Origin of the sequence: Burkholderia sp. Ac-20392, assembly GCF_017104585.1 — a bacterium.
In the GTDB taxonomy this organism is placed as follows: domain Bacteria; phylum Pseudomonadota; class Gammaproteobacteria; order Burkholderiales; family Burkholderiaceae; genus Burkholderia; species Burkholderia lata.
In genome coordinates this window covers 1-52197 of the sequence record NZ_JAAGPB010000017.1, presented here as the reverse complement: position 1 = coordinate 52197, position 52197 = coordinate 1, and the positions used below count along the sequence as shown (strand labels likewise).

At 62.4% G+C, this 52197-nt stretch carries 42 protein-coding genes, 1 tRNA gene, 1 rRNA gene and 1 pseudogene; 19 read left to right on the top strand and 26 right to left on the bottom strand.

The genetic code is table 11. From position 1 onward, the window contains the following. Positions 1–187: 187 nt before the first annotated feature. From G3N99_RS04655 to G3N99_RS04630, 6 genes are all read right to left on the bottom strand, one after another. The gene (locus G3N99_RS04655; protein ID WP_174941756.1) at positions 188–844 is read right to left on the bottom strand and encodes a TerD family protein; all 657 of its coding nucleotides are present in this window, start codon (positions 842–844) and stop codon (positions 188–190) included. Positions 845–944: 100 nt separating this feature from the next. Continuing rightward, on the bottom strand, positions 945–1961 hold the full coding sequence (locus tag G3N99_RS04650) for a DUF475 domain-containing protein (RefSeq protein WP_174941754.1): 1017 nt from the start codon (positions 1959–1961) through the stop codon (positions 945–947). A gap of 47 nt (positions 1962–2008) precedes the next feature. Beyond that, positions 2009–2755: a VWA domain-containing protein gene (locus G3N99_RS04645; RefSeq protein ID WP_174941752.1), complete on the bottom strand. Its 747-nt coding sequence runs from the start codon at positions 2753–2755 to the stop codon at positions 2009–2011. 20 nt (positions 2756–2775) lie between these two features. Continuing rightward, on the bottom strand, positions 2776–3867 hold the full coding sequence (locus G3N99_RS04640; protein WP_174946743.1) for a toxic anion resistance protein: 1092 nt from the start codon (positions 3865–3867) through the stop codon (positions 2776–2778). A gap of 353 nt (positions 3868–4220) precedes the next feature. Further along, complete coding sequence (locus G3N99_RS04635; RefSeq protein ID WP_174946741.1) at positions 4221–4637, bottom strand: hypothetical protein; 417 nt, start codon at positions 4635–4637, stop codon at positions 4221–4223. A 45-nt stretch (positions 4638–4682) separates the two neighbouring features. Continuing rightward, positions 4683–5312: a LysE family translocator gene (locus tag G3N99_RS04630; RefSeq protein ID WP_206121756.1), complete on the bottom strand. Its 630-nt coding sequence runs from the start codon at positions 5310–5312 to the stop codon at positions 4683–4685. A 347-nt stretch (positions 5313–5659) separates the two neighbouring features. On the opposite strand from G3N99_RS04630, the gene G3N99_RS04625 reads away from it, so the two are divergent. Beyond that, positions 5660–7840, top strand: coding sequence for a TonB-dependent siderophore receptor (locus G3N99_RS04625; protein WP_206121755.1), 2181 nt, complete (start codon positions 5660–5662; stop codon positions 7838–7840). Positions 7841–7897: 57 nt separating this feature from the next. Then, positions 7898–7988, top strand: a tRNA-Ser gene (locus G3N99_RS04620). Between the two features lie 409 nt (positions 7989–8397). On the opposite strand, the gene G3N99_RS04615 is transcribed toward G3N99_RS04620, so the two are convergent. The 6 genes and pseudogenes from G3N99_RS04615 to G3N99_RS04585 form a co-directional block, all read right to left on the bottom strand. Beyond that, on the bottom strand, positions 8398–10158 hold the full coding sequence (locus tag G3N99_RS04615) for a ShlB/FhaC/HecB family hemolysin secretion/activation protein (protein WP_206121754.1): 1761 nt from the start codon (positions 10156–10158) through the stop codon (positions 8398–8400). A 3-nt stretch (positions 10159–10161) separates the two neighbouring features. Continuing rightward, complete coding sequence (locus G3N99_RS04610; RefSeq protein ID WP_241011473.1) at positions 10162–10614, bottom strand: Imm6 family immunity protein; 453 nt, start codon at positions 10612–10614, stop codon at positions 10162–10164. A gap of 579 nt (positions 10615–11193) precedes the next feature. Then, positions 11194–11487 (bottom strand): hypothetical protein, encoded by a 294-nt coding sequence (locus G3N99_RS04600; RefSeq protein ID WP_241011472.1) that lies wholly within the window; start codon positions 11485–11487, stop codon positions 11194–11196. Positions 11488–11505: 18 nt separating this feature from the next. Then, positions 11506–11891: pseudogene (locus G3N99_RS04595) on the bottom strand (ShlB/FhaC/HecB family hemolysin secretion/activation protein); the annotation flags it as partial. A 64-nt stretch (positions 11892–11955) separates the two neighbouring features. Beyond that, entirely contained in the window at positions 11956–12456 is a 501-nt protein-coding gene (locus tag G3N99_RS04590) for an SMI1/KNR4 family protein (RefSeq protein ID WP_206121752.1), read from the bottom strand. Then, positions 12453–22517 carry a hemagglutinin repeat-containing protein gene (locus G3N99_RS04585; protein WP_241011474.1) on the bottom strand — a complete coding sequence of 3355 codons (10065 nt, stop codon included), beginning with the start codon at positions 22515–22517 and terminating at the stop codon, positions 12453–12455. The genes G3N99_RS04590 and G3N99_RS04585 overlap by 4 nt, the downstream gene beginning before the upstream one ends. 975 nt (positions 22518–23492) lie before the next feature. Between G3N99_RS04585 and G3N99_RS04580 the strand changes: the two genes are divergently transcribed. Then, complete coding sequence (locus G3N99_RS04580; protein WP_241011471.1) at positions 23493–24083, top strand: DUF2939 domain-containing protein; 591 nt, start codon at positions 23493–23495, stop codon at positions 24081–24083. A gap of 172 nt (positions 24084–24255) precedes the next feature. After that, a complete protein-coding gene (locus tag G3N99_RS04575; RefSeq protein WP_241011470.1) occupies positions 24256–24831 on the top strand; it encodes a hypothetical protein in 576 nt (191 codons plus the stop codon). A 66-nt stretch (positions 24832–24897) separates the two neighbouring features. Here the strand turns inward: G3N99_RS04575 and G3N99_RS04570 are convergent, their stop codons facing one another. The 3 genes from G3N99_RS04570 to acs all read right to left on the bottom strand — a co-directional run bounded on the left by G3N99_RS04570 (position 24898) and on the right by acs (position 29327). Next, the gene (locus tag G3N99_RS04570) at positions 24898–26913 is read right to left on the bottom strand and encodes a sodium:solute symporter family protein (protein WP_174941734.1); all 2016 of its coding nucleotides are present in this window, start codon (positions 26911–26913) and stop codon (positions 24898–24900) included. A 3-nt stretch (positions 26914–26916) separates the two neighbouring features. Further along, the gene (locus G3N99_RS04565) at positions 26917–27261 is read right to left on the bottom strand and encodes a DUF4212 domain-containing protein (RefSeq protein ID WP_206121748.1); all 345 of its coding nucleotides are present in this window, start codon (positions 27259–27261) and stop codon (positions 26917–26919) included. An 83-nt stretch (positions 27262–27344) separates the two neighbouring features. Further along, positions 27345–29327, bottom strand: coding sequence for an acetate--CoA ligase (acs, locus tag G3N99_RS04560; RefSeq protein WP_206121747.1), 1983 nt, complete (start codon positions 29325–29327; stop codon positions 27345–27347). 317 nt (positions 29328–29644) lie between these two features. On the opposite strand from acs, the gene G3N99_RS04555 reads away from it, so the two are divergent. The 9 genes from G3N99_RS04555 (at position 29645) to G3N99_RS04515 (ending at position 36951) form a co-directional block, all read left to right on the top strand. Further along, positions 29645–30538 (top strand): DMT family transporter, encoded by an 894-nt coding sequence (locus G3N99_RS04555; protein ID WP_174941727.1) that lies wholly within the window; start codon positions 29645–29647, stop codon positions 30536–30538. A 113-nt stretch (positions 30539–30651) separates the two neighbouring features. Further along, positions 30652–31275: a TIGR00645 family protein gene (locus G3N99_RS04550; RefSeq protein WP_206121746.1), complete on the top strand. Its 624-nt coding sequence runs from the start codon at positions 30652–30654 to the stop codon at positions 31273–31275. A 34-nt stretch (positions 31276–31309) separates the two neighbouring features. Then, the gene (locus G3N99_RS04545; protein WP_206121745.1) at positions 31310–32833 is read left to right on the top strand and encodes a fumarate hydratase; all 1524 of its coding nucleotides are present in this window, start codon (positions 31310–31312) and stop codon (positions 32831–32833) included. 194 nt (positions 32834–33027) lie between these two features. Continuing rightward, positions 33028–33504, top strand: coding sequence for a bacterioferritin (gene bfr, locus G3N99_RS04540; RefSeq protein ID WP_011352652.1), 477 nt, complete (start codon positions 33028–33030; stop codon positions 33502–33504). A 39-nt stretch (positions 33505–33543) separates the two neighbouring features. Continuing rightward, the gene (gene murI, locus G3N99_RS04535) at positions 33544–34404 is read left to right on the top strand and encodes a glutamate racemase (protein ID WP_206121744.1); all 861 of its coding nucleotides are present in this window, start codon (positions 33544–33546) and stop codon (positions 34402–34404) included. A 150-nt stretch (positions 34405–34554) separates the two neighbouring features. Beyond that, a complete protein-coding gene (locus G3N99_RS04530) occupies positions 34555–34791 on the top strand; it encodes a (2Fe-2S)-binding protein (protein ID WP_039370093.1) in 237 nt (78 codons plus the stop codon). A gap of 218 nt (positions 34792–35009) precedes the next feature. Then, positions 35010–35741 (top strand): energy transducer TonB, encoded by a 732-nt coding sequence (locus G3N99_RS04525; protein ID WP_174946726.1) that lies wholly within the window; start codon positions 35010–35012, stop codon positions 35739–35741. A 36-nt stretch (positions 35742–35777) separates the two neighbouring features. Next, entirely contained in the window at positions 35778–36509 is a 732-nt protein-coding gene (locus tag G3N99_RS04520; RefSeq protein WP_011352656.1) for a MotA/TolQ/ExbB proton channel family protein, read from the top strand. Between the two features lie 13 nt (positions 36510–36522). Then, complete coding sequence (locus tag G3N99_RS04515) at positions 36523–36951, top strand: biopolymer transporter ExbD (protein WP_059528371.1); 429 nt, start codon at positions 36523–36525, stop codon at positions 36949–36951. A gap of 382 nt (positions 36952–37333) precedes the next feature. Here G3N99_RS04515 and G3N99_RS04510 read toward each other — a convergent pair whose 3' ends face one another. After that, positions 37334–38308 carry a LysR family transcriptional regulator gene (locus G3N99_RS04510; protein ID WP_011352658.1) on the bottom strand — a complete coding sequence of 325 codons (975 nt, stop codon included), beginning with the start codon at positions 38306–38308 and terminating at the stop codon, positions 37334–37336. Positions 38309–38430: 122 nt separating this feature from the next. On the opposite strand from G3N99_RS04510, the gene G3N99_RS04505 reads away from it, so the two are divergent. From G3N99_RS04505 to G3N99_RS04495, 3 genes are all read left to right on the top strand, one after another. Further along, complete coding sequence (locus tag G3N99_RS04505) at positions 38431–39303, top strand: pirin family protein (protein WP_206121743.1); 873 nt, start codon at positions 38431–38433, stop codon at positions 39301–39303. Between the two features lie 99 nt (positions 39304–39402). Further along, positions 39403–39885 carry an SRPBCC family protein gene (locus tag G3N99_RS04500; protein WP_206121742.1) on the top strand — a complete coding sequence of 161 codons (483 nt, stop codon included), beginning with the start codon at positions 39403–39405 and terminating at the stop codon, positions 39883–39885. A 138-nt stretch (positions 39886–40023) separates the two neighbouring features. Beyond that, positions 40024–40275: a hemin uptake protein HemP gene (locus tag G3N99_RS04495; protein ID WP_174941712.1), complete on the top strand. Its 252-nt coding sequence runs from the start codon at positions 40024–40026 to the stop codon at positions 40273–40275. Between the two features lie 273 nt (positions 40276–40548). Here the strand turns inward: G3N99_RS04495 and G3N99_RS04490 are convergent, their stop codons facing one another. From G3N99_RS04490 to uvrB, 5 genes are all read right to left on the bottom strand, one after another. Continuing rightward, on the bottom strand, positions 40549–41946 hold the full coding sequence (locus G3N99_RS04490; RefSeq protein WP_174941710.1) for a 4Fe-4S binding protein: 1398 nt from the start codon (positions 41944–41946) through the stop codon (positions 40549–40551). Continuing rightward, a complete protein-coding gene (locus G3N99_RS04485) occupies positions 41943–42785 on the bottom strand; it encodes an FTR1 family protein (protein ID WP_174941708.1) in 843 nt (280 codons plus the stop codon). The genes G3N99_RS04490 and G3N99_RS04485 overlap by 4 nt, the downstream gene beginning before the upstream one ends. A 58-nt stretch (positions 42786–42843) precedes the next feature. Continuing rightward, positions 42844–43176 carry a cupredoxin domain-containing protein gene (locus G3N99_RS04480; RefSeq protein ID WP_174941706.1) on the bottom strand — a complete coding sequence of 111 codons (333 nt, stop codon included), beginning with the start codon at positions 43174–43176 and terminating at the stop codon, positions 42844–42846. Positions 43177–43231: 55 nt separating this feature from the next. Beyond that, positions 43232–43783, bottom strand: a complete 552-nt coding sequence (locus G3N99_RS04475; protein ID WP_174941704.1) for an iron transporter — start codon at positions 43781–43783, stop codon at positions 43232–43234. Between the two features lie 220 nt (positions 43784–44003). Next, the gene (gene uvrB, locus G3N99_RS04470) at positions 44004–46094 is read right to left on the bottom strand and encodes an excinuclease ABC subunit UvrB (protein ID WP_174941702.1); all 2091 of its coding nucleotides are present in this window, start codon (positions 46092–46094) and stop codon (positions 44004–44006) included. A 263-nt stretch (positions 46095–46357) separates the two neighbouring features. Here uvrB and G3N99_RS04465 point away from each other — a divergent pair, with 263 nt between their 5' ends. Then, complete coding sequence (locus G3N99_RS04465; RefSeq protein ID WP_206121741.1) at positions 46358–47557, top strand: amino acid aminotransferase; 1200 nt, start codon at positions 46358–46360, stop codon at positions 47555–47557. Between the two features lie 120 nt (positions 47558–47677). Here G3N99_RS04465 and G3N99_RS04460 read toward each other — a convergent pair whose 3' ends face one another. Then, positions 47678–48466, bottom strand: a complete 789-nt coding sequence (locus tag G3N99_RS04460) for a 3-hydroxybutyrate dehydrogenase (RefSeq protein WP_174946720.1) — start codon at positions 48464–48466, stop codon at positions 47678–47680. A gap of 164 nt (positions 48467–48630) precedes the next feature. Here G3N99_RS04460 and G3N99_RS04455 point away from each other — a divergent pair, with 164 nt between their 5' ends. Further along, a complete protein-coding gene (locus tag G3N99_RS04455; RefSeq protein WP_174941697.1) occupies positions 48631–49602 on the top strand; it encodes an aldo/keto reductase in 972 nt (323 codons plus the stop codon). 112 nt (positions 49603–49714) lie between these two features. Then, on the top strand, positions 49715–50560 hold the full coding sequence (rlmJ, locus tag G3N99_RS04450; protein ID WP_174941695.1) for a 23S rRNA (adenine(2030)-N(6))-methyltransferase RlmJ: 846 nt from the start codon (positions 49715–49717) through the stop codon (positions 50558–50560). Between the two features lie 15 nt (positions 50561–50575). On the opposite strand, the gene G3N99_RS04445 is transcribed toward rlmJ, so the two are convergent. The 4 genes from G3N99_RS04445 to rrf all read right to left on the bottom strand — a co-directional run bounded on the left by G3N99_RS04445 (position 50576) and on the right by rrf (position 52193). Continuing rightward, entirely contained in the window at positions 50576–50944 is a 369-nt protein-coding gene (locus G3N99_RS04445; RefSeq protein WP_174946716.1) for a hypothetical protein, read from the bottom strand. Between the two features lie 115 nt (positions 50945–51059). Beyond that, positions 51060–51206 (bottom strand): DUF3563 family protein, encoded by a 147-nt coding sequence (locus G3N99_RS04440; RefSeq protein ID WP_006478295.1) that lies wholly within the window; start codon positions 51204–51206, stop codon positions 51060–51062. A gap of 215 nt (positions 51207–51421) precedes the next feature. Continuing rightward, complete coding sequence (cueR, locus tag G3N99_RS04435; protein WP_041493104.1) at positions 51422–51826, bottom strand: Cu(I)-responsive transcriptional regulator; 405 nt, start codon at positions 51824–51826, stop codon at positions 51422–51424. Positions 51827–52080: 254 nt separating this feature from the next. Further along, positions 52081–52193 (bottom strand): 5S ribosomal RNA (rrf, locus tag G3N99_RS04430). Between the last annotated feature and the right edge of the window lie 4 nt (positions 52194–52197).

The following is a 52197-nucleotide window of genomic DNA, read 5'->3' as shown; positions in this document are numbered from 1 at the left end:
TGTGTGTGAGAGTGGCGATGTGGTGATGATTGGTGTGGTCGCGACGAATGGTGCTAGTTGTTTTTTTTTTTATGGATCCAGCGCACACCGCGACCTACACCGGGATATACACTCTTTCCCTACCCGCCCCTCTCCCACTCGCTCCCTCCCCGGCGCGGCGGTATCCCGCCGGCCGGGCTGCCGCCAGTCAGACCGCGCCGCCGTAAGCACGCACGAAGTCGCCCAGGCCGCGGTTGTAGCCGGCGCCGACGGCCTTGAACATGAAGTGGCCGTCGCGGCGATAGAAGCTGCCGACCTGCACCGACGTCTCCATCGAGAAGTCTTCCTCGAGCGCGTACTTCGCGATCACCGCGCCCGACACTTCGTCGGCGATCTGGATGTAGCTGTTGCGCACCTGGCCGAAATTCTGGCGACGCGCTTCGGCCTGGTCGATCGTCACGACCACCGAGATTTCCTCGACGTCGGCCGCGAGCTTCGTCACGTCGATGAAGATCACTTCGTCGTCGCCGTCGCCGCTGCCCGTGCGGTTGTCGCCGCTGTGCACGACGCCCAGGCACTTCGATGCGGGCATCCCGCGCTTCGGGAAATCGTCGCCCGGCTGGATGAACGTGTCCTTGCGCTCCATCGTGCGCACTTCGCTGTTGTAGAACACGAAGTGCTGATCCGAGATCAGCTTCGGATTGCTCTGCGCGTCGTACTTGCACAGGAACACCGACACGTCGAGATCGAAGTCCGTACCCGTGTCCGTCGCGTTCGCGTCCCAACCGAGACCGATGCGGAACTTCTGCGTGCCGGGCGCTTCCTTCGACAGGTTGACGCGACCGCCTTTCGACAAATTGATCATCTGAACCTCTTCTGCTGGAACCGCCGTTGTGCCGGCGGCAATGCCGGGCCGCCCTGCGCGGCCCCTCGTTGATGGTGTTCGCCCCGCGCGTGACGCGTGATTACTCGCCCGCCACGGCCGTCCGGTCTTCCTTGCGTTGCACGATGATCGACGACCACACGGCCGCGGCGATCATCGCCGCGCCGATCAGGCCCGTGATGACCTCGGGCACTTCGAACTTCACGCCGAGGAACATGATCGTTGCGAGCGCACCGATTGCCCAGAAGGCGCCGTGTTCGAGAAAGCGGTACTGCGCGAGCGTGCCCTTCTTCAGCAGCACGAGCGTCATCTCCCGGATATAGGCCGCGCCGACGCCAAGGCCGAGCGCGATCAGGAAGATGTTGTTCGACAGCGCGAATGCACCGATCACGCCGTCGAAGCTGAACGACGAATCGAGCACTTCGAGATACATGAAACCCGCGACGCCTTCACGCACCACGCGCGTACCCGTCTCCTCGCCGCCGATCAGGTCGCCGATGCCGTGGGCGATCACGAAGCTGATCACGCCGAACGCGCCGGCGAGCAGGAAGCCCACTTGCTCGACCGCCGGCACATAGAGCGACGCGATGATGATGATCGCGAGCGTCAGCGCCACTTCCAGCGCCGTGATGCGGCCGAGGTGGCTCATCGGGCCTTCCAGGAAACCGATCCAGTGCTCGTCCTTCTCGGTGTCGAGCATGAACTTGAAGAACACCATCAGCAGGAACGCGCCGCCGAATGCGGATACCTGGTGATGCGCGGACGTGAGGATCGACGCGTACTGCTCCGGCGATTCGATCGCGAGCTTCAGCGCGTCCCACATGCCGATGTGGCCGATCACCGCGACGATCAGCAGCGGGAACACGAGCCGCATGCCGAACACGGCGACCGGCAGGCCGAACACCATGAAGCGGTTGCGCCACTTCTCCGACCAGTTCTTGAGCACCGATGCATTGACGACCGCGTTGTCGAGCGACAGCGAGATTTCGAGCACCGACAGGACCGCGACGATCAGCATGTCCTTCACGCCGCCGAGGAGATAGGCCGCGACGAGCGCGAGCACCGTAAGCGACAACGGGATCTTGAAGTCTTTCAACATGATGGGGGGAGTAATCGAGTTCTGGATAAAAGACGGGCGGGCTGCGCTTACTTCGCGCGCACCCATTCGCAGAATTCCTGCGTGATCAACTGTTCGTAGATCTGTTCGTCGCTGAGGTCGAGCGATTCGAGATGCAGGAAGCCGACGTTCGGCATCTCGTCCGCGACTTCCGCGAGGAAGCCGAATTCGCTCGGATCGCCGACGCCGACGAGCGACCAGTACAGCGGGTAGTGCTGCGACTCGGCCAGCAGCTGGCGCACGCGCTTGCGATCGTTCTTCGGGTTCTGGCCGTCGGTGACGAACAGCACCCATGCGGGCAGATGGCCGTTCACCGGTGCGGAAGCAGCCGGCGCCGGCGTCTCGTCCGCGCCGCCGAACAGCCGGCTCAGGAAGCCGCGCTTCTCTTCGCGCTTCGGCGACGGCTCCGGCGCGCGGAAGAAGAAGTCGACGATGTCGTTCATCACCGGCGCGTACTGCGTGCCGCCCCACTTGTCGATCCGCGCTTCGAGCACGTGGTCGGAGATGTACGAGCCGTAGTTGTCCGGCGTGGCGGTCGGCAGGCGGTCGTAGCCTTCGGTGAAGGTCCACGTATCGACTTCGCCGTTGTCGTCGAACTTGAGTGCGATGCCGAGGATCCGGTCGTGCGTGTCCTGGATCACGCCCGACTGGTACAGCGGCTTCGCGGAGCCGGAGATGTCGAGCGCCGCGCCGACACGCACGACGGGCGGCTTTAGGATCTGGCGTTTTTCGAGGACGATCGCGACCTTCGCCGCGCGTTTCTCAAGCGTAATCATGCGGTGTTCTCTCGGTTCTTTCAGTTGTGCTTCGGAGCGAATCGGGTGATCAGGTCCTGTTCGAGCTGGCGCAGGCGCGGCGCGTCCTGCTCGCGCTGGCGCTTGCCGTCGGCGATGATCTGCGTGATGTCGTCGAATGCACCGAACAGCTGCTGCTGCGCGTATTCGAACGTGTCGGTCGAGATCACCGGGCGCTGGCTCAGCTTCGCGACTTCCTGCGCGTTCTGGCGGTTCAGGTCGGCCTGCGCGCGGATCGCCTCGTCGGCCGCGTCGTACGTCGCGTTCGCAAGCGCCGCCGCGCGCTTCGTGCTGAGCTGCTCGAGGTAGAGCGCGAACGCGTTGGTCCACGCGGGGATCAGCACGGTCTTGATCGTCATGAACTTCGACGTCAGCGTGCGTTTCTGGTCCTGCTCCATCCGGATCTGCGGCGCGAGCTGCTTCGACATCAGCATCGCGCGATCGAGGTCGTCGAGCTTGCTTTCGAGCGCGTCGACCTTGCGCTTCACGTCGAGCAGGCGTTGCGCGGCGAACGCGTCGTCCACCGGCTGCTGGCCGGCTTCGAGATGCGCGCGCAGCGTCGCGAGCGCCGTTTCACCCTGCGCCTTCGACTGCGCGAGCTCCTGGTGCAGCGCGTAGTTGTCGTTGTACATCCGCTCGAGCTCGTCGATGCCGGCCTTCTGGCGCTGCGCATGGTTCTCGAGCTCGACGACGAGCGTGTCCATCCGCTTGCTCACCGACTCGTATTGCGACAGCAGCTTCTCCTTGGTCGAGCGGAACAGCCGCGTGACCTGCGTAAGCAGCCCGCCCTTGTCGGCGCCGCGCGGGTCGAGCCCCTTCGCGGTCGCGATCAGTTCGTTGAGCTTGTCGCCGAACTGGTCGGCATCCGACGCACGGACGCTCGCGAGAATCTGCTGCGAGAAGGCCGCGATCCGCGTGCCCTGCGTCGCGCCGAGCTGGTCGATCTCGTCGACGGTGATCAGGCGGACATTCTCCGCCGGGCGTGCAACCGGCACGGCAACGGCGGCGGCAGGCATGACGACGGGGGACGAAGACGGGGTGGAAGGACGATCGCTGACCGCATCGGAGTTCTTGTCATCGAATAGCGGCTTCATGTGGCTACCACGTTTCCTTTTCTGCTTTCTGCTGCGTGTTGTCATGCGCGCGAGGCGCGCATCCGCGATTGCCGCCGTGCTCTCTCACGGGCGGCAGACGGACAATAAATGGCTCGAGCGCCTTGCGTCAAGGGAAGGAATTCTTTCAATTTACATTCATTTTGTAATGTGATGGATCGACACGATGCCCGATCGTTGCCGTCCCTGCCGCCATGCATACGGGCCGCGCAAGATTCGAACGTATCGAAACTTACATGTCAGATCATTGTGAAAGATAAATGAAACCGCCTGCCTGGGCGGGTTTCGGACGACGCACATGCGTGGCCGAGACACGCGCGAGTGCCGATCGCGCGCTACCGATCCTGCACGCGATTCATCCCGAGCCGAGGCAGGATGAACGGCACCGATCGGCCACGAATCGTGAAATCCCACCGTCCTTCGATGTCGACGAACGTCGCGCTGAAATGCCGGTCGTCGGCCCACGTCATGTCGTTCAGATGGCACGACGCGTACATCGCGCCCACCGTGCGCCGCGCAAGTTCCTTCAACGGATCCTTCGACACGAGCGTGAACGTGACGGCCTCCTCGAACAGGCAGTCGTAGTCGGTGACGAGCAGATACGCGTCCGGCGTCTCGAACTGGCGAAGCAGCACATAGCCGGAAACAGTGAGGCCGGAACGTTCGCCATTCACGAGCACATGCGTGCGTGACGGCCACGCTTCATAAGGACCATCGTGCGTTTCGAGCGTGAAGCGCTCGATCGGCTTCATCGCCGGGCCGGTTGGCGAAGGGCTCGTTCCCGAGGCATCGCCGCGTCAGTTCGCGGCCTTGCGATACAGCGCGACGTACCCCGCGAGCATCAGCAGCAGCGACCCGCTGACGCGGTTCAGCCACTTCTCCCCCGCCGCCTTCCACACACGCACCGAATGCACGCCGAGCAGCGCATAGCCGGTCATCCCGACGACGTCGATCGCGACGATCGTCGCCGCGAGGATCGCGTACTGCGGCGCGATCGCGTGCGACCGGTCGACGAACTGCGGCAGCAGCGCGGACATGAACAGGTAGTACTTCGGGTTGCTCATCGCAACGAAAAAGCTCCTCAGGAACGCGGTCCGGCGATCGGGCGTCGCGTGATCGAGCGCCTGCGCAGCGGCAGAACCGCCGGACGACAGCAGCATCCGCACACCGACATAGGCGAGCCACGCAGCGCCGGCCAGTTTCAGCGTGACGAATGCCGTTTCCGACGCGTCGAGCAGCATCCCGAGACCGAACCCGACCAGCGCGACGAGCACGACATCGGCCGTGACGGCGCCGAGCATGCCGACCATCGCGTGACGCAATCCGTACCGCGAGCCGTTGCTCATTGCGAGCAACACCGTCGGGCCGGGCGTCGCAACGCCGACGGACAGGATCAGGGCAAAAGCGAGCAAGGCGGACAGCGACATGGCGTGGCGTTCCTTCTGAAGGGAGCGTGCGGACGGGATGGCGTCGCCGTCTTCAACCACGCGGGGCGCTGCCGGCGCGCACTCATCATGACGACGAATTCGAGCGGCTCATGATCGCACGTTCGTCCCGATGTCCGCTCGGCGGCCATGTGACCTCGATCCGGCACGGCATTCGACCGCCATCCCAGATAGTGAGCGATCATTTTCGTAAACGACAATGATTCTCGTTTACGTTAGACTCCGCCCCTCGATAAAAAAACGTCCGCGACTGCACGGACGCATCACCCCGCCCGGATTCCGACTTGCCGCCCTGGGATGGATTACCGACCACACCCGATTTGCGTCCCATGTCGACACTTTCGTTACCCGCCCGGCGTCTCACGCCGATTGCCTTCGGCATTGCGCTGACCTGCGCGCTCGCTACCTCGGCGCAGGCCCAGCAGGCCCCGTCCGCCGCCACTGTCGCGCCCGACACGTCCGTGCTGCCGTCGATCAACGTCACGGGCGCCGCCGAGCCGCTGCCCGGCGACCTCGCGCCGACCTACGCGGGCGGCCAGGTCGCGCGCGGTGCGGATTACGGCGTACTCGGCCGGCAAAAGGCGAGCGACGTGCCGTTCAGCATGACCACCTACACGTCGAAGCTGATCGAAGACCAGCAGGCACGCACCCTTGCCGACGTGCTCGACAACGATCCGGCCGTGCGCAGCGCGTCCGGTTACGGCAACTTCTCGCAGGTATTCATCATCCGCGGCTTCCAGCTCGCCGGCGACGACGTCTCGCTGAACGGCCTGTACGGCGTCACGCCGCGACAGCTCGTCCAGACCGAGGCGATCGAACGCGTCGACGTGCTCAAGGGCGCGAATGCCTTCCTGAGCGGCGCGTCGCCGAACGGCTCCGCGGTTGGCGGCGGCGTGAACCTGCAGTTGAAGCGCGCGGACGACAAACCGCTCACGCGCGTCACCGTCGACGGCTCGGTGTCCGGCTCGATCGGCACGCACGTCGACGTCGGCCGCCGCTTCGGCAGCGAGGGCCAGTTCGGCGTGCGTGTGAACCAGTCGATCGGCGGCGGCGACACGGCCGTCAGCGACGAGCGCCACCGCAACAACGTGACGGCCGTATCGCTCGACTGGCGCGGCGACAAGCTGCGCCTGTACGGCGACTTCCTGTATCAGCGCGAACGGATCGACAACGGCCGCCCCGTCGTGCTGGTCAGTGGTAGCCAGGTGCCGGCCGTGCCGTCCGCGACGCACAACTACGCGCAGCCGTGGAGCTTCAGCGAGCTCGAGGATACGGTCGGGATCGTGCGCGCCGAATACGATTTCCTGCCCGCATGGACTGCCTATGTGTCGGCCGGCGCCCGACATACGAACGAGCACGGCGACTACTACACGCCGACCTACTCGTCGTCCGGCACGACCGGCTCGCGTCTGAGCGTGCCGCACAAGGAGGATGCCCAATCGGCCGAAGCCGGTGTGCGCGGCCGCTTCACGACCGGCCCCGTGTCGCACTTCGTGACGGCCGGCGCATCGTTCATTCGCATCGACAGCCAGTCTGCGTACACGATGTCGAGTGCGTTCCCGACGACGCTCTACGATCCCGCGCCGGTCACGTTCCCGCCGACCGCCTATGCGGGCGGCGACATGAGCGATCCGGGCACGGTCACCAAGACCTGGCTGCGCAGCGTCGCGGTGTCCGACACGCTCGGCTTCCTCGGCGACCGCGTGCTGTTCACGATCGGCGCGCGCCGCCAGTCGATCTCCGTCGACAATTTCGACTACACGGGCGCGGTGTCGTCGACGTACAGCGACGCGATCACGACGCCCGTGTTCGGTCTCGTCGTCAAGCCGTGGCAGAACGTATCGATCTACGCGAACCGCAGCGAGGCGCTCGCGCAGGGCGAAATCGCGCCGAACACCGCGCGCAATGCGGGCCAGTCGCTGTCGCCGTTCCGGTCGAAGCAGGTCGAGGCCGGCATCCGCTACGACACCAGCAAGTACGGTGCGTCGCTCGCGCTGTTCCAGATCGAGAAGCCGATGGCGTACACCGATCCGACGTCGAACCTGTTCGGCGCCAATGGCACACAACGACACCGTGGCGTGGAAACTGCCGTGTTCGGTGAACCGTGGAAAGGCGTCCGGCTGATCGCGGGCGCGACGTACATCAACGCGACGCTGCAGAACACGGCGGGCGGCGCGAACGATGGCAACCGGCCGATCGGCGTGCCGTCGTTCCTGCTCAACGCGGGCGCCGAATACGACGTGCCGATGCTGCGCGGCCTCACGCTGACCGCACGCTGGATCCACACGGGCCCGCAGTACGTGGACGTCGCGAACACGGCGTCGATCCAGGCATGGGACCGCTATGATCTCGGTGCGCGCTACGCGACGGAACTGTTCGGCCGAAAGACGACGTTCCGTGCGACCGTGCGCAATGTCACGAACAAGTCGTACTGGTCGTCGACGACCGGCGGGTACCTGACACAAGGCGATCCGCGTTCGGTGTGGCTGTCGATGACGACGGATTTTTGACGATCGCGGAATGGAGTGGCGGGCTGCCGCCAGAGTTTGCTATACTCTCGGTCTTCCGGAGAGATGGATGAGTGGTTTAAGTCGCACGCCTGGAAAGCGTGTATAGGTTAATCGCCTATCGGGGGTTCGAATCCCCCTCTCTCCGCCAGAATGAATGAAAAAGCCCCGCAGAATCAATGATCTGCGGGGCTTTTTGTTTTTTGATCCATCATGCGCCCCATCATCAGGCCAAAACTCGGCCGGGTCACGGAACTGCATAGCCTCTCATACCCACAGTAGTTGCTCGTTCCCACTACGTCACGCGCAATGAACTACGGCTCACCGTCAAGTTCGGTAGCAGCGCAAACCTGACAACAGTTTGTGCCACAACGTATCCCCGGATACCCACGTGCGCCGAGCCGCAGTGGAAGCTTGGTGGACGAGGCTCGGAATGCGGCGACAACAGCCCATTGACGTGCCGCTGCAAAAATACCGTCAGCGCCCTATCTTCCAGCATGGGTTGCTGCCGTCAATCCGTCGTTTCCAATCAAGCCGAATGCGCACGGATTGCAGCCTGCTCAAAACTGAGCCGTCACCTGAAATCCAACCGTCACGCGCGCAGTCGGAAAGCCGGACGGTTTGTAGACCGGGGTTCCTGCGAACAGGTCATAGCCGTAGCCACCGAAACGCGTTGCTACGCTACCCTTGACGCCGATCACTGCACCGGCCAACTGTGTGCCGACCAGCGCAACGGGCTGTGGTCCCCATACGCGACCGTAATCGAGTCCCGCGTAGACCATCTGCCCTGTCTGGCCGATCGGCATCTGCAACTCGTTACGCCAGTAGAGCCCGCGCGCCGCCGCCAGCATCGTTTCACCGTCGAAACCGCGAACTGTGTAGCGGCTGCCGATGGTCAGGTCATCGATGTAATACAGCGAGTTCCCCGTATATTGACCGTGAATGCTCGTCACGTATCGGAACGGCTGCTTCGCGATCGCAAACGGTACCGACAGGTTCGCATCGAGTACTGCCATCTTGAAGCGATAAGTCGGATCGCCACCGGCAGCGAGTATGTCGTCCTGCGCGCCCAAACCGCCGATGCCCTGACGATAGGCCAGCGTGCCGTCGAACTGCGCACCGTCAAAGTAGTGGCGATCGGTCAGGCCAAGTTCGATGATCGTATTGTTGCGCCGTTGCTGCGTGATTTCCGTGTCTTCGATGAAGCTTTCGCCGAAGCGGCGAGACAGACGGACGTACCCGCCGAACACATCGTTCTGACTGCGCAGCAGCACGCGCGCAAGTTTGAAATCTATCGTCTTCGAATTGCCGCTCGCTACGAACGTCTGATTTACACCGGCAATCTGCTGATAGTAGGTGTTCGTGTACGCCGCAATCGTGGCGGTCCAATAGCCCCACGGAATCGAATAGAAGCCGTTCCAGCCGTGTGAACCAAGGCGCTTGTCACCGAATTCGAGGTCTTGGCTGACGCCGACGTTGAACATATCGTTCAAGCCGAGCGGGTTGTCGATACCGATGGACAGATTGCCTTGCAGCTTGCCGGTGGCGCGCGTACCAGAGTTGTCAATCGACGCGACGACCGTCCACGGCTTGACGCGCTTCACGTCCAGTACAACATCGCTTTCGCCCGGCACGTCTGCCGGCACAATTTGCATCGATACGTCCTGACTGGTGACGCGCTTCATTTGCTCCAGACCTTGTTCGAGGTCACGCAGGTTCAGCAGGTCGCCGTCGCGCGTCGGAAATGCAGTCTTCCATGTGCCACGCAATTTCTCGTCGGCGAAGCGAACGTGCCGGATCGTGCCGGGTACCAACGCAAGCTTCAACGTTCCCGTCGCCAAGTCTTGTTCCGGCAGTAGGACGCGCGTTGTGATGTAGCCGCGCGCCAAGATCGCCCGAGACAGCCCCTTGACGATCGTATCGACGCCTTGCTTGCCGACGCACTGCCCGGCGTAGTGCGCGAGCCATTCGCGGGCGAAGGCGAAGCGATCCATCGGCAACGCGGATGCACCGATTACCTTCGCGGAATCGGGCAAAGAATCCGGGACGTCAAGCGCGAAACGATCGATAGGGAAACACGGCTGCTCGCTCGGCAGCGCCGGATAAGTTTCGACGCGCGGCACTTCTGAGCGAACAGACGGGGCGCGCACGGTAGCGTCGCGCTGCTGTGCATCGCGTTGCTGCTGCGCTTGTCGATCCTGTTCCGCGTTCGCGCGTGCGGCGGCGGCTCGATCTTCAGGCGTAGGAGCCTGCTGTGCATGCACCCCGAGTGACACCATGGCAGTGATGGGAAAAGCAATCAACCCCGCATATATTTTCATTGTCTAAATCGAACCGCAATCAAAATTAAATTCTGAAATCCCGTATGGAGTACCATATTCGGCGATTGACTTAAAAATATTTGAACCGGCCTCCGAAATTACCTCTGACATATACATAGATTTCTCATGGTTAACGTATGAGATGTATGCAATATGCCCGATCACCATCGTTATAAATATAAGCGCATTGAGGCCGGAAGGATCGCCATTAAATACGGCCTCCTGCATCCACGGATTCCCTCTTCCATCAGCATCAAGGTAGGTGGCCAAGCTTTCCGGCGTAACAGGCTTCCCATCCAGCCAATCTTTACATGCTGCTAAAGCTTGCTCGCACGCCTTAAAGCTTTGAGGATGCGACGCCCTGATAGTCTCATTCGCGCGGCCAGCGACCTCAAGCAAGGCGGAAGCTCTTTTCTCCCACGGCATGGCTATCAGCGCATTCACGAAATCAGCCAATAATTTTTACTCCAGACCGAAAGTCAGGTTTATCTATTCGATAACCAAACCTCTATTATCCACTCAGCAAGATCGGTCCACGACTCAGTCGTGACCCCATCCGGCGACCAAAACCGTACTCTCCCGTCAGGAGTGATGCAGTAATAATCACCGTTATCCTCGCAGATCGGAAGCCAATCGGAGGGCAAGCCAACTTGACGCGCCCTTTGAGTGGCCGCTGTCAATTCGCAGCGGTCTTCCTTGCTGCCGGTAACTACCAGTGGCTCTAGGACTCCAAAAAAGATGGTGCTCGCATGCGTTAAAAAATATTTGTAATCATCAGAAAACAAAAATCCAATTTCATTCTCGCATTCCGATATTAAATGATCGTCAGGCGCAGGCAAGTTGATGCGCCGCCCTCCAGACAACTCTATTAGCTCACCAATGACAACTCTCAATTCACCGCTCATCAAGCCCCCCCAAAATCTTTGGCACTATTTTCCAGCCAATCGATCTCCACGAATTTAATTGAGGGTGAAACCACACCTGCAATTGGAAAGCCTACCAATCTATTTTATATTTTAACTCACATACGAACAATCACTTAATCTGACACTTCGATTGGGCCGCACTCCATACGCGCTCAAACTCAGACCCATTTATTTCAATTGGTTTAAATTGACTGTCGCTAGAGATCTCATCCAACGATGGAATCGGCTCCTTACTTAGTCCAGAACCGCCTGCCGATTCCAATTGACAGGCGTAGCCCATCCGGCCATCGGCGTACACTTCAACCTTACGTATTTCCCAACGCCCTTCATCAAGCTCGCTGTAAATAATAATTGGCTCACTGGGGATTGAGTGAATCCATTTTACGCAATTGTAATTCATCATTTTGGCACTTTTCCGCTACCCGCGATTGCCGACACACTGGCCTGCGTAGTGGGCGAGCCATTCACGCGCGGTGGCGAAGCGATCCATTGGCAAGGCGGATGCTCCGATCGCCTTCGCGGAATCGGACAGCGAATCCGGTACATCAAGCTCGAACCGATCGACACGGAAACACGGCTGTTCGCTCGGTATCGCGGGATACGTTTCGACCTGCGGCACTTCCGACCGAACAGACGGGGCGCGCACGGTAGCGTCGCGCTGCTTTGTTGCTGCGCTTGTCGATCCTGTTCCGCGTTCGCGCGTGCGGCGGCTGCACGATCTTCGCCCGTGGGAGCTTGCTCTGCGTGTACTGCGAACGAAGCCAAGGCCATAATCGGCAAGGTCGTCAGCCGCATAGGTATTTTCATTATTTACCATTCCCGCAGCGTTATTTTTTGGTTCAACACTTAATTTGATTTGCAATTCAATTTCTCAATCATCCTTTAAATTCTTTAGAAATTCCGGGTCCACCCAAACATTCTTAACTCGGGCCGGGTCGAGATAAACCTCTTCAACCTTGAAAGGGCGAAGGGAATCCAAAAACACAATCAATGAATTCCCAATCTTCGACAAAGCCTCATATCCGGGAACCTCATGATCCCAGAAATAAATACATCCATAATCACCATCATGCAGGGATATACAAACATAGTTCCCGCCTTCCGCGTGAGCAAATGGGAAGTATCCCGAAACCTCGGTTTGCTCCATATAACCGATATTTCTATAAATTTCATTAAATGGAATAAATTGGCTAATTCCAGCGCCGCCTCCACCCGGAATATCGAATGCATTCGAGTCAAAATAAGCCCCGTTGAATTTTTTCAGAATTTCTATATATTCAGGTGGAAGTACCCTTCCAATTTTGCGCTCGACCTTGGCAATATCTTCAAGTGTCGGCGCGGTCAATGCTTTGCGAGTATTGATAATCATCATTTAGCTCCTGGTGGCGGCTTGAGAACAGCAGTGCCGCCGGTATGGCGAATCGCGTCATGCAGGTCTTGCGGAATCAGCAGCATCGTCTCGGCATTTTCGACGTGATGCCATACATATCCACTGGGCGTCTTGTTAAAGCCTGCCGCCTGATTTGAGAGTGCAGCATCCTTATTGTAGTCCCCGGTCAAATCGACGACATCGACTTGCGCCTTCGCGTACGGAGAAAAGTCGGGGAATCCCTGTGAGTTGAACTTGACACCTTGTGGATACTTCTGCTGAATCTCGGGCGGCAGCTTGTCCATTGGGAACTGCTGATCCGCGTATTTGCTATTGATAGGGTAACGCCCGTTAATCAGGGGCAATCCATTGCGCCCCACGCCTGTAATGGCCGCCGCCACACCGTAACCAGCGGCCGGCGACGCTCCGATGCCAAGTTCGGCAACCAACTCCGACCCTTGCAACGACTTGAGCGCATCCATACCAGCATAGCGCGTGTAGCTCTGAAGTGCAGCGGTACGCAAGGAAATCAGATTGGTGTCGGACGACTTGAGGTTGAGCAATTCGTCCATCTCGGCGGCTGACAGACTACCGGTGTCCCGAAGCTTCTGTTGGAGCTGATTTTCGCGTGCACCGTATTCGACTTGCTGCTCGCGAAGATCAGTGAGCACGGCCTTGCAAGCGTCCGCGCTGGCGCAGTCCTTCACCTTTGCTTCGTTGGTGTCCCAAAGCTTGCCGTATTCCTGTTTGACCTTCTGATTACATGCAGCCGGGTCCGCCGCAGTCGAACAACTGATCTTCGCCAACGACCGGGCCGTCTGCTGCGGTTGCGTGAGGAAGTTGTTTTCGACTTCTGTTTGACCAGCCGTTGTAGTAGTCGCGGCATTCAGGCCACCTGCACTCGCAACGCCCGCGACGATGCTGGAAATCAGGTTCCCCTTCGCTTGCTTTTCTGTTGCGGTCTCGTTCGGACTATCGGTGAACAGGTTACTCAACAGACTCGATGTAGCAGCGCCCATCGCACCAGCCCCGCAACTTTGATTGCTCGCGGCGGCACCCGCACAGGCAACAATCGCATGCATTGCGGCGTGCAGGGGACTGCCTTCCGTGACCGCACCTGTCTTGACGAGATCGCCAATGTAGGAAGCGCCTTGTTGTTGCAGATAGTTCACGACGCCGGTCTGAACAAACTGACCGCCGCTACCCGTCACGTTGCCGCCAGCTGCCGCAGTCAGCGCCGACAGGACCTGTCGATACGTTCCGCCCGGCCCCCAATCTGCCATTAACTGATCGGCTTTTTGCTGTGCGGCCGCTCGCTGTTCTGGCGTCAAATCAAGATTTTTCGATGCCGCCTTTGCCGCATCCGCTTCCTTCAGTCGGTTATCGACAAACGTGCCGACCTGATTGATGAACTGGCTCGTAATATCGAACCCGGCCTGTACCTTGTCCTTGTCGAAGATCGGCGCAAGCGCACCGCCGGTATTCGACGTGTCCCGGTTGACACTCGCGACAGTCTCGTCGGCTGTCTTGCCGGTGAGCTGCTGTTGCTTGGTGCTGTCAGTGATCTTGAGCGACCCGCCACTGATCCCGCTACGCGTGGTTGAATTCGCGTCGCCGGATGCACTCAGTGCAATCGGCGGGGTAGCGGAGAATCCGCCGCGATCCGGCAGGTTGGTTCCCGCCACCGGGTTGACGTTGTCCGCCGTACCTTTCTGGTTCTTACCGATACCGCCGCCATAACCGCCCGAAATCCCGAGCGACGACGCATCATAAGACGCGTGATTCTGAATGTCGCTCGTCGTCAGCGTGGCCGTCGTCAGGCTGTTCAAGCCGCCCTGTACGGCCTTGTCGTTACTCGCAATGACACTGCCTTTGAGGTCGGTGTTGCCCTTCACGTCAACCTGATAGCCGCCGTCGCCCGCCTTGATACCCGACTGTTCCGTAACCGACGCGTAGTCGCTGTTCATCTTCTGCTGACTGATGTTACCGGATACGCTCGATGGGCCGGCACACAACGGCGGAACGCATACGCTGACCGACACCCCCGCGCCTTGTTGCTTGGAATTGTAATGGTCGGTGTCCTGCAAACTTTCGACGTTCAGATTGCCGCCCACATTCGCGACGACCTGCTTACCCGACGCAACCGCTCCTTTCAGGTTCGTGTCGCCACCGGATTGAATCTCGAGCGTATCGCCCGCCGTGACATGCGTATTCGTCCACGAGGTCGAATTACCGTCCGAATTCCCCCGATTGCCCGCGACGCCAGCCGTAAATGCAATGCCGCTCTGCTTACCGCCTCCGATCGACACACCGACACCAAAGCTTCCGCCACTGTTTGTCGAGGACTGGCTGCTCGTATTTTCCGCCGCTTGAAGATTCACCTTGCCGTCTGCGGCGAGTTTCGAATTGCCGCCCGCCGAAATCGTGCTGCCGATCACATCGATGTTACTGTCCGCGCCCGCACCGGTTGCGTTGATGGTCACGTCTCGACCGGCCGATACCGTGCTACCGACCGCCGTACTTGCCTGTGACTGCGACTGGTTGTCGCTCTTGCTCGCACCCAGCGAAATATTGATGCCAACGGTCTTGCCAAGCGCCGATGGATCGCCACCACCCGTTGCGTCGTAGGCATTCTTTGCGGCAAGGCCGGTCGTTGCCGCAGCCAACGCGGTGAGTCGCGCGTCGCCCTTGGTCTTCCCGGCGGCTTCGACCATCTGTCTGCCAGTCTGCGCCAAGGCGATGACGGGGCTTGTCACACCGACAGTCACACCGGCCTGTCGGTACTGCTGCTGTTCCGCCTGACTCATCGTGTCGTAAGCGGAATCGATCGTGACGGACTTCCCGCCAAGCGACATATCGTTGCCCGCGTGCAGAGTGCTGCCCGTCGCGTGCAGGTTGTTGCCGGCGGTCACATTCAGATTACCGTTTACCGACCCGACCATGCTGCCGGTGTTGGTCACTTCGGTCGAATGCTGCTGATCCGTCATCGACCGCGTGCCGATCGTGACCGACATGCCGCCGTTCGACAACAAGCCCGAATCCTTTTTCTCGAAGCTGTTGGCCGACTGCACTGTGTTCTGCGATGTCGTGATCTTCACATCGCCCAGCGCCTTCAAGTTCACATCGTTGGTCCCGACAACGTTGCTGCCCTGAATCGTCAGGTCGCGGCCGGATTGAACGTTGACGGTATCGCCCGACACCGTGCTTGCCATGCCGATATTCGCGCGCGTGTCGTGCGATTCCTTCGTGGTCGAACCCGACACGAAACTGCCGCGCTTCGTCTGGACGTTCTGATAGCTGTCGTGTTCTTCACGCGCCTCGTTGATCGTCACGTTGCCGCCGCCTGCGATCGCCACGCCGCCCGGTGTCGCACTGTTGGTGCCGGACGTGACCGACGAACCGGTCAGGGTCACGTTGCCTTTCGATGCATCCGTCGCGCTGATCGCAGCCAGCGTCGCGTTCTGTCCTGCCGAGAAGGTCGTACCGACAGCAGTCTGGTCGTAGTTGTGATCGACTTCCTTGCGCGCACGACCGTCGACCGCAACGTTGTCCAGACGATGTTCGTCCGTAACCGTTGTCGCCGTGAGATTGCCGCCCGCGATGGCCGACAAATCTTTGCCGGCCGAAACGGTCGCGCCCTTGAGCGTCGTATCGTTGCCGCTTTGCATCGCCAAGCTACCACCAGCGGCAATGCCGCTCGTGACGTTCTTCGTCGTGGATTCTTCCCAATGATGCTGATCGTTCAGATACAGCGATTGATTCGTCGTGGATTGAACGGTGTCGACGTTGATATCGCGGCCTGCCGTGACCAGCGCATCGCTGCCGGCCGACAGATTCGCGCCGTGAAGCGTGAGGTCGCGACCGGCTTCAACGGACAAGTCGCCCGTTGCGGCGATCGTGCCTTGCTGGCCGATCAAGCTTGTGTTGGCCTTGCTTGCGCCCGAAGCGCCAGTCGCGCCCACGGCGTCAACCAGCGTCGTGTTGACGATGTCCCGCCCGGCCGACACCGCTACGCGGTTACCGGTAATCATGCCCGACGCATTCACGACATCATTGGACGCAACAACCTGCGTCGTGCCGTTCGTGCTGTCGCTCGAAATCGTGCCGCCGCGATTCAGGATATCGGTCGCGGAGATAACGGTCTTCGTACCGCCCTTGATGACGCCCGAATTGGTCGTGCTGCCGATCGTATGAATTTCCACGTCATCGGCCGCGATCAAGCCGCCGGTCGGTTGCAGGTCGTTCGCATGCGTTTGTGACATGTAGACGACCGGGGCCAGCACGTGCGTCGTGCTGCCGTCAGGCAAAGTGACGGCCTGGTCGACCAGCCACACGATATCGCTCGTCAGCGCATCCATTTGCGCAGCCGTCAGCGCCATGCCGGGCACCAAACCGAATTCCTTGGCGTAGTTCACGCCGTTCGTCATCAGCGCTCGATACTCGTCTTCAGCACTCGCATAGCCCGGCAGGAAAGTGCGCCCCGTCAATTGCGTGACCTGGTTGCGCACCATCTGCTGTTCATACATCCCGTCGCCCAAGCGCTTTTCGATGCTCGCGGGATTCAGGTTCAGCTGGCCGAGCATGTAGTCGCTCGAAATGAAGTTCGTATAGCTCGTCAAACGCGGATCGGTGACGACCAGATAAGGTTGGCCCGGTGCGGAATGAATCGAGTACATGCCGCTGGTCGGCAACGTGATCGACAAAGCACCGGTTGCACTGGCGACCGATTGCAGCGCAGGGACCGTCGTCGCGCCGCTGGCCGTGCCGACCTTGGTCAATTGGCCGCCCGATGCGCCCGCCACCGTAGCAGGCGTGCTGCCCGACACGCCGCCGTTGTTCTGGTTCGCGCCGAGCGTGCCGCCAGTCGCGCCGGTCGCGGAATTTTGCGCGGCGACGTTTTGGTTATTGACGCTCTGGCCGCTGATCGATACCGACTGGTTCGCGATGATCGTGCCGCCCGTGCCGCCGATTGCGACCGGCGCATACACCACGGGCGGCTCGATGATCGTGCCTCGATCCTGCGTCGTGTTTTCGTTCCACGCATACATCGACACGATATTGTCGGTCTGATACTGATACAGGGTTTGACCGACGTTGTTGACCACCGTACCGCCGTAACTGCCACTGCCCACGGAGCCGTTTTGCTGCGTGCTGCCAATTTGGATCGACTTGCCGGCCGTGATTGCGCTGTAGTCGTTGTTGATCGTGCCGACGTTCGCCATCGTGATACTGCCGCCCGCGACGAGCTGCGCCTGCGGCGTCTGGCTCGTCACCTTGTCTTGCTGAATCGTAGACGTCGTATCGCGCCAGATTTCAACGCGCTGATAGCCGTTATGGCCGTCGCTGCGCGTGGTGTATTCCGTGTTGGGCACGTAGTTGATGTGCGGATCGTAGCCGGCCCAATACACCGCCGTCACGCTGCCATCGCCGTTCACAGTCAGCGTGTTGTAGTACAGCGTTTGCTGTTGCCCGTTGACGTTCACGACCAGTACGCGATCAACAGGATTGGTCCCGTTCGATTGGGACACAACCTGACTCGCAGAGTATGTCGCCGTCTGCGGTGTCTTGTACGGACCTGACCACGTTGCATACGAACACACACCGTGGTTTGGCGCGGCATTTCCGGTCGGACAACCGATGAACTGCTGTCGCTTCGTTTGGTGCGTGGTCGTTGTGTCGGTCGTCTCGGTCGCGACGGTCGGTGCGGGACGCGAATTGGTGAACGTGCCAGCGGCGAGTTCGATATTGCCTTGCGCTTCGATCGTGGACTGATCGTTCAGGACATTCTGCGTACGGTTGGCAAGCAAGCCGCTCGCGTCGCGCTGACCGTTCGCCGCGATATTGATATCGCCGACGCTGAACAGGTTCGCGCCGCCCGTATTCAACAACTGATTCGTTGCGTACAGGTTCAATTGGTTGGCTGCGGCAAAGACGGCGGCGGCCCCGGTGTTCGTGATCGTGTTGGCGTTCGCCGTGACGTTGGCACCGATCACGGTCCCGGTGTTGTTCAGCGTCGTGCTGTTGGTTGCGACCGAATCACCTTCGATGCGGCCGGCGTTATCGATCGTGCCACCCTTTGCATTGACTGTCGTCGTCGCGGAATTCAAATCCGCGCCGCTCTGGTTGTCGACGTTTGCGGCGCTCACCGTGAGCGCGCCATTCGCGTCCAGCACACCTTGGTTCGTCAGCTTGCCCGACGTGGTGAAACTCAGGTCACCATTCGCATGCAGCCTGTTCGCGGCTGTCTGCGTGTAGTCGCTCGCGAGCGTAATCGTGCCATTGCGGCCGGCGATGACGGAGCCGTCACCGGACAACGTACCGGCGTTCAGTGTCAGGTCCTGATCGCTACCGATCGCGCCACCCGAATTCGACAACGTACCCGTCTGGATCGCAATACTGCCGCCACTGCCGGCGTCGTTGCCGATCCTGCCGGACGTGTCGTCAATCGATGCAGCGGTCAACGCCAAGACGCCGTTTGCGCGCACAGACCCGTTCGAATTTGAGAGGGCAGCGTTCGCGCCGTTCAGCGTCAGATTATTCGCGGCCGACAAAGTGCCGCCGGCATTGTTCGCGTTACTGGCGACGTTCAGCGTGAGGTTGTGGCCGGCCAGCGTCTGACCGCCTTGCGCATTGGTTAGCGTCTGCGCCGTCAACGTCACATCACCGTTGCCACCGATCGTACCAGCGCCGGCTTTGCCGGACGCATCGGTGTTCGTGATCGACGCGCCGCCGTTGATCGTCGTTGCGCCCGTTCCGATATTCGCCACGCGACCATCGCTGTTGTCGATGCTCGTCCCGGACAGTTGGAGCGTCGCCGTCGCGCTGTTCGCCTCGATTTGCCCGCCGCTATTGAGCACTGCGCCAAGCGCCGCGACCTTCAGGTTTCCGTTCGATTGAATCAGGCCGGCGGCATTTCCGAGCTGGCCGTTCGACTGCACCGACAGCGATTGTGCTGCCAGCAAAGAACCGTTCGAATTGTCGATCGTGCCGCCCGAAACCGACACATCACCGTTGCCGCCGATCGTGCCGCTTGCTGTGTTGGTCAACGCGTTCGCCGTCGTGACGGACAGCGCATCCGTGCCGAGCGCCTTAACGGCACCGCCGTCGTTGGCCAAGCTGTCGGCCGAAAGCGTCAGCGCGTGGCTCGACTCGATCGCACCGGTTTTGTTGTTGACCGCTCCTTGCGAATTGATCGTTACGCTGTCGGCACCGATGTATCCGGCTGTGCTGTTATCGAGCGATTGCACGCCGAGCGTGGCCTGCCGCTGCGCCGACAACGTACCTGCTTGGTTCGATAGGGCAGCAGCGGTCAGCGCGAGCGCACCGTTGGTCGCGATGGAACCATGATTGCTCGACAACGCCCCTGTTTTGATGGTCAGCGTGCCGCTGCCCGCGTGCGCGATCGTGCCTTGGTCGTTCGTGAGCGATCCGGACGTGATCGCCAAATCCGAGCCATTGCTCTGTAATTTGCCAGACGTGTTGTCAATGGCGTTCGTGACTGCGATGGTTGTTGCGCCGGTTCCCGTCTGCAAAACGGTGCCGCCATGATTGACCAGATCGCTTGCCGACACGGCGAGTTGGTCCGCTTCTATTGCGCCACCGCTATTCTCGATCGTGCCTTGCGCATGCAAGTCAACGTTGGCGGCATTCACGGTACCGCTGGAACGATTGTCCAGTGACTGTACGGTAAGCGAGGCTTGCCGCTGCGCGGCAATCGTTCCCGCCTGATTCGAAACGGCGCCGGCTTGCACATTCATCGCGCCATTGGTCGCGATCGAGCCGCCTTGGTTCGATAACGCACCGGTTCCGATGGTCAACATCCCGCTGCCGGCATGCGCGATTTTGCCGTGATCGTTAATCAGCGTCGCGGGTGTCAGACTCAGATCGGCGCTGTTCGTCTGTACCGTGCCTGAACTATTGTCGAGCGTGCCGGAAACCGCGATCGTGGTCGGGTTCATGCCGGTCTGCGTGATCACGCCTGAGCGGTTCGCAAGATCGGTTGCCGACAACGACAGCTGGCTGCCCTGTATCGAACCGGAACTATTGTCCAGATTGGCCGCGCGAACGTTTGCTAACGCGCCGGCAGAAATGCTGCCGGATGCGTTAGCCAGGCGCGCGCCTGCATCGATCGACGCGTTCTGTCCGGCCGTCAGTGTGCCGCTGCCGTTGTCCACGGATTGCGCACCGACGGTCAAATCGGTTGCGGCGCTGATCAATCCTTGGTTTGCGATGCTGCCGGCCTGTACCGATACGTTGCCGTCACCGCCAATCACGCCGCCTTGCGCGCCGTTCGCGGTCGTCCCCGCTGCGTTCGTGAGCTGGCCGCTCATCGTGATCGACAGACCATCGCTGTTCAGGGACGTTACGCGTCCGGCGGTATTCTGAAGGGAAGCGCCGACCATCTTCATTTGGCCTGCGCTCTGGATGATGCCTTGCTGATTGGCGATCGCCCCGCCCTCGACGTCGGCAGTGTTCTGCGACACGAGCGTGCCGGCCTGATTCGAAATCGCACCCGACGCGTGCACGGTCAACGGGCCTTGCGACGACACCGTGCCGCCTTGGTTCGATACGCTGCCTGCAGTCAGCGTGGCACCGCTTTGGCTGGAAAGGTTGCCGTGATCGTTGACGATCGCGCCCGCTGCAGTCGCACTCAATGCACCCTGTGCGCTCGTCGTCGCGTTCGACAGATTGATATCACCCGCTGTCGCGTTCACATCCAGCGCGCCGTTCGTCGCTGTCTTGCTGCCGGCCAGATTGACGCCGTAGCCGCGCAACGCCGTGTTACCGCCCGCGATGTTCTGACCGGTCGCGTTCAACTGGCCGGTCGTCGTGATTTGCAGGTCAGCAGATTGCGTGACCGCGCCGTTGCTATCCACGCCCGCGCCAATACCGCCGGTCGAGTTCAGCGAGCCTGCATTGATGCCGACATCGTGCTGCGCGGCGAGTGTGCCGCTATTCGTCATGTCCGCACCGGTACTCATCGACACGGATTGCTGGCTGTAGGTCGTGCCGTTGTTGTCGATACCACCGCCGGCCGACACAGCCACGTTGCCAAGCGAACTGATCTTGCCGGACTGCACCAGCCGACCATCGGTCGTCAGCGTCATCCCGGCGGCGTCCGCCGAAAGCGTGCCGGCGTTCTGAACACCCACCGCGCTCCCTGAACTGACGAGAAAGATGCGATTGCTGTACATACCGCCGAGTTGGCCGACGTCGATGGCAACCGCCGGGGCCGCGCCATCACCCTGAATCGGCGTCGCCGCAAGCGTGTCGTGATTAACTTGATTTGAACCGGCGATTACGTTGAGATTTTTCGCGTAAATGGCAGCATTTGCCTGCACTGCACGAGCGATAATGTCGACCTGATCGATATTGGCTGCATTCAGCCCCGATCCGGACACCGTGACAAGCCCGCGATTGACATTGAAGCCGGCTACAGAGCCATCCGCACCATAATACGGCACACCAGTTGTCAATACAGCGCGCGAGGTATTAATAAACCCTCCGCCGTCGATCTGCAAACCGGCCGGATTGCTTATGATGACTTCGGCTTTTTGGCCCGCCACCTCGACGAAACCGCGAATCGAGCTTGGGTTATTGCTGTTGACTTGGTTGACGATGATCCGCGCGGCATCGTTCGGCCCGAAATTCGGGTTGCCGTTGATCATGCCCGCTTGCTGTGTGTTGACAATAGTGGGCGAATTATTGAGAATCGCGCCGGGCTTTTGTACATCAAATTGATTGTACGTATTTAATGAAACGCCTGCGCTTCCCGGCTTATTGATGTTGACTTGCGGCAATCCATTTTGCGTTTGGATCACTGAAGGTGCATGCGCGCCACCGCCCACAATCTGCGCATTCGCCCACATTGGCGTAGCACCTGCCGCGACCAATACCGCGAATGCCGCGTGACGCAGTGCGAAACTCGCCAGCACGCTTGATACCCGGCTATCGCCCCCGCACACAGCCTCACCAACCTTCCCCGTTGCATGAGCAGTCTCTTCGACTGCTACCAACATGCCGCGCACGCGACTATACACAACCCGATAGCGATTTTTATTCATTCTTCGTCCGACGCAAATCGCGTCGTTGCTTCCATTTTTGGTTGGAATCGACATCCGGTTGAACCGGTTGTCGCTGCGCGCAGCCACGGTCGGTACTGCGCAGGATTCGCAAAGGTTTACACGGCTCTGCTGTGCGCTCCTACATCACAGCGCACACGCAATTGGTCTCCCGTGATCCATCTGCGCGATCGTAGCAGACGCTGAATGATCCACAGTGTCACAAATCGTTAGATCGCACGGAGCAAAGAAATTTTCCGCTCCAGCATAGAGGGAGCTATTTTTTAATAAAAAATAAAATGTTAATTTTGTTTATCGAGTGTTGATTCACGATTTCTGACGCGCAACGCTCCGATGATTATTCCTCTCCTCCTTTTTCGAACATGAGTCGAAGAATGTATCGAGCCAGCATGCGCGAACGGTCCATGACAGCGGGTGCCGTGCGGAGTACAAATCGCTCGCCAGACATGGCGAAATTCGAGATATTGGCTCGTCCGCAATTGACAAATCAGGGCAGCAAATTTCGCAACAGTAAATGCCAAGACCTCCGCACCGCCGTCAGCGTCGTGCCGCTCGATAGGTGTTGCGATCCAGCGACACCTGACCGATCACTTACCGATGCCACCACCAAGGTCCACGGAGGCATCTCCACCGCTGAGTAGCAACACCGGGGCACGTTCAGCACTGACGCGAGCGCTACCCCTCCCCCGGGACGCGCCCCCTCGCACGCATCGCATCGATTTCCGCCGCCTGGCATCGAGCACGAGCGCAGGCCATGCAATTCAAAGCGCCTTTTATCGCTCAATTGTCTTCCTCGCCCGAAGACACCTCAATCAGTCCGTCATTCGAAACTGAATAACGATCACGCATCTGCGTCGCGAATTGTCGGCGACTCAAATTTTCCGGTACGCGACCGTTAAAATGACGTGCCGATAAACAACGTAAACGCGGGTAGAGACCATGAAAAGGAAAACAGTGATGGCGATCGCCGGGATCGCAATAGCCGTGGGCGTGGCGTCCAGCTATGCGAGCCCGTACATCACCTTGTATCAGATGCGGTCGGCCCTGGCCGACAACGATGCCGACTCGTTTTCTTCCCATGTCGATTTTCCATCGATGCGCGAAAGCCTGCGTGCGCAAGTCATGACCATGATGCACGCGAAAATGGCGAATTCCCCCGAAATGAACGGCAATTCATTCGCCGACCTGGGAATGGTGATGGCGATGGGTTTTGTGAATCAGGCAATCGACACGATGGTTACGCCGGCGGGAGTCATGACCATGATGGCTCAGGGAGCGACCAAGCCCGCGCACGCCAGCGTGCCCGCATCCCCTCCCGGACCATCGGAAACGGCTCATGCAGAATCCGACGGCGGCACCGCGCCGCAAACAACGAGCAGCAAGCCGAAGGCCGACTATTCGGTCGGCTACAAGAACTGGTCGACCGTTACCGCAACTGCGCGAAAAGGAACGGACGACGACGTGACATTCATCTTCAAGCGTGACGGCCTCTGGTCCTGGAAGCTGAGCGCGGTCAATCTGCCGATCGACAAGTTCGGTTCAAACTGATTGCCAGGAAGCGGACCCGCCCCGGCGCAACCGGCCCGCTTCCTCGTTTGGGCCGAGCGTGCGGCGCACCGCAACTCCCGAACACGGCACGCTAAAGATGTGTATTCTTCTGACGATATCCAGGGTTTCATCACCGCGAGTCAGATCCATGCGATTGAGTCCACGGTTCGCCATGACGGCTGTCGCTGCGACGATGCTGTCAGCTTGCGCAACGGCATTTTCGCCCACGTCGATCAGCACCACCGTCGCGGTGACATCTCCGCCGTTCGAGAAATCGCTGCGCGACGGCGGGTCGTCGACCGACCTGCCGGCCATCGGTCAGCCTTCATCCGAATTCCGTACGCTTCTTTCCGTTCGCGAATGCGCTGCCAGCAAATGCGCAGCGGGAATCGCCAAGCCGACGCTCGCGGTCACGGTCCAGCGCGTGTCCGAAGGACTGGCAGCGATACGTTTCTCGGTCAACGGAGAGATCGGCAGCAGCCAGACACTGAAATCGCAAGCCGGGAAAGTCACGTCGGAAGTGACCATGTCGATTCCGTCGGGCGTGACGCCGATCAACGATCAATTTGCCGTCGATCGGGTCGCGACGATCAAGATTGGCGAGTTCCGCCACGTGGCCTTGCCGCACGGCATCCGTGCCTACGTCTGCGTCGCCATACCGAACGCCAAAGGCGTGACGGACGGAAGCTGTGATTTCAGCCGGGTGCAGACGACCAAGGGAGCCGAGCTCGGGACTGCCGCGCTCTGACCCACCCGTCACGGTGCCAACACGAACGAGTCCCGGCACTTTGAGCCATGCCGGAAGACACCCGCGTCACGGATGCCGGATGTAATCCACCAGCGCCCGCGTATATTCATCCGGCTTTCGATCAAGCAGACTCACGACGATCGCCACCGCGAACCCCGCCGGCACCCCGAACACCCCCGAACTGATCGATTCGATCCCGAACCACGTGCGCCCCGCGAACCCCGTCAGCTGCGTGAAGAACGGATAGGTCGACACGATGTAGTACACGCACACCGCGAGCCCCGTTACCATCCCAGCGATTGCGCCGCGCGTCGTCGTGCGCTTCCAGAACACGCCGAGCACGAGCACCGGAAAGAAGCTCGAAGCCGCCAGCGAGAACGCGGCGCCGACCAGAAACAGGATCTTCCCGGTATTGAGCGACGCGACATACGACGCGAACAGCGCGACACCGAGCAGCAGCACCTTCGAGATCGTCACGCGCCGCTGGCTCGATGCATCGGGCGCGACCATGCAGTAGTAGACGTCGTGCGACAGCGCGTTCGCGATCGTCAGCAGCAACCCGTCGGCGGTCGACAGCGCCGCGGCCAGCGCACCGGCCGCGATCAACCCCGACACGACATACGGCAGCCCGGCGATCTCCGGCGCGGCCAGCACGACCATGTCCGGCTGCATCTGGATTTCCGACCAGTGCACGATGCCGTCGCGAATCACCTCGACGACGCTGATCAGGTCGGGTTCGAAGTGATGCCATTGCGTGACCCACGCCGGCAATTCGGCGAACGGTCGCCCGACGAGGTTCGCGAGGATCTCGTACTTGATCAGCACCGCGAGCACCGGCACGCTCAGGTAGAACAGCGCGATGAAGAACAGGGTCCACCCGACCGAGCGCCGTGCCGACGCGACCGACGTGGTCGTGTTGTAGCGCGTCAGGATGTGCGGCAGGCTCGCGGTGCCAAGTGACAGGCACAGCAGCAGCGCAAGGAAATTCCGCTCGCGCGGCTTGCGTTCGTCGTCGCTCGCGGCGGGAAACGGCTCATGCATCGGCACGGGCGGCTCGGCCCGGGCAAGCAGATCGTCGCGTACCTGCGTCCACGCGACGCGCGCCGCCGCCGGATCGCGCGGGAAGTCTGCCAGCTCGCGCTCACGCTGGCTGATCTCGCGCAGCGGCCCGTTGTGGCGCCGCAGGTCGGCAAGCTGATCGGTGAGATGGCGGCGTGCGTCCGCATAGGATGCCGGCAGCCGGTCGAGCCGCGTCTGGATATCCGCCGCTTGCCGGCGATACGCGTCGCGCACCTGCTGCTCGTCGAACGCATCGCGCACCTGCGCCTCGCGCGCCGCGACCCGCTCCATCAGCTTGCCGTAATTGAACTGCGGCACGGGGCCGAGCCCGTTCTTCATCGCGATCAGCGACACCGGAATCAGGATCGCGCTGATCAGGATGATGTACTGCGCGACCTGCGTCCACGTGACCGCGCGCATCCCGCCGAGAAACGAGCACACGAGAATGCCCGCGAGCCCGCAGAAGATCCCGATCGCGAAATCGACGCCGATGAAGCGTGTCGCGATCAGGCCGATCCCCTGGATCTGCGCGACCAGGTACACGAACGAACACAGGATCGCCGCGCCGGCCGCCAGCGCGCGCACGGCCGTGCTCGAAAAGCGCGTCCCGAGGAAATCGGGAATCGTGTAGCGCGCGAGCTTGCGCACATAAGGCGCGAGCAGGAACGCGACGAGGCAGAACCCGCCCGTCCAGCCCATCACGTACGCGAGTGCGTCGTAGCCGGTCGAGTACAGCGATCCGGCCAGGCCGATGAACGATGCGGCCGACAGCCAGTCGGCCGCCGTCGCCATCCCGTTGAAGGCGGACGGCACGCGCCGCCCGGCCACGTAGTACTCGACGAGATCGGATGTGCGCGACAGCAGCCCGATCACCGCATACACGGCGATCGGCACGAACAGGAACACGTAGCCGATCCAGACGCCGGAGCCGGTGGCACGCTCGATCCGCCACATCAGCAGCACGAACCCGAGAAACCCCAGCGTATAGAGTGCGTATGCGCGGATCAGTCGATGCGTCAGCATGAATCAGTGCCCATCGTTCGCATGGCCGGCGCGTGCCGCATGATCGTCGTACGCACGGCGCAGCGTGCGGTCCGCGCGTTGCATCAGCCCGATATAGACGACGATCAGCACGAGATACACGAGAATCGCGCCCTGCGCGCCGACGTAGAACGGCAGGCTGAACCCGGCGAAGCGGATCCCTGCGAGCGCGGGTGCGAAGAACGGCACGATGAACGACACCGAAAAACCGATCACCATCAGCACCGCGATCAGCGCGACGTTGAAGCGCCAGTAGCGTGCGTGGGCACGCGCGAGCGGCTCGGGAACGGGCGGTGGCGCGACAGGCGCGGGACGGGTCGGAACGGTCATGCCGTTATGTAACAAAAAGCCCCTGCGCGGGCAATCGGGATTGCCGCGCAGGGGCTCGTGCGCGTGATGCGCAACCGGTACGATCAGCGCACTTCGGCGAGCTGCTCGAGGATGGCCGGATTCTCGAGCGTGGACGTGTCCTGCGTGATCGCCTCGCCCTTCGCAAGCGAACGCAGCAGGCGCCGCATGATCTTGCCCGAGCGGGTCTTCGGCAGGTTGTCGCCGAAGCGGATGTCCTTCGGCTTCGCGATCGGCCCGATCTGCTTGCCGACCCAGTCGCGCAACGTCTTCGCCAGCGCCGCCGCTTCCTCGCCTTCCGGGCGCGAACGCTTCAGCACCACGAACGCGACCACCGCCTCGCCCGTCGTATCGTCCGGACGGCCAACCACGGCTGCCTCGGCCACGAGTTCGTGCGAGACCAGCGCCGATTCGATTTCCATCGTACCGAGCCGGTGGCCCGACACGTTCAGCACGTCGTCGATCCGGCCCATGATCGTGAAGTAGCCGGTGTCCTTGTCGCGCACGGTGCCGTCGCCGGCCAGATACAGCCGCCCGCCGAGTTCCTCGGGGTAGTAGCTCTTCTTGAAGCGCTCCGGGTCGCCCCAGATCGTGCGGATCATCGCGGGCCACGGGCGCTTGACGACGAGGATGCCGCCCTGCCCGTTCGGCACGTCCTGGCCGGTTTCGTCGACCACCGCGGCCATGATGCCCGGCAGCGGCAGCGTGCACGAACCGGGTACGGTCGGCGTCGCGCCCGGCAGCGGCGTGATCATGTGGCCGCCCGTCTCGGTCTGCCACCAGGTGTCGACGATCGGGCAGCGCTCCTGGCCGACGTGCTTGTGATACCACATCCACGCTTCCGGATTGATCGGCTCGCCGACGGTGCCGATGATGCGCAGGCTCGACAGGTCGTAGCTCTTCGGATGCACCTTGTCGTCGGCCTCGGCCGCCTTGATCAGCGAACGGATCGCGGTCGGCGCGGTGTAGAACACGGTGACCTTGTGGTCGCCGATCATCTTCCAGAAACGGCCGGCGTCCGGGTAGGTCGGCACGCCTTCGAACACGACCTGCGTGCCGCCGCATGCGAGCGGGCCGTACGTGATGTACGTGTGGCCCGTGACCCAGCCGATGTCGGCCGTGCACCAGAACACGTCGGTGGGCTTCCAGTCGAAGGTCCACTTCATCGTCTGCGCGGCCCACAGCAGGTAGCCGCCCGTGCTGTGCTGCACGCCCTTCGGCTTGCCGGTCGAGCCCGACGTATACAGGATGAACAGCGGATGCTCGGCGCCGACCCATTCCGGCTCGCACTGGTCGGATTCGCCGTCCGTCAGTTCGTGCATCCACAGGTCGCGCTCGGCGTGCCAGTCGATCTTGCCGCCGGTGCGGCGATAGACGATCACACTCTTCACGGCCTCGCAGCCGCCCAGCGCGATCGCTTCATCCGCGATGCTCTTCAGCGGCAGCGTCTTGCCACCGCGCGCCTGTTCGTCGGCCGTGATGAGCGCCGTCGCGCCGACGTCGACGAGCCGCTCGTTCAACGACTTCGCGGAGAAGCCGCCGAACACGACCGAGTGCGTTGCGCCAATGCGCGCGCAGGCCTGCATCGCGACGATGCCTTCGATCGACATCGGGATATAGATGACGACGCGGTCGCCCTTGCCGATCCCGCGCTTCTTCAGTGCATTCGCGAAACGCGATACGCGCGCGAGGAGATCCGCATAGGTGACGCGCGTGACGGTGCCGTCATCGGCTTCGAAGATCACCGCGACGCGCTCGCCGTTGCCGGCTTCGACGTGACGGTCGAGGCAGTTGTACGACGCGTTCAGCTCGCCGTCCTCGAACCACTTGTAGAACGGCGCGTTGGACTCGTCGAGCACTTTCGTGAACGGCTTGTGCCACGCAAGACCCTCGCGCGCGAGGCGCGCCCAGAATCCTTCGTAATCGTTTTCGGCCTCGGCGGCGAGCGCACGATAGGCCGGCATGCCGGAAATGGTCGCCGCCTGTTCGAGCGCCGCGGGCGGCGCAAACTGACGGGTTTCGTGAAGAACCGATTCAATCGCAGACATCGACTACCCCTTGGTGAACATGAATCCTCTGCATGGCGGCGCGATCGTGCGCGCCGCGCGTCTTGGCCGGCGCAAGCGCGCCGCTGTCTCCTACCCACCACCCGCGCACGGCCCGAAGGCTGCTGCGCGATGCTGCGCCGCACCACGTCGCACGATGGCGACCGGGCGACCCGACAGTTTCCACAATAAGCGCTCGAACTTACCCGTCACTTACGCGGCACGGCCGTTTCGCCCGTCGGGCGGCGCCCGCGTGTAGCTTTACGCTGTAACGAGCGCGACCCTACAATCCTAACTGAACTCGCCTTCCGGATTCCAGCTTGAATCGCTACGCTTTCTTTCTCGTGCTGTCGATGCTGTTCGTCGGCAGCAATGTCGGTATCGGTAAATCGATCGTTGTCTTCGTTCCCGTCGCCATCCTCGCCACGCTGCGCTTCGTGATCGCGATTGCCGTGCTGTGGCCGCTGTTCAGCCCGGTGAAGATGCGCACGGTCAAGCGCGGCGAATGGCTGAACCTGTTCCTGCAGGCGTTCTTCGGCACCTTCATGTTTACGCTGCTGATGCTGAACGGCGTGCAGCGCACCAGCGCGGTCGCCGCCGGCGTGATCACCAGCACGATCCCGGCGATCGTCGCGCTGTTCGCGTGGCTGATCCTGCGTGAAAAACCGAACGGCCGTGCGCTGGTATCGATTGCACTCGCGATCGCCGGCGTCGTGACGATCAACCTCGCGAACGGCAGCGCGGCCGGGCACGGCGCGTCGTCGCTGACCGGCAACCTGCTGATCCTCGGCGCGGTGTGCTGCGAATCGATCTACGTGATCCTGTCGCGCCGCCTCACGCAGACGCTCGCGCCGATCGACATCTGCGCGTACACGCACCTGTTCGGCCTGTGCCTGATGCTGCCGCTCGGCGCGACGGCCATGTGGCATTTCGATTACGCGAGCGTGCCGGCCAGCACCTGGGCGCTCGTCGTCTGGTATGGCCTGTCGGCCAGCATCTTCTCGTTCTGGCTGTGGATGAAAGGCATCCGGCACGTGCCGGGCAGCCTCGCCGGCGTGTTCAGCGCGGTGCTGCCGGTCGCGGCCGCCGCGTATGGCATCGCGTTCCTCGGCGAGCGCCCGACGCTCGCCCACGGCATCGCGCTCGCGTGCGTCGTCACCGGCATCGTGCTCGCGAGCCTGCGCGTAAAACGCGTGCCGGCTGCCGCCTCCTGATCCGTCCCTGGCAGGGCCGGCGCGTCACTGCAGTCGCGCTGGCCGACGCGTTACAATAGCGCGCCTTTTCAAGATTACCCCCGATACCTGCGCACCGCGCCCGACTGTCCACCATGTCTGCCCCGCATTCGCCCGGCCGCTCCGCGCGTCGCCCGCTTCGCCCGCTTCCCGCGCTGATTTTCATGAGCCGCTGGCTCCAGGTTCCGCTTTACCTCGGCCTGATCGTTGCGCAGGCCGTCTACGTGTTCCTGTTCCTGAAGGAAGTCTGGCACCTGCTGTCGCATGCGACGAGCCTCGACGAAATCAGCGTGATGCTCGCGGTGCTCGGCCTGATCGACGTGGTGATGATCTCGAACCTGCTGATCATGGTGATCGTCGGCGGTTACGAAACGTTCGTGTCGCGCCTCGGCATCGAGGGCCACCCCGACGAGCCCGAGTGGCTCGACCACGTGAACGCGGGCGTGCTGAAGGTCAAGCTGTCGATGGCGCTGATCAGCATTTCGTCGATCCACCTGCTGAAAACGTTCATCAACCCCGACCAGCACACGATGCACGCGATCATGTGGCAGGTGATCATCCACGTGTCGTTCCTGGTGTCGGCGCTCGTGATGGCGTGGGTCGACCGCCTGACGACGCACACGCACCCGGCCCATTTCCACGAGCCGCACGCCCGCGAGGCGCACGCGAGCGCGGCGAACGAATCACGCAAGCCGGCCGAAGCAGCCGTCAACGCATAAACGCATTCCCCACAGTCCCCACAGAGTCTCAGCCATGACCGTCATCAAACAGGAAGACCTGATCCAGAGCATCGCGGATTCGCTGCAGTACATCAGCTACTACCATCCGCTCGACTACATCCAGGCCCTCGGCCGCGCGTACGAGCTGGAAGAAAGCCCGGCCGCGAAGGATGCGATCGCGCAGATCCTCACGAACAGCCGCATGTGCGCGGAAGGCAAGCGCCCGATCTGCCAGGACACCGGCATCGTCACGATCTTCGTGAAGGTCGGCATGGACGTGCGCTGGGACGGCGCGACGATGGGCCTCACCGACATGATCAACGAAGGCGTGCGCCGCGGTTACACGCACCCGGACAACGTGCTGCGCGCGTCGATCGTCAGTCCGCCGGAAGGCGCCCGCAAGAACACGAAGGACAACACGCCGGCCGTGATCCACTACGAGATCGTGCCGGGCGACAAGGTCGACGTGCAGGTTGCGGCGAAGGGCGGCGGCTCGGAGAACAAGTCGAAGTTCGTGATGCTGAACCCGTCCGACTCGATCGTCGACTGGGTGCTGAAGACGGTCCCGACGATGGGCGCAGGCTGGTGCCCGCCCGGCATGCTGGGGATCGGCATCGGCGGCACGGCTGAAAAGGCGATGCTGATGGCGAAGGAATCGCTGATGGAGCCGATCGACATCCAGGAAATCATCGCACGCGGTCCGAAGGACTGGGTCGAGGAACTGCGCGTCGAACTGCACGAGAAGGTCAACGCGCTCGGCATCGGCGCACAGGGCCTCGGCGGCCTGGCAACCGTGCTCGACGTGAAGATCATGGCTGCACCGACGCACGCGGCATCGAAACCGGTCGCGCTGATCCCGAACTGCGCGGCCACGCGCCACGCGCACTTCGTGCTCGACGGCTCGGGCCCGGCCAAGCTTGAAGCACCGTCGCTCGACGCATGGCCGAAGGTCAACTGGGAACCGAATACCGAAACCAGCAAGCGCGTCGACCTGAACACGCTGACGCCGGAAGAAGTCGCGAGCTGGGCGCCGGGCCAGACGCTGCTGCTGTCGGGCAAGATGCTCACCGGCCGCGACGCCGCGCACAAGCGCATCGCCGACATGCTCGCGAAGGGCGAGAAGCTGCCGGTCGACTTCACCAACCGCGTGATCTACTACGTCGGCCCGGTCGATCCGGTCCGCGACGAAGTGGTCGGCCCGGCAGGCCCGACGACGGCCACGCGCATGGACAAGTTCACCGAGACGATGCTCGCGCAAACCGGCCTGATCTCGATGGTCGGCAAGGCCGAGCGCGGCCCGGTCGCGATCGACGCGATCAAGAAGCACAAGGCGGCCTACCTGATGGCGGTCGGCGGTGCGGCTTACCTCGTGTCGAAGGCGATCCGCGGCGCGAAGGTGCTCGCATTCGAAGACCTCGGCATGGAAGCGATCTACGAGTTCGACGTGCAGGACATGCCGGTGACGGTGGCCGTCGATTCGTCGGGCACGTCGGTGCACCAGACCGGTCCGAAGGAGTGGCAGGCGAAGATCGGCAAGATCCCGGTCGCAGCCGCTTAAGCGCGATCGAACGAAAGGCCGGACGGAAGTCCGGCCTTTTTACTTCTCATTCTCATTATTGTGTGTGGCCGGTTATTCGAGGCTGATTCTCATTACATGCAAAAGGCAGGCCCGACAAGGCTTTGAGGCTTGGCTTTTCTCGTTCGAGCGATTATCTTTCGGTTTCTGAAGCCCCACTGAACAAGGAACAAGCCATGCAAGGCGACAAGAAAGTCATCGAATATCTGAACGCCCAGTTGAAGAATGAGCTCACGGCGATCAACCAGTACTTCCTGCATGCGCGCATGTACAAGCACTGGGGCCTCGAGAAGCTCGGCAAGCACGAGTACGACGAGTCGATCGGCGAAATGAAGCACGCCGACTGGCTGATCGAGCGCGTCTTCATGCTCGACGGGCTGCCGAACCTGCAGGATCTGCACAAGCTGCTGGTCGGCGAGGAAACCGAAGAGATCCTGAAGTGCGACCTGAAGCTCGAGCAGATCTCGCAGTCCACCTGCAAGGAAGCGATCGCCTACTGCGAATCGGTTCGTGACTACGTGTCGCGCGAGATCTTCGAGAAGATCCTCGACGACACCGAAGAGCACATCGACTGGCTGGAAACGCAGATCGACCTGATCGGCAAGGTCGGCCTGCAGAACTACCAGCAAACGATGATGGGTTCGCCGGAGTAAACTCGCTCCACGCTTCCCGTTATCGCCCCCAGCCCGTTCATGTCGACACCTTCCGTTAACGCCGCGACGGCCTCGACCGTCGCCCCCATCGGCATCTTCGATTCAGGGCTGGGCGGCCTGTCGGTGCTGCGCGCCGTGCGCGCGCAGCTGCCCGACGAATCGTTCATCTACGTCGCCGATTCGCACCATGCGCCATATGGTCCGCGCGACGAGGCATTCATTACGGAACGTACGCTGGCAATCGGCGAGTGGCTGGCCCGCGAAGGGGCGAAAGCGCTCGTCATCGCGTGCAACACGGCGACCGCACGCGCGATCGCCGCGACCCGCGAACACCTGTCGATGCCGCTCGTCGGCGTCGAGCCGGGCATCAAGCCGGCCGCCGCCGTATCCGCGAGCGGCGTCGCGGGCGTCCTGGCCACGCAGTCGACGCTGAACAGTCCGCGCTTCCAGGCGCTGCTCGACCGCTACGGCGCCGGCCGCCGCTTCATCTGCCAGCCCGGCCACGGGCTCGTCGAGGCCATCGAGCGCGGTGACACGAATTCGCCCGCCTTGCGCGCGTTGCTCGACAGCTACCTGCAACCGATGCTCGACGACGGCGCCGATACGCTGGTACTCGGCTGCACGCATTACCCGTTCTTCACGGAAACGATTCGTGACCTTGTGGGCGACCGCCTGACGCTCGTCGACACCAGCGACGCGATCGCGCGCCAGCTCGTGCGGGTGCTCGACGAGCGCAACCTGCGCGCACCGGCCGGCACGTGCGCGGCACCGCCCCGCTTCTGCTCGACCAGCGATGGCCGCCAACTGCAGGCACTCGCATCGACGCTGCTCGGCCTCGCTGCGCCGGTCGAATCCGTCACCATTTCCTCGCCGAACGCGCGCGCCTGCGCGACCGCCTGACACGGGCCGGCACGCATTCTCCTGCGTGCCGCTTCACCTCCCCACCGTTTCAAGGGTCCGATGACCTTAAAAAAAGCCCGACCCAGGCTTGTCAACGTCCGCAAATTTAATGATAATAATTCGCATTAACGTTAGCTATCGCAACTCACCATGATCGTCTGCGTGTGCAAGTCTGTTTCCGATCGCAAGATTCGCGCGTCCCTCGCAGAGGGCGTGAACTCTTTCGATGAACTCCAGTTCGAGCTCGGCGTGGCCACGTGCTGCGGCAAGTGCGAGGAGTCCGTACGCGACCTCATGGCCGAACAAGGCGTCTGCGCGAGCCGGTGCGGTGTCGAGCATCATGCTCACCCGATCCCGGTCACGTTCTACGAACGCAAGGCCGCCTGACCGGCGCCGAATGTGCGCATGCGGCCCAGGCCGCATTTTTTGTTTTGACCGTCAGCAAGCCACCGTCTGCGCGAGCCAGCGGCTTACCTGCCAAGGAGCCTGTCATGGAATTGCTGATCGGATTTGTGACCACCGTTTGCATCTCGCTGCTGATCTTCCGCAAGTGATGCCGATTCACCCGCCGCGCCCCGGGTGCGACATCGTTCTTTCAAGCTAACATGCAGGCTTCGCATCTCGCTCCTGCCGGCGCCGTGCCGGCTGCACCACGTATGAATCCCCGAGTGATCGTCGTCGCGGTCGGTGTGCTTGCCGCACACGCGATCATGCTGACGGCCGCCTGGCTCCATCGCAACGCGCCGCCGCCGCCGAAGGAGATCGAGGTTCAATCGATCACCGCGCAGCTCATTCCGCCTGCGCCCCCTGCCCAGCCCGTCGCGGTCCAGTCGGCCGCGCAGCAGCCTACGCCGCCCAAGCCCACGCCGCGCGTGAAGCCGAAGGTCGAGCCGAAGCCGGTGCAGAAAGCGGTTCCGACGCCTCAGCCGGTCTCGCAGGCACCGTCGCCGACGCCCGCGCCGGCCGTTGCCGCTCCGACACCGGCTCCCGTCGCGCCGGCGCCTGCTGCACCGGCTGCAGCACCCGGCCCGGCGCGCGAGACGATGCAGGTCAGCGCGCCGAAGAACGTGTCGGCGCTCACCTGCAATTTCGTTAAGCCGACCTATCCGTCGATGTCGCGCCGTCGCGGCGAAACGGGCACGGCCTATGTTCACTTCATCATCGGCGTGACGGGCAAGATCGAAAGCGTCCAGCTGCAGAAGAGCAGCGGCTACCCGCGTCTCGATGAAGCCGCACTCGAGGCGACGCGCGCCAGCACCTGCCCGCCGTATATCGAGAACGGCCAGGCGATCCGCGCCGCCCATACGCTGCCCTTCAACTTCACGCTTGACGACTAACCCGTCATATTCGGTAGATTCAAAGGAAACAAGAAAATGCAAAGCTACGGTATCGCGCACGTCTGGGCGCAAGGTGATTTCGTCACGCGCGCCATCGCGATCACGCTGCTCGTGATGTCGGTTCTGTCGTGGATCGTGATCGTCATCAAGGGCTGGAACGTGATCCGCCTGAACCGCCTGACGAAGAACGCCGAACAGGCATTCTGGCATTCGGACGATTTCGACGACGGCATCAAGAAGCTCGGGCTCGCCGCATCGACGCCGAACGACAACCCGTTCCTCGCGCTCGCGCTGTCGGGCAAGGAAGCCGCCGATCACCACCACCAGACGCAACCGCACCTGCACGACCGCATGGACGTGTCGGACTGGGTCACGCGCTGCCTGAAGGACACGATGGACGAAGGCATCTCCCGCATGCAGAGCGGCCTCGCGATCCTCGCGTCGATCGGCAGCACGGCGCCGTTCGTCGGCCTGTTCGGTACGGTCTGGGGGATCTACCACGCACTGCTCGCGATCGGCGCATCCGGCCAGACGTCGATCGACCAGGTCGCCGGCCCGGTCGGCGAATCGCTGATCATGACCGCTTTCGGCCTGTTCGTCGCAATCCCGGCCGTGCTCGGCTACAACGCACTCACCCGCGCGAACAAGGGTATCGTCAGCAAGCTGCGCCGCTTCGCGCACGGTCTGCATGCGTACTTCGTGACGGGCGCGAGCCTTGCCTCGTCGTCGACGCGCGACGGCCTGCGTCTCGCGACGCGCGCCAGCTGAGGCGGGGTGAACCATGGCAATGAACACCGGTTTCAGCGACGATGACGACGATGCAGTGATGAGCGAGATCAACATGACGCCGCTCGTCGACGTCATGCTCGTACTCCTGATCATTTTCCTCGTGACGATCCCGGCGATGCAGCATGCGGTGAAGATCGACCTGCCGCACGCCAGCAGCCAGCCCGTCGACGAAAAGCCGCAGACGGTCGACGTCGCGATCCAGGGTGACGGCACGATCCTGTGGGACGACCACACGGTCACGCGCGAACAATTGCAGCAACGCATCGCGGAAGCGGCAAAACGCACGCCGCAACCGGAGTTGCACCTGCGTGCGGACCGCAAGGTCGCGTACGAACACGTGGCGGAAGTGATGTCGGATGCGCAGGCTGGCGGCCTGACGAAGCTCGGCTTCGTAACGGAGCCGACCGCGAAAGCGAAGTAACGCACGCGCTATCCGACGCGCAGGTTGCGCCTAGCCGGCCGCACCTAGCCGGCCGCGCACAAAGTAAAAGGCCTTCATCGCCAGATGAAGGCCTTTTTTCATGCGCACGCGGGCGCCTTCGGGCGGCGGGCTCTTTGGCGGTATCGGTTGCGCCTCGAGCAACGCAAATGCGACTCTGCCGTGGTCTGCACGGACTGCGCGTTCTGCCCTATCTGGCTCGCAATATATGCGGCCACCTGATTTCGCTCAGAACTTCCTTCACGAAATGGGATTTCAATATAGGCCCGCGCGCACGCGCATTCAAGGTTCCGGCGATTGAAACTTGCGATTGCAGGCGACGCTTCAATGACAAAACAAATTTGCCTCGCCGTGCGCGTCGTGTTCAGGTCGCCGAAACATCGGCCGCCGCTTCCTTCTTCGCTCGTTCCGGGCACCCCGGATCCTTGTACGCACCGTGGTCGAGCTTCTCGACCAGGTAGTCGACGAACGCACGCACCGCGGGCGGCATCCCCTGCCGCGACACGAACACCGCGTACAGTTGCGGCACCGGCAGCGTCCAGCCCGGCATCACCGGCGACAGTTGCCCGGCACGCAGCGCGTTGCCGTACATCATCTCCGGCAGTGCCGCGATGCCGAGACCATCGAGCACGGCTTCACGGATCGTCATCAGGTCGGCCGTCACGAGCCGCGGGTCGTGCTCGTGCACATGACGCGTTCCATCCGGCGCGATCAGGTTGAACACGTGCCGCCCATCGACGCTCGGCGTGTCGAGCGTCTCGAATCCGCTCAGGTCGTCCGGCACCAGCGGCGGCGCATTCTGGCTCAGCAGGCTCGGCGCGCCGACCAGCATCTGCTCGGTGCGCCACAGCGGCCGCACGACGATATTCGCGTTCTGCGGTGGCTCCGAGCGCACGCGCAGCGCGACGTCGATCGAATCCTCGAACAGGTCGATCACGCGATTCGTCACGCGGACGTGCACCTTCACCTCGGGATAGCGACGCAGGAATTCGGGCAGGATGCGCGACAGCATCGTCTGGGACAGCGTCACGGGCACGCTGACGCGCACCGAGCCGCGCGGCGACGAGCGCAACTGCTGGACCGCGTTCATCGCCGCCTGCGCTTCGGCCAGCATTGCCTGGCAATGCTGGTAGAACAGCTCCCCCGCCTCGGTCAGCGCGAGCTTGCGGGTGGAGCGCTGCAGCAGGCGCACGCCGAGCGCCGCCTCGAGTTCGGTCAGGCGCCGCGACAGGCGCGATTTCGAGATGCCCAGCACGCGCTCCGCGGCCGAGAAACCGCCATGTTCGACGACCTGCGAAAAGTACATGAGGTCGTTCAGGTTATGTGCATCGATATTCATCTCATCGTTCCATTTTCAGAACAATCCATTGCGAACCGTCGCGAATCGAACGGTAAAACGCCCAATATAATAGCGCTATGTTTCAAAAATAACGCTATTCCGATCATTTCGAGGGTATCCGCATGACGACCGCTCGCTCGCTTGACCGCACGTACCCCGCGCTTCGCACGACCGAAGGCGGCGGCTTCGTGGTTCACCGCCCGTTCCCGACCCGGCTGCTGATGGATTTCGATCCGTTCCTGCTGCTCGACGAAATGGGTCCCGTCGACTACGCGCCCGGCGAAGCCAAGGGCGCCCCCGACCATCCGCATCGCGGCTTCGAGACCGTGACCTACGCACTCGACGGACGCTTCCGCCATCGCGACTCGTCCGGCCATGCCGGCACGCTCGGCCCGGGCGACGTGCAATGGATGACGGCGGGCGCCGGCGTCGTGCACAGCGAGATGCCCGATCCTGAATTCGCGCAGGCGGGCGGCCGCTCCCACGGCTTCCAGCTGTGGGTCAACCTGCCGCGCCGCGACAAGCTGATCGCGCCGCGCTACCAGGAGATCCCTGCCAACCGCATCCCGACCGCAACGTCGCCGGACGGTCGCGCGCGCGTACGCGTGATCGCCGGCGAAGCGTTCGGCGTCCGCGCCGCGATCGAAACGCGCACGCCAATCCTCTACCAGCATTTCACGCTGCAGCCCGGCGCAACGGTCACGCAGACCGTCCCGGCAGGCTACCGTGTGTTTGCCTATCCGATCGACGGAACGGGCCTCTACGGGCCCGCCAGGCAGGCTGTCGACGCACGACACATGGTCGTGTACTGCGATGACGGCGACACGGTCACGTTCGCCGCCGGCGACACGCCGCTCGACCTGCTGCTGATCGGCGGCGTGCCGCTCAACGAGCCGATCGTCCGCTACGGCCCGTTCGTGATGAATACCGAGGAGGAGATCCGGCAGGCGGTCGTCGACTACCAGACCGGCCGCATGGGTCGCATCGAAGCATGACGCCCGGACGGGCGCGCAGGTGCCGCGAAACCGCCCGTTTTGCGTCACAATGACTTTTTGAACCACGTGGCCGCCCGCCACCAGAAGGAACCCGTCCCCTTGAACTTCGAACATCTGATCCAGATCAATTCCGACGATCCGGCCGTGCCGACCCTCACCCGCGACCAGCTCTGGGAAGGCCTCGTGCTGCGCGCCGAACAGCCGCAATTGTTCGTGCTCGGTCTCGACAGCTGTGTCGTCCACGAACGGACGGGCACGACGCTCGAACGTGAACTGCACTACGGTCACGCGACCGTGCGCGACCACGTCACGTTCACGCCGAACCAGCAGGTTCGCTACGACATCCTCGCCGCCGACGGCGAGATCGGCGGCTCGCTGACCATGACGATCGAGGAACGCGACGACCACGAGCTGTTCCTGCGTTTCGAATACCGCACGACACTGGTCGTCACGGACGACAGCGAAGACGCCCGGCAGACGCACGGGATCGTCAAGGAGGCGTACCGCACGTCGGATATCGATACGGTCCGCCTGATCCGCGAGTACACGCAGGGCCGCAAGGACCCCGATCCGCTGCACTGAACCCGGTGGCGGCCTGCGGGCCGCCCCTTTGATTCAAGCTATCAGGTTCGCGATTTCGATCGATAAAGAGTTTTTGTAAATGGGAATAGTTATCATTTAGAATTCATTCCATCGTATCGACAGTCACCGATCAACCGAATGACCGACACCATGCGCCAGACCCCGACCACGCTGACCTTGCGCCGCACGACCGGCACCGCAGGCAGCAGCCGTCAGAAGACGGCAGCGGTCACCACGCCGGCGAAACCCGCCGGCAACCGCGAAGCAGGCACGCGGGTCGTCAGCAGCGATGCGCTGCTGCAAGGCCAAAGCCACGTCAGCATCGCGCATAACGGAGAGACTTATCAGTTGCGCGCCACACGGCTCGGCAAACTGATCCTGACGAAGTAACGACAGAGTATTGTGGGGACCACCTCCCTGAGAGGTGTTGGGCAGTAGCCAGCGTAACGGCTTGCACGCGAGATCTAGACCCCTTCGTGCAAACACACTCAAGCAGCCGTTGCAGCAAGCCAAGCCACTTTTTTTGGTTCTCGCACAAGGAAGAAAAAAAGCGACACGTCTTTCGACGTGTCGCTTTTTGTTTGGGCGGCCAATGCGTGAAGCATGCCGCCCGGGTTCGCTATCGCGTCGCTGCGTGACCGCCGAAGCGACACGCGATCCGCGTCAGAAACCCCAGAACATCAACCACCATGCGCTGTCGATGACGGCAAGCCCGGCAGCAAACCATGCGAATGCCGCAAGCCGGCGCGGCCAGCCCGCATAGCGCCCCGTCACTTTCCACGCGAGCCACGCACTCCATGCGTTGGCGCCGACCAGGATCGCGACGCGCACATCGGTCGCCCAGCCGAGCGGTACATGCTCGGCACGCAGCAGCGACAGTGTCGTGGCCGACAGGCCAAGGAACACACCCGCGCCTGCAATCGGAATCAACGCCTGCGCGAGATGATGCAGCCGCACGCGATCGAAGCGGCCGAGCATCAGCGTGGCGCCGGCCAGCAGCACCAGCAGCGCCGTGCCGTACACGAGCCCCGTGCCGACGATGTAGCTGATGACCAGCCCGCCGTCGAGCCACGAGAACACGTCGTTGCGATCCGGATAGTGCGTGAGCAGGAACCACGGCGCATTGGTCTCGAGCGGCCACGTGATGTCATGGTCGATCAGCCAGCCCGCGAGCCATTGCTTGATCTGCACGAACCAGGGGCTGACGGTCCAGTGGAACGCACCGATCGCGACGCCGAGCAGGCCGTACAGGATCAGCGCGGTATCCCACGGGTTCGCCTGCTGCGCGCCGAGGTTCACGACTTCGTCGGACGGCGAGCGCAACGACAGCGCGATCGCATCGCGGTGCCCGCTGCAGCGGCCGCACATGTGGCAGTCCGCCGCGCCCTTCATGTTGCGCAACGGCACGAGCGGCGCGCAGTTGATCGGAATCACGCGATGGCCATGCTCGCCGTTCTTGTACGAACGGCGCCATGCATCCTCATCGACCTTGTAGCGCATCGGCGCGAGCCGCGCGAGCAGCCCGAACACGCCGTTGACCGGGCACAGGTACTTGCACCACACGCGCTTCTCGCGGCCGTACAACACGCCGATCACGATCGCGCCGACGGTCGAGCCGCCGAGCACGAACAGCACCGCGAGCGGGTACTGGTACACGCTCACCATCTGCCCGTAGATCGTCGTGAGCCCGAACGCGACGAACGGCCAGCCGCCCCACCGGATCCAGCGCGGAATCGGGCCGCCGCGGCCGAACTTGCTCGCGAATTCGGTGAGTGCGCCTTCCGGACACAGCACGCCGCACCAGACACGGCCGAGCATCACCATCGACAGCAGCACGAACGGCCACCAGATGCCCCAGAACGTGAATTGCGCGATCAGCGTGAGGTTGCTCCACAGGTGCGCGGAGTCGTCCGGCAGCGGCAGCACCGCCGGCACGATGATCAGGAATGCGTAGACGGCGACGACGGCCCACTGGATGCCGCGGATCAGCGCACCGTGGCGCTGCATCCACTGGCCTGCCTGCGCGAGCCAGCCCTGCTTGGCTGCGGCGACAACGCTCATGCCGCGCGACCTGCCGCGACGGCCGGACGACGGCTCGCGCGCTTCATCAGCAGCCAGACCACCGCCCAGTACACAGCGTAGGCAACCAGGTTGGTCAGTGCCGGGTGCGCGCGATAGCCGGTCAGCGTTGCGACGAGTGAGCCGAACGTGCCCGAATCATCGAGGATCGCAGACGTGTCCCACACCTGCGAAATGCCGAGCGGCAGGATTTCCTTGTCGATCAGCTTGTCGACGCCGGTCTGGAACAGGCCCGCGCCGAGGAACAGCAGCATCACTTCGGTGACGCGGAAGAAATGCCGCCACGAGAAGTACTTGCCGCCGAGCTGCAGCAGATAGAACGTGAGGAACGCGAGGCCGAGACCGATCACGACCGCAAGCATCTGGCTGCCGTCGACGTGACCCGACTGGCCGAAACCGAGACCATACAGGAAGATCACCGTTTCGCTGCCTTCGCGCGCGATCGCCAGCGCGACCAGCACCGCGACGCCCCACCAGTTCGAATCGCGCGTGCTCTGCTGCAGCGATTGCTCCATGTCGCGCTTCAGCGTGCGGCCGTGCCGGCGCATCCACAGCACCATCTGCACGATCAGCACGCATGCAATCAGCACCATGGCAGTCTGGAAGTAGTCCTGCGCGTCGCCGGACAACACTTCGGTGAAACCGACCAGTGCGGCACCGAGGCCGACGGCCATCAGCAAGCCGACACCGACGCCGGTCCAGAGAAAGGGCAGGCCGCGGCGCGCGTCGGCGTCGCCGTTTTTCAGCCATGCATAGAGAATGCCGACGACGAGCAGCGCTTCGACGCTCTCCCGCCAGACGATGAACAAGATCTGACCCATCGATACCTCCTGACGCGCAGTACACCGGGCAGGTGCGCCCGCGCGCAGATAAAACGCATTACTTCGCGACGATCACGCCCTGCGCCTGCTGGTGGAAATCGTCGAAAAACTTGTATTCACCCGGTGACAACGGTGCGACGACCACGAACGAATCGGCGCCCGGCGCGAGCACCTTCTCCTTGCGCAGTTGCACGCTCTCGAATTCGGCGGCGCCCTTGCCGGTGTTCTTGATCTCGATCTTGAAACGCTGGCCGGCCGGCACTTCGATGCGGGCGGGATTCAGCTTGCCGTCCGTCATCTCGAGCTTGAACGTCGGCAGGTCGGCAGCGTACGCTGCGCCGGCAAGCCACAACGCAGCGGCTGCGGCAAAGACTTTCTGGGGAATTTTCATTCTGGGTTCTCTACGCCGACGGCGCGCCGAAGCGCGCCGTCCGTGATGCCACCGATCAGTAACCGCCCTTCTTGCCGATACCGGCGAACGGGAAGTCGTACTCGAGGGTAATGGGCTTGAACCATGCGCCCACGCCCGTTTCCTTGTCGATGTGACGGCCGAACGCCATGTGGCCCGTCTGCATCGGCGGCTTGACGACCATCGTCAGGTGATACTTGCCCGGGCCGTTCAGCTTCACGTTGTCACCGTAGTGCGGGCCATCGCTCGCGACCATGCCCATCAGGTCGCCTTCAGCCTTCCACTTCGCGTCGCCCTGCTTCGTCAGCTTGTACGTGACCTGCAGGTACGGCATCCAGTCGCCTTCCGCGAAACCCGTCGGGTTGTTCTTGACCGCATGGATGTCGGCCTCGAGGTGGACGTCGGAATCCGACGCCTTGCGCATCATCCCTTCCGGGTCCATCGTGATCGGCTGCAGGTATACCGCGCCGATTTCCATGCCGCCCTGGATCTGCTGCTTGCCGATCGGATATTCGGCAGCCGAGGCCGACATCGCGGCAAGCGCCGCCGCTACCGCAACCGTCGTGCGGATGAACGAAGAACCCAACATGGACACTCCTTGTTATTTGATCTGGAACCATATGAACCGACCGCCAGGCCAGCCCACTGAAAACACTAACGCGACGAAGAACGTTAATGCGAACAATTCTCAATAATTGAGAAGTTTAGCACCGAACCTGTTTCGGAACAAACGGGGAGCCGTGTAAACCCCTGATCCGACAAGGCTTACAGGCTCGTTACCGCCCGGTTTCGGTGACGCTTGGAAAGATTTACCGGCCGCCGTTGACGTGATCGCCGACGTTCGCGCCAAACACGCGCTCACGCAGCAACGCAAGCTGGTCGCGGGTCGCGGCGGCCTTCTCGAACTCGAGGTTCTTCGCGTAGTCGGCCATCTGCTTCTCGAGGCGCTTGATTTCCTTGGCGAGCTGCTTTTCCGACATGTCCTCGAATTTCGCGCGCTGCTGCGCTTCCTTCAGCTCGGCGCGTGCCTCGTCCGCGTTGTACACACCGTCGATGATGTCCTTGATGCGCTTCACGACACCGCGCGGCGTGATGCCCATCTTTTCGTTGTGCGCGATCTGCTTCGCACGGCGCCGCTCGGTCTCGCCGATCGCGCGCTTCATCGACTCGGTCATGTTGTCCGCGTAGAGGATCGCCTTGCCGTTCACGTTCCGCGCCGCACGGCCGATCGTCTGGATCAGCGAGCGCTCCGCGCGCAGGAAGCCCTCCTTGTCCGCGTCGAGGATCGCAACGAGCGACACCTCGGGAATGTCGAGCCCTTCCCGCAGCAGGTTGATCCCGACCAGCACGTCGAACGTGCCGAGCCGCAGGTCGCGGATGATCTCGACACGCTCGACCGTATCGATGTCGCTGTGCAGGTAACGCACCTTGACCCCGTGATCGGCAAGAAACTCGGTGAGCTGCTCGGCCATGCGCTTCGTCAGCACGGTGATCAGCACGCGCTCCTCGGCCTTCACGCGCGCGTTGATCTCGGCCAGCACGTCGTCGACCTGCGAGCTCGCCGGCCGTACTTCGATTTCCGGATCGACAAGGCCCGTCGGCCGCACGACCTGCTCGGCGATCTGCCCGGTCACGCGCTTCTCGTAGTCGGCCGGCGTGGCCGACACGAACACGACCTGACGCATCTTGCGTTCGAACTCCGGGAACTTGAGCGGCCGGTTGTCCAGCGCCGACGGCAACCGGAACCCGTAGTTGACGAGGTTTTCCTTGCGCGCGCGGTCGCCGTTGTACATGCCGTTCAACTGGCCGATCAGCACGTGCGATTCGTCGAGCAGCATCAGCGCATCGGGCGGCAGGTAGTCGACGAGGGTCGGCGGCGGATCGCCGGGCTCTGCGCCCGAGAAATGCCGCGAGTAGTTCTCGATGCCCTTGCAGAAGCCGAGCTCCTGCAGCATCTCGAGATCGAAGCGCGTGCGCTGCTCGAGGCGCTGCGCCTCGACGAGCTTGCCGTCGCTGTGAAAGTACTCGAGCCGCTCGCGCAATTCGTCCTTGATCGTCTCGACCGCGCGCATCACGGTGTCGCGCGGCGTCACATAGTGCGACGACGGATACACGGTGAAGCGCGGGATCTTCTGCCGCACGCGCCCGGTCAGCGGGTCGAACAGCTGCAGCGTCTCGACCTCGTCGTCGAACAGTTCGACGCGCACGGCCAGCTCCGCGTGTTCGGCCGGGAAGATGTCGATCGTGTCGCCACGCACGCGGAACGTGCCGCGCTGGAAATCCTGCTCGTTGCGCGTGTACTGCATCGCGATCAGCCGCGCGATCACGTCGCGCTGGCCGAGCTTGTCGCCCGCACGCAGCGTCAGGATCATCTGGTGATATTCGGACGGGTTGCCGATACCGTAGATCGCCGACACCGTCGCGACGATCACGACGTCGCGGCGCTCCATCAGGCTCTTCGTCGCCGACAGCCGCATCTGCTCGATGTGCTCGTTGATCGACGAGTCCTTCTCGATGAACAGGTCGCGCTGCGGCACGTACGCTTCAGGCTGGTAATAGTCGTAGTACGAGACGAAGTACTCGACCGCGTTGCGCGGGAAGAACTCGCGAAATTCCGAGTAAAGCTGCGCGGCGAGCGTCTTGTTCGGCGCGAACACGATCGCCGGGCGGCCGAGCCGCGCGATCGTGTTCGCCATCGTGAAGGTCTTGCCCGAGCCCGTCACGCCGAGCAGCGTCTGGAACGAGAGGCCGTCCTCGACCCCTTCGACGAGCGTCTCGATCGCGGTCGGCTGGTCGCCTGCGGGCGGATACGGTTGGTACAGCTGGAACGGCGACCCTTCGAAGGTCACGAATTTCGATTCGTCGAGCGCGTCGCCGGTTTCGGCTTTATGTTCAGACATGGAATGCGGCCGGAGCGAGGGCAAAGAAAGCATTCTAGCGCTTCGCGGCGTCGCGAACTGCTGTCGGCTCCTGACGCGCGACGGCCGTCCGATATCGCCATTCCAGGCCGAATTTCGCCGCCGATTCGCCGCCCCCGCCTGCGTGAATTCGCTACAATGTCGGGCTGCTGCGCTTTCCGGCGTCGTGCCTGCCCGCGCGCGGTCCACCGCGCCCGCCCCGCCAGTTGAAAGCCTGACCCTCTTTTCACTACTGCCGAATCATCATGTCGCTCTTCTCCGCTGTCCAGCTTGCTCCCCGCGACCCGATCCTGGGCCTGAACGAAGCCTTCAACGCCGATGTGCGTCCGACCAAGGTCAACCTCGGCGTCGGTGTGTACACGAACGAAGAAGGCAAGATTCCGCTGCTGCGCGCGGTTCGCGAAGCAGAGAAGGTGCGTGTCGAGGCCGGCCTGCCCCGCGGCTACCTGCCGATCGACGGCATCGCTGCCTACGATGCGGCCGTGCAGAAGCTGCTGCTCGGCAACGACTCGCCGCTGATCGCAGCAGGTCGCGTGGTCACGGCCCAGGCACTGGGCGGCACGGGCGCGCTGAAGATCGGCGCCGATTTCCTGCGCACCGTGAACCCGAACGTGAAGGTCGCGATCAGCGATCCGAGCTGGGAAAACCACCGCGCGCTGTTCGAAGCGGCCGGCTTCGAAGTCGTTGCGTACCCGTATTACGACGCTGCCACCAACGGCGTGAACTTCGAAGGCATGCTGTCGGCACTGAACAGCTACGCGGCAGGTACGGTCGTCGTGCTGCACGCATGCTGCCACAACCCGACCGGCGTGGACCTGACCGAAGCGCAATGGCAACAGGTCGTCGACGTCGTGAAGGCGCGCAACCTCGTGCCGTTCCTCGACATCGCCTACCAGGGCTTCGGCGAGAACATCGAGGCCGATGCTGCTGCCGTGCGCCTGTTCGCCGCGGCTGACCTGAACGCATTCGTGTCGTCGTCGTTCTCGAAGTCGTTCTCGCTGTACGGCGAGCGCGTCGGTGCACTGTCGATCATCACGTCGAGCAAGGATGAAGCGACGCGCGTGCTGTCGCAACTGAAGCGCGTGATCCGCACGAACTACTCGAACCCGCCGACCCATGGCGGCGCCGTGGTCGCAGCGGTGCTCGCATCGCCGGAGCTGCACGCTTCGTGGGTGCAGGAACTCGGCGAAATGCGCGATCGCATCCGCGCAATGCGCAATGGTCTCGTCGAACGCCTGAAGGCAAGCGGCGTCGATCGCGACTTCAGCTTCATCAACGAGCAGCGCGGGATGTTCTCGTATTCGGGCCTGACCTCGGCGCAAGTCGATCGCCTGCGCGACGAGTTCGGCATCTACGCAGTCGGCACGGGCCGGATCTGCGTCGCAGCACTGAACACGCGCAACCTCGACGCGGTCGCCAATGCGGTCGCAGCCGTCCTGAAGTAACGCGGCTTGAGCAGGCGGCAGCCGTCATCGGCCCCGCCCTGCCAAAATGAAAAACGCGCTCCACGGAGCGCGTTTTTTTATGCCATTCGCCGGCGGGCAGCTACCCCGCCCGCCCCCGCATCACTGCATGAACCAGCCGTGGCTGACGACGACGGACTGGCCCGTGAGCGCGGCGCTCGGGAAGGCCGACAGGAACAGCACCGTCTGCGCGACGTCCTGGACGGTCGTGAACACGCCGTCGACCGTATTGCCGAGCATCACCTTCTTCACCACTTCGTCTTCGCTGATGCCGAGCTCCTTCGCCTGCTCCGGAATCTGCTTGTCGACCAGCGGCGTACGCACGAAGCCCGGACACACGACGTGCGAGCGCACGTTGTGCTTCGCGCCTTCCTTCGCCAGCACGCGCGCCAGGCCGAGCAGGCCGTGCTTGGCCGTCACGTAGGCCGACTTCAGCGGCGACGCTTCGTGCGAATGCACCGAACCCATGTAGATCACGACACCGCCGCGATCGTCCTTGTACATGTGCTTGAGCGCGGCCTTGGTCGTCAGGAACGCGCCGTCGACGTGAATCGCCTGCATTTTCTTCCAGTCGGAGAACGAGTAGTTCTCGATCGGGTTGACGATCTGGATGCCCGCGTTCGACACGAGGATGTCGACTGAGCCGAACGTTTCGGCCACCTTGTCGATACCGCTGTTCACGGCTTCCTCGTTCGTCACGTCCATCGCGACGCCGATCGCCTTGCCGCCCGCCTTGACGATCTCGTCGGCAACGGCGTTCGCGCCGTCCTGGTTCAGGTCGGCGATCGCGACGGCCGCGCCCGCCTTCGCGAGCTCGAGTGCGATTTCCTTGCCGATGCCGCTCGCGGCGCCCGTGACGACTGCGGTCTTGCCGCTCAGATCTGCTGCCATGTCCGTCTCCTCCCATTGTCGGATCGATAAAACACACGCCCGCCGCGTCCGCTACCGTCGCGCGATCGTACCGGCGGGCCAGCCGCCATTGTGCACGATCGGCCCCGCCGTTCGCGCGCAAAACGTCTAAGCTTAAGGTCGGTTCAGTCACGCAGGAGATTCGCATGCACTATCGACGGCTAGGCCGCTCCGGCCTGCAGATCAGCGCGCTTTCGCTCGGTTCGTGGGTGACGTACGGCAACCAGGTCGACCAGCGGGTCGCGCGCGAATGCCTGGCTGCGGCGCGCGACGCAGGCGTCAATTTCTTCGACAACGCCGAGGTCTACGCCGGCGGCAAATCAGAGGAAATCATGGGCCACGCGCTCAAGTCGCTAGACTGGCCGCGCGTCAGCTATATCGTGTCCACAAAGTTCTTCTGGGGCCTGGCCGAAGCGCCGAACCAGTATCACACGCTGAACCGGAAGTATCTGCTGAACGCCATCGACGGCTCGCTGCGCCGGCTGCAACTCGACTATGTCGACCTCGTCTATTGCCATCGCCCCGACCCGAACACGCCGATCGAGGAAACCGTCTGGGCGATGAGCGACATGATCGTACGCGGCAAGGCGCTGTACTGGGGCACGTCGGAATGGAGTGCCGACGAGATCCGAGCTGCGTGCGAGATCGCCGAACGGCATCACTTGCACAAGCCGGTCGTCGAGCAACCGCAGTACAACCTCTTCCACCGCACGCGGGTCGAACAGGAATATGCGCGGCTCTACGACGACTACGGTCTCGGCCTCACCACCTGGAGCCCGCTGGCATCGGGCCTGCTCACCGGCAAGTACCGTAACGGCGTGCCGCCCGGCAGCCGCGCGCAGTTACAGGGTTACGACTGGATGCGCGACCGCCTGACCAATCAAGCCGCCAACGACATCGTCGAACGACTCGGCGCAATCGCAGCCGAGCTCGGCTGCAGCACGGCCCAGCTCGCGATCGCTTGGGTGCTCGCCAATCCGCGCGTGAGTTCGGTCATCACGGGCGCGTCGCGGATCGAGCAGATCAGTGACAACATGCACGCGCTCGATGTTGCCGCGAAGCTGACGCCGGATGTGAAGCAACGCATCGAGGAGGTGGTCGGCGACGCGTACGAGTAAGGCGATGCGCGGACACTCGCGTACAATACGCGGCCCGCATCGGCGCCCGGCCTGACGGCCGCGCACGATCGACCGCTTTCATCGACTCACCTTTCGTTTCAGGCAGCCCGCCATGCTCAGTTATCGTCACGGTTTTCACGCAGGCAACCACGCGGACGTGCTCAAGCACGCCGTCGTCGTCCAGCTGCTGCGCTACCTGAACAAGAAAGACAAGTCGTACTGGTACATCGACACGCATGCAGGTGCCGGGGTGTACTCACTGCGCGACGGCTACGCGGCGAAGACGTCGGAATTCGACACCGGTATCGGCCGACTGTGGAACGAAAAGAACCTGCCGGAGGCGCTGGGCGACTATGTGGATGAAGTTCGCGCGCTGAACGACGACGGTGAACTGCGCTTCTACCCCGGTTCCCCGTACATCGCCTGGCGATCGATGCGCGAGCAGGACCGCATGCGCCTGTTCGAAATGCACACGACGGAAATCGACGTGCTGCGCCACAATTTCCGTGATGCCGGGCGACGCGCAATGATCTTCGCCGGCGACGGCTTCGAAGGCGTCAAGGCGCTGCTGCCCCCTCCACCGCGACGTGCACTCGTGTTGATCGACCCGTCCTACGAGGACAAGAAGGATTACGCGCGTACGGTGACTTGCCTGACGGAGTGTCTGAAGCGTTTCGCGACCGGCTGCTATGCAGTCTGGTACCCGCAGGTGACCCGAACAGAATCGCAGCGTTTTCCCGAGCAGTTGAAGCGCCTGCAACCGAACAACTGGCTGCACCTGACACTGACGGTGTCGAATCCGCCGACTGACGGGCTGGGTCTCTACGGCAGCGGGATGTTCATTCTGAATCCGCCGTATACGCTCGCCCAGAGCATGAACGAGGCACTGCCCTACCTGGTCGAGATGCTCGGACAGGATAGCGGCGCCCGCTGCCAGATCGAGCACCGCGGAAACTGATCGACCGGCTGGCCGTTACGGCTGAGGTCTCGGTGCGAGCCTAGGCTGGGGGGGCTGCTGTCCACCCCACGCGGGGACATTGATATACGGCGCGACGAACAGCGGAACCGACGTGTTCGGCGCCTGCCCGGCCGGCGCCCGCATGCCTGCCGGCTCGACGATCGGCTCGGAAGACAACGGTGCCGTCTGCAGCACCAACCCGCCCTTGCCGTCCTGGATACCGCGTTGCGTATCGAGAATCAGCGGTTTGGACGACGTCGCGGCAACGGCCGCGAGTCCATGGACAAGCACCGCCGCGCCCAGAACGAGACGCGCGCGGGCACTTCGACGCACATCGAGACGCAAACGCATGATCGTGTCCTTCAGGATGAAAAGCAGGTGCATACCATAGCGCTGGACTGACGATTGCGCCAGATCCGGCGCACAAAAAAACAAAGCCCCGTCAAATACGGGGCTTGCTTATCGTTCGGTGCCACGTGGCACCTGACGGTGACTCCGATTACAGCGAGTAGCCGTTGGTTTCCAGCGAGCGGATGCGGCTCTCGAGCTGGACGATGTCCGACGAGGTGGCGAGGTAGGCCTCACGGCGTTCACGTTCTGCGGATTCGAACCAGTTGCTCAGCTTTTCGACGATGTAGGCGATCATTACGTTCTCCAAGGAAGGGGGACCCCTGGTGAATCGGTGTTCAGGGATTTCCCGTATAGGGTTATCCCGAATTATAGCGATGCCGCACCAAGATGCTAGTGAAATACTTGCATGGAAACCATTCCCAATCGGAATGACCGCCTGCCAAAGCATCGTAACTCATTGATTTATATGAAAATCAAATCGAGGCCTGATTTGAGCCTCGAGCGTGCGCACTAATTTGGTTCACCAACGGGGTCGGATAGACGCGCCAAAATCGGGCATTCGGGCCGCCCGTCACCATGACAGTGCGCAGCAAGATCGGCCAGGGTGTCGCGCATGTCGCTCAGCTCGGCGATGCGCTTGTCGAGTTCGGCCACATGCTCGAGGGCAATCGACTTCACTTCGGCGCTCGCGCGGGAGCGGTCTTGCCAGAGCATCAGCAGCTTGCGGATGTCCTCGACGAGAAAGCCAAGGCGTCGCGCCTGGCGGATGAAGCGGAGAATATGGATCTCGTCCGCACCGTAGATCCGGTAACCGGCGTCGGTACGCTTGCTCGGCGCCAGCAGACCGACCTGTTCGTAGTACCGGATCATCTTTGCGCTGACTCCGGATTCGCGCGACGCGTCGCCGATATTCATTCCCGCCCTCTCCATCAAGCCCTGGTTTCGAACATGAACGTCGACACGTGCAATCGCCGACGGCACGTCGATCGTATCAAATCGCGTGGTTTTGTTCCGGGGTAAGGATTGACTGCCGGATGACGGCTGAGTGACCTGATGTGTGTGCCAGTGGGATGTGATGAATAGCGCCGCCCATTCCCGATCCCCTGCGCATTTCCGTCGCACCAATGCAAAAACCCCCGCCTTTCGGGCGGGGGTTCTTGGCTTAGGGAGCCTGACGATTACCTACTTTCACACGGGAATCCGCACTATCATCGGCGTAGAGTCGTTTCACGGTCCTGTTCGGGATGGGAAGGGGTGGGACCGACTCGCTATGGTCATCAGGCAAA

What these genes read in the sequence shown, in the direction of transcription:
- G3N99_RS04655 (WP_174941756.1), bottom strand. Translation starts at nt 844, where the DNA reads ATGATCAATTTGTCGAAAGGCGGTCGCGTCAACCTGTCGAAGGAAGCG.
- G3N99_RS04650 (WP_174941754.1), bottom strand. Translation starts at nt 1,961, where the DNA reads ATGTTGAAAGACTTCAAGATCCCGTTGTCGCTTACGGTGCTCGCGCTC.
- G3N99_RS04645 (WP_174941752.1), bottom strand. Translation starts at nt 2,755, where the DNA reads ATGATTACGCTTGAGAAACGCGCGGCGAAGGTCGCGATCGTCCTCGAA.
- G3N99_RS04640 (WP_174946743.1), bottom strand. Translation starts at nt 3,867, where the DNA reads ATGAAGCCGCTATTCGATGACAAGAACTCCGATGCGGTCAGCGATCGT.
- G3N99_RS04635 (WP_174946741.1), bottom strand. Translation starts at nt 4,637, where the DNA reads ATGAAGCCGATCGAGCGCTTCACGCTCGAAACGCACGATGGTCCTTAT.
- G3N99_RS04630 (WP_206121756.1), bottom strand. Translation starts at nt 5,312, where the DNA reads ATGTCGCTGTCCGCCTTGCTCGCTTTTGCCCTGATCCTGTCCGTCGGC.
- G3N99_RS04625 (WP_206121755.1), top strand. Translation starts at nt 5,660, where the DNA reads ATGTCGACACTTTCGTTACCCGCCCGGCGTCTCACGCCGATTGCCTTC.
- G3N99_RS04615 (WP_206121754.1), bottom strand. Translation starts at nt 10,158, where the DNA reads ATGAAAATATATGCGGGGTTGATTGCTTTTCCCATCACTGCCATGGTG.
- G3N99_RS04600 (WP_241011472.1), bottom strand. Translation starts at nt 11,487, where the DNA reads ATGATGAATTACAATTGCGTAAAATGGATTCACTCAATCCCCAGTGAG.
- G3N99_RS04590 (WP_206121752.1), bottom strand. Translation starts at nt 12,456, where the DNA reads ATGATGATTATCAATACTCGCAAAGCATTGACCGCGCCGACACTTGAA.
- G3N99_RS04585 (WP_241011474.1), bottom strand. Translation starts at nt 22,517, where the DNA reads ATGAATAAAAATCGCTATCGGGTTGTGTATAGTCGCGTGCGCGGCATG.
- G3N99_RS04580 (WP_241011471.1), top strand. Translation starts at nt 23,493, where the DNA reads ATGGCGATCGCCGGGATCGCAATAGCCGTGGGCGTGGCGTCCAGCTAT.
- G3N99_RS04575 (WP_241011470.1), top strand. Translation starts at nt 24,256, where the DNA reads ATGACGGCTGTCGCTGCGACGATGCTGTCAGCTTGCGCAACGGCATTT.
- G3N99_RS04570 (WP_174941734.1), bottom strand. Translation starts at nt 26,913, where the DNA reads ATGCTGACGCATCGACTGATCCGCGCATACGCACTCTATACGCTGGGG.
- G3N99_RS04565 (WP_206121748.1), bottom strand. Translation starts at nt 27,261, where the DNA reads ATGACCGTTCCGACCCGTCCCGCGCCTGTCGCGCCACCGCCCGTTCCC.
- acs (WP_206121747.1), bottom strand. Translation starts at nt 29,327, where the DNA reads ATGTCTGCGATTGAATCGGTTCTTCACGAAACCCGTCAGTTTGCGCCG.
- G3N99_RS04550 (WP_206121746.1), top strand. Translation starts at nt 30,652, where the DNA reads ATGTCTGCCCCGCATTCGCCCGGCCGCTCCGCGCGTCGCCCGCTTCGC.
- G3N99_RS04545 (WP_206121745.1), top strand. Translation starts at nt 31,310, where the DNA reads ATGACCGTCATCAAACAGGAAGACCTGATCCAGAGCATCGCGGATTCG.
- bfr (WP_011352652.1), top strand. Translation starts at nt 33,028, where the DNA reads ATGCAAGGCGACAAGAAAGTCATCGAATATCTGAACGCCCAGTTGAAG.
- murI (WP_206121744.1), top strand. Translation starts at nt 33,544, where the DNA reads ATGTCGACACCTTCCGTTAACGCCGCGACGGCCTCGACCGTCGCCCCC.
- G3N99_RS04530 (WP_039370093.1), top strand. Translation starts at nt 34,555, where the DNA reads ATGATCGTCTGCGTGTGCAAGTCTGTTTCCGATCGCAAGATTCGCGCG.
- G3N99_RS04525 (WP_174946726.1), top strand. Translation starts at nt 35,010, where the DNA reads ATGCAGGCTTCGCATCTCGCTCCTGCCGGCGCCGTGCCGGCTGCACCA.
- G3N99_RS04520 (WP_011352656.1), top strand. Translation starts at nt 35,778, where the DNA reads ATGCAAAGCTACGGTATCGCGCACGTCTGGGCGCAAGGTGATTTCGTC.
- G3N99_RS04515 (WP_059528371.1), top strand. Translation starts at nt 36,523, where the DNA reads ATGGCAATGAACACCGGTTTCAGCGACGATGACGACGATGCAGTGATG.
- G3N99_RS04510 (WP_011352658.1), bottom strand. Translation starts at nt 38,308, where the DNA reads ATGAATATCGATGCACATAACCTGAACGACCTCATGTACTTTTCGCAG.
- G3N99_RS04505 (WP_206121743.1), top strand. Translation starts at nt 38,431, where the DNA reads ATGACGACCGCTCGCTCGCTTGACCGCACGTACCCCGCGCTTCGCACG.
- G3N99_RS04495 (WP_174941712.1), top strand. Translation starts at nt 40,024, where the DNA reads ATGACCGACACCATGCGCCAGACCCCGACCACGCTGACCTTGCGCCGC.
- G3N99_RS04490 (WP_174941710.1), bottom strand. Translation starts at nt 41,946, where the DNA reads ATGAGCGTTGTCGCCGCAGCCAAGCAGGGCTGGCTCGCGCAGGCAGGC.
- G3N99_RS04485 (WP_174941708.1), bottom strand. Translation starts at nt 42,785, where the DNA reads ATGGGTCAGATCTTGTTCATCGTCTGGCGGGAGAGCGTCGAAGCGCTG.
- G3N99_RS04480 (WP_174941706.1), bottom strand. Translation starts at nt 43,176, where the DNA reads ATGAAAATTCCCCAGAAAGTCTTTGCCGCAGCCGCTGCGTTGTGGCTT.
- G3N99_RS04475 (WP_174941704.1), bottom strand. Translation starts at nt 43,783, where the DNA reads ATGTTGGGTTCTTCGTTCATCCGCACGACGGTTGCGGTAGCGGCGGCG.
- uvrB (WP_174941702.1), bottom strand. Translation starts at nt 46,094, where the DNA reads ATGTCTGAACATAAAGCCGAAACCGGCGACGCGCTCGACGAATCGAAA.
- G3N99_RS04465 (WP_206121741.1), top strand. Translation starts at nt 46,358, where the DNA reads ATGTCGCTCTTCTCCGCTGTCCAGCTTGCTCCCCGCGACCCGATCCTG.
- G3N99_RS04460 (WP_174946720.1), bottom strand. Translation starts at nt 48,466, where the DNA reads ATGGCAGCAGATCTGAGCGGCAAGACCGCAGTCGTCACGGGCGCCGCG.
- G3N99_RS04455 (WP_174941697.1), top strand. Translation starts at nt 48,631, where the DNA reads ATGCACTATCGACGGCTAGGCCGCTCCGGCCTGCAGATCAGCGCGCTT.
- rlmJ (WP_174941695.1), top strand. Translation starts at nt 49,715, where the DNA reads ATGCTCAGTTATCGTCACGGTTTTCACGCAGGCAACCACGCGGACGTG.
- G3N99_RS04445 (WP_174946716.1), bottom strand. Translation starts at nt 50,944, where the DNA reads ATGCACCTGCTTTTCATCCTGAAGGACACGATCATGCGTTTGCGTCTC.
- G3N99_RS04440 (WP_006478295.1), bottom strand. Translation starts at nt 51,206, where the DNA reads ATGATCGCCTACATCGTCGAAAAGCTGAGCAACTGGTTCGAATCCGCA.
- cueR (WP_041493104.1), bottom strand. Translation starts at nt 51,826, where the DNA reads ATGAATATCGGCGACGCGTCGCGCGAATCCGGAGTCAGCGCAAAGATG.